Here is a 48,484-nt window from a genome sequence, read left to right as displayed (position 1 = left end):
CGGGCCGGGCCCGCCCCCCCCTGGCCGCCCTCCCCCGCCGGGCGCTCTCGGTGGGGGTCCGCCGCCGCGCCCCCGGCGCGCCCCCCGCACGGCCGGTCAGACCGGCTGGCTGCCCTTCTTGGCCGGCTCCTCCTGCGCGGTCGCCAGACCCAGTGCGCGGCGCAGCGAGATGATCTCCTGGTCGCCCAGGTTGTCCTCGGCGAGGCCCAGTTCACGGCGGAGCGTGGCGTTGTCGGTGGACCGGGAGGCCGCCAGGTAGTGGTCGGACGCCGCCATCGACTTCGCGATCAGGCGGTCGACGGTCGCCTTGTCGGCGGTGTTCCAGTGCGCGGCCTTCAGCATGGTTGCCTGCTTGGTGGCGGCCACGCTCATGTCCTTGGCCCAGCTCCGGTACGCCTGCGGGTCGTCCTCGACCTCGACGTCCTCGTCCGGTCCCTTGATCCAGGCGCGGTCGAACTGGTTGGTGGCGTCGAGCAATTGACGCTGGTCGGTGGTCAGGGTGCTGGGGTACTTCTGCAGCGATCCGGTACGCCCGGTCTTGTCGCTGTTGCCCAGGAAGCAGACGATGCGGCGGCTGCTGGCCCAGCCCAGCCGGTCGGGATAGTAGTAGAAGGTCGACACCGCGTCCGGGATCGTCCAGGTGTCCGCCACGTAGGTGTCCAGGTGGGTCGGGCAGACCTCGTCGGCCTCCGCCTTCAGCGCGTCCTCGCCCGGGTACTTGTTGTCCTGCTTGCTGGTCGGCTGCGCCCAGTAGACCTCGCCGTCGTGCGAGGACGTGCAGTCCACGGGCTTGGCGTTGCCCGTCACGGTACGGTTGAAGCACTGACCGACCCGCAGCCGGAACGGCGAATCCGGCGTACCGGCGGCCGAGGTGGACGTCACGTGCGAGGGCCCGGAGCCGTCGTTCTCGAAGTCGTCGACACTGAAGGCGCCACCGATCACCGAGACGACGAACAGCACCATGCCGAGGCTGCCGGCCACGATGCCGGAGATGGCCAGCCCCTTGCCGCGCTCGCCGGTCCGCTTGATCTGGCGCAGCGCGCCGATGCCCAGGCCGATGCCGATGAAGCCGAAGTAGCAGCAGACGATGCCGACGATCAGCGAGGCGATGGCCAGGTTGTTGGTGTACAGCGACCGCTGCGGCACCGGGTACATCATCATCGGCCCGGTCGGCGCGCCCGGCGTCCCGGGCGGCGGGAACCCGCCCGTCCCCCACGGCTGCTGAACACCCGTCGGCGCCCACGGATTGCCCCCGGCCGCCACAGGCTCCCCGGGCGCGGCCGCGACCCACGGGTTCGCCACGGGCGGCACGGGCGCCATGGGCGGAACGGGCGCCGAACCGGCCGGCACGGCGCCAGGGGCGGGCGGCGCCCACGGGTTCACGGGCACGGGAGGCACGGCGGGCGGCTGCGGCGCGGCGGGCGGCTGCGGCGCGACGGGCGGCTGCGGCACGGCGGGCGGCTGCGGCACATCGACGGGCACGGGCGGAACTGACGGCACCTCGGACGACGAAAGCTCAGCCGACGACGACTCGGCAGCCCCGTCTCCCCCTGCGGCGGGAGCCGCCGCCTCGGGCGCGGCCGGCTGCTTGCTGAACGGGATCGCGGCCACCGGCGGGACACCCTCGGCATCCACGGGCGGCGCGGCCGGCTGCTTGCGGAGGGAAGTCCCGGCCACCGGCAGGGCCCCCTCGGCCTCCGGCATCGGCGCGGCCGGAGCTGACGCCACCTCGGCCGACGACGACTCGGCCGTCGCGGCTTCGACCCGCGCGCTCCCCTCCGCACCTGCGGCATGTGCGGCGTCGGGGCCGGCCTCCCCCGAGCGCTCCTGGTCGAACGACATGGGTGTTTCCCCCTTGGGGCGTGGAACTGTTCGACGGCTGCGCGAATATAGCGGACCGGTCCGTCACTCTCCCAACGAGTTCCCCGTCGGCGCCCCGGCGCTGCCCGCGCGACCATTGCATGCAATGCATACATCGCACTACGCTGCCGCTGTGCAGAGCGAGAGCACCCGCCGCAGCCTGCGGGAACTGATCCTGGACGGCCGCTACCCACCGGGGGCGCGGCTGGGCGAGGTGGAGGTCGCACAGACCCTGGGGGTGAGCCGCACTCCGGTCCGGGAGGCGTTCCGGGCGCTGACCGCGGACGGCCTGCTGGTCGCCGCCGGGCGCGGCGTCCGGGTGGTGGAGCTGTCCGCGGAGGAGCTGTCGCAGGTCTACCGGGTGCGGGCCGCACTGGAGGCGCTGACCGCCGAGCTCGCGGCCGAGCGGCAGCGGGCGGGCCGGCTGGCCCCGGCCGAGCTGGCCGACCTGGCGGCGCTCGCCTACCGCACTCACCGGGCCACCGTGGAGCGCGAGTTGACGGAGGCGGTGCGGCTGAACCGGCAGTTCCACCGGCGGGTCGCGGAGCTTGCCGCCAACCCCGTCGCGCTGCACGCGCTGGAGCGGCTGTGGGACCAGATCCAGGTCTCCACCCACCGTTCTCTGCACGCGCCCGACCGCACCGCCCTGGTGGACGACCAGCACCGTGAGCTGCTGGCCGCCGTCACCGCCGGGGATCCGGCCGCTGCCGGGGCGGCCGCCCGGCGGCACGTCCTGGACACCTGCGCCGCCGCCCGGCCGCCCGAGAAGGAGTGACCCGATGGCCCTGTCCCACCACTACGCGGTCCGTGTCGACTGGACCGGCAACCTCGGTACCGGTACCGACACCTACCGCTCGTACTCCCGCGACCACGACATCTCCTCGGACGGGGTGCCGACCCTGCTCGGCAGCGCCGACCCGACGTTCCGCGGCGACCGTTCGCGGTGGAACCCGGAGCAGTTCCTGCTGGCCGCGCTCGCCCAGTGCCACATGCTGTCGTACCTGTCGCACTGCGCGCGCAACGGCGTGACGGTGCTGTCCTACACGGACGAGGCGGAGGCCACCATGGAGACCTCGGGCGGCGGTGGCCACTTCACCGGGGCGATGCTGCGGCCCCGGGTGGAGATCGCCGAGGAGTCGATGCGCGAGCAGGCCGAGGCCCTGCACGGCCCGGCGGGCCGGGACTGCTTCATCGCCTCCTCGGTGAACTTCCCGGTCCACCATGAGCCCGTCGTCACGGTGCGGTCCACTGCCTGAGGTGGCGTCAACTCCTGTTCTGTAGCTGGCTATAGGGTTTCCGGTGAGGCTGGCACCAGGAAAAAGACGGAGGCCTGGGGGATCGATCCGGGCGGCGCGGCGGCGAAGACTTGCGGCCATGCGAATCACTCATCGAGGCGCCGCCCTCGCCGCCGCCACCACCGTCCTGCTCGGCCTGACGGCACCGCTCGCCGCCGGAGCGTCCGCCGCCGACCGCCCCGACCGCCCTGCCTGGGGCGCGTGCGCGGGCGGCCCGGCGGACGGGCGCCAGCTGTGCGCCGAGATCACCGTCCCGGTCGACTACGCGCAGCCCGACGGGCCGTCACTGTCGCTGGCCGTCTCCCGGATCCCCGCCGCCCGGCCCGATCAGCGGCGCGGGGTGCTGGTCATGATCCCGGGCGGTCCTGGCGGCTCCGGTCTGAACGGGCCGAGCAGCGCCGTGAAACGGCTGCCCCGGTCGGTGCTCGACCGGTACGACCTGATCGGCTTCGACCCACGCGGCGTCGGCCGGTCCAGCCCGGTCTCCTGCGGGCTGGACTACGCCGACCTGGCGCCCGGCAAGCTGCTGCCCTGGCCCGCGCCCGACGGCCACGGCGGCGATGCCGGCCTGACCACTGCCGAACGCATCGCCGACCACTGCGCGGCGAACGGCGGCCCGGTGCTGCACAGCATCACCACCCGGAACGAGGCGCGGGACATCGACCGGATCCGGCAGGCCCTCGGCGAACGCCGGATCTCCGCCTGGGGCGTCTCCTACGGCACCTACGCGGGCGCCGCGTACGCGACGATGTTCCCCAACCGCACCGACCGGATCCTGCTGGACAGCAACGACAACCCTGATCCGTTTCGGGCCGAACGCAGTTGGCTGGCCGCCTTCGCCACCGGCGCGGAGGACCGCTTCCCGGATTTCGCGGCCTGGGCGTCCTCCCCCGAGGCGGGCGAGTTCCGGATCGCCGACACCCCCGAGCAGGTCCGCACCGCCTACCTGACGGCCGCCGAGCAGTTGGACGCGGCCCCGCTGCCCTGGCCCGGCCACAACCCGGGCGTACTGGACGGCAACGGCCTGCGCGGCACGCTGCTGAACGGCCTGTACGCGGACACCAAGTTCCCGGCCGTGGCCGCCCTGCTCCAGGCCGCCCAGGGCCACCGCCCCCTGCCCGACCCGGGCCCCGCGCCGGACGCGGCGGCGCTGGCGCAGCTGCAGAGTTCCACGGCGGTCACCGTGGCCACCCTGTGCAACGACGTCGCCTGGCCGCACGACCTCGGCTCGTACGCCGCGGCGGTGGCCGCCGACCGGATCGCGCACCCGCTCACGGCCGGCATGCCGGTGAACGCCACTGCCTGCGCGTTCTGGCACTGGCAGCCCGCCGAGCCGCCCATGCGGGTCACCGACGACGGGCCGTCCAACGTGCTACTGGTGCAGAACCTGCGCGACCCGGCCACGCCTTACTCGGGGGCGCTCAAGCTGCGCACGGCGTTCGGCGACCGGGCCAGGATGGTCACGATCGACTCCGGCGGCCACGGCGCCTACCTCGCCCACGGAAACGCCTGCGGCGACGCACTGGTGACGGAGTTCCTGACCACCGGCCACCGCCCGGCCCGGGACGCGTTCTGCCCGAAGGCCGGGTGAGGCCAGTGCGATTCGCTCAGCGCGGGCCTCACCGGAGCCAGCCCGCCCAGCGCGGCCCCGGCCGGCGCGGGCACCACCAACGCGGGCACGCCGGCGTGGACCCGACCGGCCCGACCACGGCCAACGCATGCCACGGCCAGCGTGAGCCCGACCCGCGCGGACCTGGCCGACGCGGGCACGACCAACACGCACCCGACCGGCCCCACCACGACCAACGCGCACCCGACCCGCGCAGCCACGACCAACACGCACCCGACCGGCCCCACCACGACCAACGCGCACCCGACCCGCGCAGCCACGACCAACGCGCACCCGACCCGCGCGGACACCGCCAACACGCACCCGACCGGCCCCACCACGACCAACGCAGCCACGACCAACGCGAACCCGACCCGCACGGACCGACCCGCACGGACCCGGCCGACGCGGGCACCGCCGACGTGGACCCGACCGGCCCGACCACGGCCGGCGCAGCCCCGGCCGGTCCGCCCGCGGCCAACACCACCCCGGTCTGCCCGGCGCCCCCGACCGGTATTACCCCGGTCTGCCCGGCGCCCCCGACCGGTATTACCCCGGTCTGCCCGGCGCCCCCGACCGGTACCACCCCGGTCTGCCCGGCGCCCCCGACCGGTACCACCCCGGTCTGCCCGGCGCCTCCGGCCAGTGCGCCCCCGGCCGGAGCGCGCCCGGCCAGCCGACCCTCGGCCGGCCCGCCCTCGGCCGGCCCGCCCTCGGCCGGAGCCGGTGCGTCGGGCTGTGCCCGGTTGTCAGCCCAGGTCGCGGCGGTGCAGCCCGGTCAGGCCCGCCGCGGCGGCGAGTGCGGCCAGGGCGGTGATCCACAGCAGCGGCGCGGCGGTGAACGTCCCGCCGGGCAGGTGCGGCAGGTGCGTGAAGGGCGACAGGTTGAGCACCCACTGCGGCAGTTGCAGGATCGGGCCGAGCCAGGCGACCAGTACGAACGCGCCGAATCCGGCCCAGCCGGCCGCCGTCCAGCGCGGCAGCAGGCCGTACACGGCCAGGGCCACGGCGGCGGTCAGCCACACCGCGGGCAGCTGGACCAGCGTGCCGCCGAGCATCCGGGCGACGGCGTCGCCCGTCCCGTGGCCGGCGGCGTCGCCGAGCACGGCGCCCTGCGCCAGCCCGGCGGTGGCGCCGGCGGCGGCCAGCAGCACGGCGGTGCCGAACAGCGGGAACAGCAGGTGTCCGCCCGCCCAGCGCAGCCGGGAGACGGTGCCCGCCAGTACGGGTTCGGCCCGGCCGGCGCTCTCCTCGGCGCGCAGCCGCAGCACGGACTGCACGGCGTACACGGCGGCGATCATCCCGAACACCCCGGCGATGGCGGACAGGTAGGCGTTCAGCACGCCCTGCTGTCCGCCGAGCCGGGCCATCATGTCGGCCATCTGCTGGTTGTCGCCGACCAGGTCGACCACGCCCTTGGCGACGCTGCCGAACACCGCGCCGCCCGCGGCGAAGGCCAGCGTCCAGCCGAGCAGGGCGCCGCGCTGCAGGCGGCGGGCCAGTGCGCCGGCGTTCGCCAGGCCGGGTGCGGCGACGGCGGGGCCGGGGCGCTGCGGGAGCAGTCCGGCGCCCAGGTCGCGGCGTTCGACCAGGGTGCGGGCCAGCGCGGTGAGCAGCACGGCCCCGCCCAGCGGCAGCGCCAGCACCCACCAGCGGTCGCCGGCGAACGCGCGGACCTGTTCGCTCCAGCCGATCGGGGAGAGCCAGCTCGCCCAGCCCGTGCCGCTGCCGGAGTCGCCGACGGCGCGCAGCACGAAGGCGATACCGATCCCCGCCCCGGCCAGGCCGTTGGCGGCCCGCCCGGTCTCGGCGACCTGCGCGGTGACGGCGGCCAGCGCGGCGAAGAACACTCCGGTGGCGCCGAGCGCGAGGCCGAACGCCAGCGCCCCGGTCAGGGCCTGACCGGCCGCCAGCAGCGCGATCGTCACCAGCGCGGCCAGCGCGGCGTTCGCGGTGAGGGCGGTGGCCAGGGCGGCGGTCAGTGGGGCGCACCGGCCGACGGCGCCGGCGCCGATCAGTTCGAGCCGGCCGTCCTCCTCCTCGGCGCGGGTGTGCCGCACCACCAGCAGGGTGGACATCAGCGCCGCCAGCACCGCCCCGAACACGCCCATCCGCCACGCGGTCAGCCCGCCGATGGTGGAGCCGTCGAAGATCGGGCCGTACAGGGCGCGCAGCGAGCCGTTGCCGTCGATGCTGGCCGCGAAGGTCCGGCGGGAGGCCTCGTCGCTGTACAGCGTGCGGAAGGAGAAGGCGGTGGAGGCGACCATGCCGGTGCCGATGTACACCCACACCGGCAGGGCGATGCGGTCGCGGCGCAGGGCGAGGCGGTAGAGGGTGCCGGTGCCGGTCAGCGCGTAGCCGCTCATCGGGCTGCCGCCGTCGAGGGGGTGTCGGCCGCGTTCTCGTAGTGGCGCAGGAAGAGTTCCTCCAGCGTCGGCGGCCGGCTGGTGAGACTGTGGACGCCGACGGCGGTGAGCTCGGTGAGCAGGGTGCCGAGCTGCTCGGTGTCGACCTGGCAGCGCAGCCGGTTGCCGTCGATGGTCAGGTCGTGGGCGTAGGCGGGGCGCGGCGGCGGTCCGGTGAGGACGGCGTCCACCGAGGTGCGGGTGAGGTGGCGCAGCTCGTCGAGGGTGCCGGTCTCCACGGTGCGCCCGGCCCGGATGATCGACACCCGGTCGCAGAGCGCCTCCACCTCGGACAGGATGTGGCTGGACAGCAGCACCGTGGTGCCCCGCTCGCGGGCCTCGGCGACGCACTCGCGGAACACCTCCTCCATCAGCGGGTCCAGGCCGGAGGTGGGCTCGTCCAGGATCAGCAGGTCGGCGTCGCCGGCGAACGCCGCGACCAGCGCGACCTTCTGCCGGTTGCCCTTGGAGTAGGCGCGGCCCTTCTTGGTGGGGTCCAGCTCGAAGCGCTCCAGCAGTGCGGCCCGGCGGGCCGGGTCGAGTCCGCCGCGCAGCCGCCCGAGCAGGTCGATCGCCTCCCCGCCGGAGAGGTTGCGCCACAGCGTCACATCGCCCGGCACGTAGGCGATTCGGCGGTGCAGCGGGACGGCGTCGCGCCACGGGTCGCCGCCGAGCAGGGTGGCGGTGCCGGAGTCGGCGCGCAGCAGTCCGAGCAGAACGCGGATGGTGGTGGACTTGCCCGACCCGTTGGGGCCGAGGAACCCGTGAACCTCGCCCTGCTCGACCGTGAGGTCCAGTCCGTCCAGGGCGCGGGTGCGGCCGAAGGTCTTCACCAGGCCGGACACCGAGATGGCGGTCGTCATGGGCTCGACGCTACTCTGGTTTCACAAATCCGTGAAGTCACCGAAGGTCCCGGATCTTCGCATGGCCGCCGAAGGTGTGTGAAGGTGGGCGGACGCCCGCCCGGGCGGTGTCGGGGAGGGTTCTGATGGTGCAGGCGAGCGAGGTGGGCGACGTGGACGCGCGACGGGATCCGGTGGACGCGCGGCGGGATCGGGCGGCGGTGTCGGAGTTCGTGGAACGGTTCGCCACCGTGCTCGCGGACGCCGGGTTCCCCCGGATGTCGGCCCGGGTGTTCACCGCCCTGCTGACCGCCGACTCCGGACGGCTGACCTCCGCCGAACTGGGCGAACTGCTCCAGATCTCCCCCGCCGCCGTCTCCGGCGCCGTCCGCTACCTGACCCAGGTCGACCTGGTCAGCCGGGAGCGCGAGCCCGGCACCCGCCGGGACCGCTACCGCGTCCACGACCACGTCTGGTACGAGGCCACCGCCAACCGCGACCACACGCTGTCCCGCTTCGAGTCCAGCCTGGTCGAGGGCGTCGACGCACTCGGCCCGGACACCCCGGCCGGTCAACGCCTCGCCGAGTCCCTGGAGTTCTTCGCCTTCCTGCGGGTCGAGATCCAGGAGATGCTGCAGCGGTGGCGCGACCGCCGGGAGTGACGGACCGTCAGCCCCGGCCTACTGCCGGTGCTCCTGCATGCGCGGGCCCCGCAAGCCCACAGCGGCAGCACCATCGGCGTCACACTCATCGCCACTCCCCCCGTTCACCGTTCGAACGAGGGGAGGTTGCTCCGCAGTCGGCGCGGTGTGGACGGTCAGGCCGCAGCAGTCTCCTGGCTTCGCTTCAGGCGCGGGCCCAGCCGTCCCCACAGCGGCATCGACAGGGCCAGCAGGGCCAGTACGGCGCCCAGGACCTCGGTGGTGAACGCCCGGCCGTCCGGGTCGGGGGCGCCCGCGATCGACTCCACCCGCCCGGCCGGGTCGAAGGTGACGCTGAGGCGGTCACCGACCCGGTATTCGGACGAGCGGAGCCGGCCCTGGAGGTCCCGGCCGTCGGCGGCCCGCAGCTCACAGGACGGGCGGCTCTTCCTGCCCTCGCCCGGAGTGACGGCGATGACCTCGGCGACCGTCCGCTCGCCGTCCCGATGATCATTCGGATCAAGAGGGACGCTACTCCTGCCCGGAAGCCGCCCTCAGCCGGGTTACCCGGCTGCGACCGCCGGGCGCCGCTGCGGGCGGCGGCCCGCCCAGAACGGGAGGGAGACCAGCAGCGCGACCAGCGCGGCGCCCACGCCCTCGGTCCGGTGCACGGGGGTGGCCGCGTCGAGGGGTTCCCGGATCGGGGCCTGCCGGTCGGTCGGGTCGGCGGTCACCGTCAGCTGACCGCCGACGCGGAGGTCGCACGCCGCCACCGGGTGGCGGACGGCGGTGCCGTCGGGCCGGCTCACCTCGCAGGAGGGGAGGTGGGTGCCGCTGCGCGGGTGGACGGCGGTGACGGTGACGACGATCTGCTGCCCGTTCTCGGCCAGCGCGGCGGTCCGGACCGCCGCCATCCCGACCAAGCTCAGCCAGAGCGCCAGTCCCCCGGCGACGAACGCCGCCACTCCTCCGCCGGGGGTGCGGTAGTTCAGCGCGACCACCAGGATCATCGCGGTCGGCGTGACGGTGTGCAGCAGCTCGACGCCCTCCGAGCCGCCGAACCACCAGGTCAGCAGGCCGGTCGGCACCGCGCAGCAGAGCAGGGTGAGCAGCGCGTACAGCGACCCGCGCCAGGGCCGACCGGTGCCGGTCTTCTCGTTCATCGCGTCCTTCGTGTCGATCTTGACGCGGGACGTTACCGGCGACCGGGCGGGCTGTCAGCCGAGATACGCGGGGGCGACGGCGGAGTGCACCAGCACCGCCGGGGCGCCGGTGCCGTCGGCGGGGACGGTCCACAGGTCGGAGCCGTAGTCGCCGGGCAGCGAGTACAGCAGGGTGTGGCCGTCGGACCAGAGCGCCTGGTCGTCGATGTTGCGCTGCTCGGCGGTCGCGGTCTCGGCCATGGTGGCGAGGTCGAGGATGTACAGCCGCCACGGCGCGGCCGGGTCGGCGCCGGCCACCCGCTTCTTGTAGGCGACCCGGGTGCCGTCCGGGGAGAGCGCGGGGCACTCGACGTTCTGGTGCAGGGTGGTCAGGGTGCGGGCGGCGAGGTCGCCCTGCACCAGGTGGGTCTGGCCGCCGGTGGCGACCGTCGCATAGAAGCGGTTGTCGTCGGCGGCGAAGGTGACGCCCCAGACGTTGAGGTCGGACGCCTGCACGGGGTGACCGTCCTTCAGCACCTGGAAGGTCTCCAGGTTGTCGTAGAACTGCCAGCTGCGGGTGTCGACGATCGCGGTGCGGGTGGAGAAGTTGGTGCCCGCGTAGGAGTCGCCGCTGACGAACACCGTCCAGCCGGCCAGGTGTCCCGACGGCGAGACCCGGGCGCGGGTGGGGATGCCGGGCGCGGGGAAGCGCTTGATCTCGTGCAGCGAGGCGTCGAGTACGGACGCGTGGTAGGTGTCGTCGAGCGCGCCGTGCTCGGCCTGCAGGCAGATACCGGTGCCGGCGGCGGCGTGGAAGCGCAGGCACTTCACGCCGGACGCGGTGCGGGCGCCGTCCGGGTGGTCGGCGGGCAGCGCGGCAACCTCGTCCCGGTGCGGGCCCCAGGCCAGGTTGCGCAGCAGCAGTTGACGTCCCGTCGGCTCCAGCGTCACCGCGCCCGCGCGCACCGGCGGCCCGCCGGCCTGCTCCTGGTTGCGCCGGTCCGCCCGGCCGGCGGCGTACCGGACCGCGAACGTCCCGACCCCGGCCAGCAGCACCACGGCGACCGCCAGCACCACCACCTTGCGCCGCAACGAGGCGCCCCCTGCCGGGGGTTCGGGCGCTTCGGAGTCCGGTTCGACGACAACGGGAGCGGTCATGTGGGGTGCCCTCCGGGCGAGTTGACGGGCGAGAAGGAAGGAGACGAACCGAGCGAGCAGCCTTGCCGCGTGCCCTACGGGCGGGGGTTCGTGGGCGGGAGTTCGTCGGTGGGGGTTCGTGGGCGAGGGTGCGCGGGTCGCAGCTCATGGGCCGGTCGTGGCGCGTCAGCCGGTCGTGGCGGTCGGACGGAGCAGGCGGGTGGCCGCGAGGGCGGCGGCGGCCAGGGACAGGGCGGTGACGGTGAGGGCGGCGCGCGGGCCCCACAGCGTCCAGGCGGCGCCGAAGGCGAGCGAGCAGGTGAAGCGGGCGAGCGCCTGGCCAGTGCCGACCAGGGCCTGTCCGGCGCCCTGTTGGCCGTCGGGGACGGTCGCGGCGGTGGCGGCGGCGAGCACCCCGTCGGTGGCGGCGTAGAAGGTGCCGTGCAGCAGCAGGACCAACACGGCGGCGCCCGCGCCGCGCAGCGGGGAGAGCACCACGCCGTACCCGCCGAGCAGCACGGCGTGGCCGGCCAGGAAGAGGGTGCGGCGGCCGATCCGGTCGGCGATCACCCCGAGCGGGACGGCCAGGGTCAGGAAGACGGCGGCGGTGCCGAGCGGCAGCAGCGGGAACAGGTGGGCGGGCAGGCCGAGTCGGCGTTGCAGCAGCAGGTACAGGAAGGAGTCGCTGACGGTGGTGAGGCCGAGCAGCACGGCGGCCAGGGTGAGCCGGCGCAGCGCGGGGCGGCGCAGCAGGGCGAGCGCGTCCCGCAGGGTGGGGCGCGGCCCCGGGCCGGTGGCTACCGGAGTCGTCCGGCCCGGCACGAACAGCACCAGCAGCAGCACGCCGAGCACCGCGACGCAGCCGGAGACGGTGAACACCGCGCTGTAGCTGGCGCGTTCGGCCCGGTCGTCGGCGATCCGCAGCACCGCGAAGGCGAGCAGCGGGCCGAGCAGCGCGCCGGTGGTGTCCATCGCCCGGTGCACGCCGAACGCCCGGCCGCGGTGCTCGGGCGCGGTGGCCAGCGAGATCATCGCGTCCCGGGGTGCGGTGCGCAGGCCCTTGCCGGTGCGGTCGATCGCGAGGACGCCGCCGATCAGCGGCACGGTGTGGACCAGCAGCAGCAGTGGCTTGCACAGCGCGGACAGGCCGTAGCCGATCCCGGCGACAAGCTTGTGGCCGCGCGGGCTGCGGTCGGCGAGGTGGCCGCCGAGCAGCCGGACCAGCGCGCCGACGCCGTTGTTGATGCCGTCGAGCAGGCCGAAGCCGAGCGGGGACAGGCCGAGCGCGGTGACCACGTACAGCGGCAGGACCGCGCTGACCATCTCGGAGGAGATGTCGGTGACCAGGCTGACGGCGCCGAGCGCGAGCACGGTGCCGGGGACGGCGGCGCGCCGCCCCCGGGGGGGGGCCCGGGCGGGGGCCCCCGCGCCCCAGAGGAGGCCGCGGCGGAGGGTGCCGGTGACGGGCACGGCGCGGTCGGTCCTGGTGGAGCGGGCGTCCGCGAGGTACATCCGGCGTCAGTTCCAGATGCCGGTGATGTCGGAGGCGGAGGCGGCGTTGCCCGCGTGGGCGCTCAGGCCGGCCAGGTCCTCCAGGGTGCGCAGCACGTTGTAGTGGTTGTAGGTGGTGGAGCTGGTGGAGTGGGGGATCACGTGCTGGCCGTAGACCACGGTCGGGATGCGGTTGCCGGAGAGGCTGTTGTCCTCGTCGAAGGTGACCACCAGCAGGCTGTTGTGGGTCTGCGCCCAGGTGGCGTACGCGCCGAGGTTGTTCTTGATCCAGGTGTCGCCGGTGGAGACCGAGCAGTCGTGCATGTCGCTGCACAGGTTCGGCACCACGAAGGAGACCTTCGGCAGCGTGGTGTAGTCGGTGGGGAACTGGGCGAAGGTGTAGGCGGTGTTGGTCGGCACGTTGGAGAAGCCGAACCACGGGTTGTGCTTCTGCGCGTACTTGCCGCTGGAGCAGACCGTGGAGCCCTGGCTGGGCAGGGTCTCGTTGTAGGAGCCCCAGCTCTTTCCGGCGGTGATCAACTCGGAGGCCAGGTTGGGCGCGGTCATCGAGCCGACGCTGACGCAACTGTCGTCGGTGCGACCCTGGTTGGAGCCGGAGAACAGCATGTAGTAGTTCGGCTCGGACGGGTGGGTCAGGCCGTAGGACTGGGTGAGGTTGGCGCCGCCGGCCACCAGGGTGCCGTTCAGGTACGGGGCGCTGGAGCTGCCGATCACCTGGCTGTAGGCGTGGTTCTCCATCACCACGACGACGACGTGGTCGGGCGCGGGCAGTGCGGCGGCCTGTGCGGTGGAGCCGGTGGCGGCCCACAGGCCGAGCGAGGCGGCGGCGAGAGCGACGGTGCTTCCGAGCGCGGTCAGGCGGCGCTTGGTGCGGCGGCTGAGCGGTGCGGCAGTCATGGCGAGGTCCCTCCGGGGCAAGGAACGTGCGGGACAGGGCGGTTGGAGCACGCTTGGTGGAGCGCCGGAAACCCTAGGCGGGGGCGGTGGCCGACGAGCCTTTTGACAGGTTAAGAACAAGCGAACGCTTGGTCGGCCGACAAGGCCGCCCCGGTGCTTTTCGGCCAGCGGAGCGGCGCGGCTCACACCTGCCCCGATTGACCCGCCTCGGACCGACATGGTGGGATCTTTCCGGCCCGGCGCGCACGACCGGCACGGGGAACGAGGAACGGGAGGGCCTGGCGTGACAAGCCGGCCGTCCGCCCCCGCGCTCCCCCTCCGGGTGGTGCTCGGGCTCGGGCTGCGCCGCGGCACCCCCGCCGCGGAACTGCTCCGCACCGCCGACGCCGCACTCGCCGCCCGCGGCCTCGACCGCTCCGCCGTCGCCCTGGTCGCCACCCTGGACAGCAAGCTCGCCGAGCCCGGACTGCGCGCCGCCGCACGGGAGTTGGGCGTCCCCCTGATCGGCCACCCCGCCGCCGTGCTGGCCGCCGTCCCGGTCGCCGGCTCCGCCCGGGTGGCGGCGGCGGTCGGCACCCCGAGCGTCGCGGAGGCCGCCGCGCTGGCCTCGGCCGGACCGGGCGGCCGCCTGCTGGCGCCCCGCCACGCCACCGCGACCGCCACCGCGGCCCTCGCCGCACCCACCCAGGAGGCCACCAGGTGAACACCGAGCCCGATCTGCGCCATCACGGCGACGCCGAAGTCCGCTCCTCGGGCCTGGTGGACCTCGCGGTGAACGTCCGCACCGGCACCCCGCCGCCGTGGCTGCGCGCGCACCTCGCCGCGACCCTGGACACGCTGGCCGCCTACCCGGACGGCTCCGCGGCCCGCGCCGCCGTCGCCGCCCGGCACGGCCGCCCCGTCGCCGAGGTGCTGCTCACCTCCGGCGCGGCCGAGGCGTTCGTGCTGCTCGCCCGGGTGCTGCGGCCGCGCCGCGCGGTGGTGGTGCACCCGCAGTTCACCGAACCGGAGGCGGCGCTGCGGGACGCCGGGCACGCCGTCCACCGGGTCCTCCTCACGCCGGAGCAGGGCTTCCGCCTGCTGCCCGGGGCGGTTCCCGAGGACGCCGATCTGGTGGTGGTCGGCAACCCCACCAACCCCACCTCCATCCTGCACCCGGCCGCCGCACTCGCCGAACTCGCCCGGCCCGGGCGGACCCTGGTGATCGACGAGGCGTTCATGGACACCGACCCGGGCGAGACCCAGACCCTCGCCGGGGCCCGCGACCTGCCCGGCCGGGTGGTGGTGCTGCGCAGCCTCACCAAGACCTGGGGCCTGGCCGGTCTGCGGATCGGCTACCTGCTCGCCCCCGCCGACCTGGTCGCCGACCTCGCCGCCGCGCAGCCGCTGTGGCCGGTCTCCACTCCCGCGCTGGCCGCCGCCGAACTCTGTTCCGCCCCCGCCGCCCTCGCCGAGGCCGACGCCGCCGCCCGCGCCACCGCACTGGACCGCGAACACCTGCTGAAGGGCCTCGCCGCACTCCCGGACGTCCGGGTGCACGGCGACCCCGCGGCCTCCTTCGTCCTGATCCAACTCCCGGACGCCGCCGCCGTCCGCGACCGCCTGCGCACCGCCGGCTTCGCCGTCCGCCGCGGCGACACCTTCCCCGGCCTCGGCCCCGACTGGCTGCGCCTGGCCGTCCGCGACCGCGACACCACCGACCGCTTCCTCACCGCCCTGGCGGCCGCGATCGACGGCTGACGCCGCGTCAGTGCAGCTCGACCTGGTCCCCGGCCTCCACCGTGCCGGGGGCGAGGACCTGCGCGTACACCCCCAGGCACGGCAACGGCCCCATGCCGGGCAGCGGTTCGACCCGGTTGAGCCGGGCCGGACGGCGCAGCGCCTCCGGATCGGCGGGCAGCGCGCCGTGCGCGAGGGTGGGGACGGCGCAGCGGGGGCTGGCGGCGATCAGCCGCAGGCGCAGGTCCGGGCCGAGGGTGAGCTCGCGGCCGACCCAGGCGTTCTCCTCGAACGGCGCCCCGTCCGTCTCCAGGACCAGATTGGGGCGGTACCGAACCGCCGGCGCGCCGGCCAGCGTGGCGGTGGTGACCAGGTGCAGCGGGGCGAAGTCGAAGAAGCTGCCCGGGGCGGCGGCCTTGCCGAAGTCCTGGACGGTGTACTCCACTTCGGCCTCGATGCCGTCCGCCAGCACCTGTTCGGGCAGCGAGCGCAGCAGCACCGATCCGGGCGGCCGTTCGTCGATCAGCCGGACGGGGCGGCCCAACAGCGCGCTGATCCCGTCCTCGTCCAGCTCGCCGCCGTCGGGGCCGGTGATCCGCACACCGTCGTCCTTGGTCTCGGCGCTCAGCGTCAGCAACTGCCGCCAGGTGCGCGGCTGTTTGGCGCTGGCGATCCGGCCGGTGGTCACGTCCAGCAGGGCGCGGCGGCGGTCGCCCTCGACGCCGCGTTCGTCGATCCGGGCCCGGACGATCTCCTCGCCGAGCATCGACTTCACGGGGTGGCGGTACAGCGCGGCGACCCTCACCGGCCGATCTCCTCGGCCCAGCGCCGGAGTTGGGCGAAGTGCTCGGGCTGCAGCCCGTACCGGTGGTCGATCTTCAGGGTGAGCGCCGGGCCCGGATGGTTGGCGGCGATCCACTCGGTGTCCTGCGGCTCGATCTCGTCGTCCACCCACGCGAACGGCTGCTGATCGGCCCAGGTCACCAACTGCCGGGTCTTCCAGTGCAGCCCGTCCGGGTCGCCGTGGTGCATCGACTCCCAGTTCACGTACGGGAATTTGGGCAACCCGAGCAGCGGCGCCAGATGCTCGTCCGCCTCCGCCCGCCACGCCGTCGCCCACACCAGGCTGAACGGCAGCGCCAGCAGCGCCGGCCCGTGCTCGGGGTGCAGCCAGACCCGCAGCGGCTTCGGATTGCGCACCCCCTGATCGAGCTGCCGCTGCCGCCACATCTGCGACTCCACCCGGTGCGTCCGGTAGCCCCTGGGCCGGCGAAACCCCCCGTACGGTGCTATCGGCCCGTCAACATCCAGCATCAGCAGCGGACGGTCCCCCATGTGCCCCTCCTCGGTACGCGGTACTCGGTGCCGGATTCTCCCCCGCCCCCGCCCCGCCCGGCCACCACTTTCGCTCAGGAGCCCCGCGCGGCCCGCCAGTTGCGGGCGGCGGCGATGCGGCGGGTGGCGCTGGGGTGGGTGGCGAGGAGGAGTTCGAGGGCGCGTGGGGGGTTGGGGTCGGAGACGTTGGCGACTGCGAGGCGGCGTTGCATGGCGATGAACTGGTCGGTGTCGCCGGTGAGTTCGAGGGCGTGCCGGTCGGCGCGGGTCTCGATCCGGCGGCTGACCGCGCACTGGGCGGGGACGCTGGCGGCGCCGAGCAGGGCGGCGAGGGCCGCGAGCAGCGGCAGGGAGCGCGGGTCCTGCGGGTTTGCGGCGCCCGCCGCGTCCAGCAGTGGCTGCCAGGCGAGGAGCGCGGCCAGGACCGGCACCACGACGGCCGCGCCGAGCGCGCCCAGGACGGTGCCGGTGGCGACGTCGCGGTGCTTGACGTGGCCGAGTTCGTGCGCGGCAACGAGTTCGATCTCGCGGGGGTCGGCGGTCTCCAGCAGGGTGTCGTAGACCACGATCCGCCGGGTCGGGCCGAAGCCGGACACGTACGCGTTCAGCGCGGTGGTGCGGCGGGACGCGTCGGCGACCAGCACGTCGCGCACCGCGATGCCGTCGCGGCGGGCCAACTCCAGGAGTGCGGTGCGCAGTTCGCCCTCCGGCATCGAGGAGAAACGGTTGAACAGCGGCTCGAACACCAGCGGGTGCAGGAACGACATCGCGACCGTCAGCAGCGCCGCCGCCAGCGCGCCCGGCACCCACCAGCCCGTCGGCGAGTGCCCGATCAGCGCGTACAGGCCGAGCGTCAGCGGCAGGAACAGCGCCAGGGTCACCGCCGTGCCGCGCGCCGCGTCCACCGCCCAGCCCTTCCAGCCCTGGGTGACCAGGCCGAACCGGGCCCGGGCCGTCCGGACCTTGGCCGAGAACGGCAGCGTCACGGCCCGCCCGAGCAGCACCAGCGCCGCGCTCCCGCCCAGCACCTCGGCCGCCCAACTGCCCCCGAACCAGCCGCCGACCGCCGTCACCAGCCCCGCCCCGGCCGCCGTGAACCCGAGCACGGCCGACAGCGCCAGCGAGGCGAGCTGACCGCCGAGCGCCCACGGCAACTGCGCCCGCCGCAGCGCCCGCCCACGAGCCACCTCCTGCGGGGTGAAGTCGCCGGACGGGTCGGGGGGCGGGGTGTCGGCCATACCTCCAGCGTAGTGACCCGGCGCCCCGTCAGACCCCCGCGTGCGGCGCCGTCCTGCGCCGGGCAAGCCGTCGCACCGCCAGGCCTCTGCGCGCAGCCACCACCCCGCACCGACCACAGGGCCGGCCGTCAGGCCGTCAGTGCCGCCGTGAGCCAGCCGAACACCGGGGCAGCGACGGCGGCACCGGCCGGCCGTTGATCCGGGCGAGCAGTTCCCAGTAGCGCTCCGCCCGGGGGTCGCCCGCCACCTCCAGCCTGGTCAGCAGCCAGTCCCGCAGCGCGGCGTCGTCCGGCCGTCCGAACACCTCCGCGTAGCGGGCCGTGAGCCCGGCCACCACCTACGCGGCCTGCGCCGAGCCCGGTTCGAGGCCGGCCGAGAGCGCGCCGCCGACGGCCTCCCGGACCTGCTCGGTCAGCTCGTGGTGCAGTCCCGTGGTGTCGCCGGCGGCGCGTTCCGCCGCCTGGTAGGTGGCCATCCGCCGCAGCGAGGCGCGGAACTCCCCGTCCCGGGTCAGCTCGGCGAGCTCCGCCCACGCGGTCAGCTGCGTGGCGCTCGGCTCCTCCGGAAGTTCCGGCACTGTCGTCCGGAGCAGTTCCACCAGTTCGGGGTTGGCGTCCACCGCGCCGAAGGTGTCGTCGGCGAACTCCTCGAACATTCGGCGGCGTTCCTCGTCGGACAGCCTCGCCAGTCGGTGCATCAACGCGATCTCCTCTCCTTCGCTTCCCTGTTCGGCGACCGCGTGGAGCACCGCCCGGCGCAGCCGCAGGGCGCGGATCTGCACGTCCAGGGCGTCCGCGTGGGCCCGCGCCACCTCGCCGACCGCGGTCTCCCGGTCCAGCACCCGGCGGATCGTGCCCAGGTCGAGCCCCAATTCGCGCAGGGTGCGCACCAGTTCCAGCCGCGCCACGGCCCGTGCCCCGTACCGCCGGTACCCGGCCGGGCTGCGGTCCGTGGACGGCACCAGCCCGGTGTCCGAGTAGAACCTGATGGTCTTGACCGTCAGCCCGGTCCGCCGCGCCAACGCCCCGATCGTCACGAGCTCCTCGCCGTCCATGACCCCACTGTGCGGTCTCCCCCCACGGGAGACTCAAGCCGAATATCCCTTCGGCCGGAGCCACCGGTCCGGCCTACGATGGCCGGATGGTGGGCGAGGAGAGTCTGCGGACAGCACTGGAGTTCCGTCGCGGGTTCGCCCGCAGGCAGGCCGACGAGGTGGTCGAACTGCCGGGCGGGTTCGCGGTGTTGAGCGAGAGGTACCGGCATTCGCACGAGCACAACCAGCTGATCCTGGACGCCCCGCCGAGCGGGGTGGACGTGGCGGGGCTGGCCGAGGAGGTGCTCGGGCATCTGGGGCACCGGCGGATCGCGGTGTTCGACGACGCGTCCGCGCAGGCACTGTCCCCGGGCCTGGTCGCGGCCGGGTACCGGCACGAGGTCGAGGTGGTGATGGTCCACCAGGGGCCGGTGCCCGCTCCCGGCGGCGCGGACCAGGTCGAACTTGCCGACCTGGCGCCGATGCTGGACCGGCAGTGGCGCAGCTGGCTGCCGTGGGCCCCGGACGACGCGATCGAGCAGCTGGTGTCGCGGCGCACGGCCCGCAAGGCCGGCGCGGGCCGGGTGCTGATCCTGGCGGCGCGGGACGAGGACGGCGAGTTCGGCTCCTGGGTGGACCTGTACCAGGACGCGTCGGGCACCGCACAGATCGAGGACCTGGCGACGGCGGAGCACCGGCAGCGCCGCGGCCTCGCGGACCGGGTGCTGACCACCGCCCTGCACCTGGCCGCCGAGCAGTCCCCGGACGGCCTGCGTTTCCTGGTCGCGGACGCCGAGGACTGGCCGCAGCACTGGTACGCCCGCCGCGGTTTCGTGCCGGTCGGCCGCACCCACGGTTTCGTCAGGATGTAGCGTCGAGCAACACGACGGCGCCCGCCGATCCCCCCGAGCAGGGGTTCGGCGGGCGCCGTCACGCGGGGCGGATCAGACCTGGCCGGCCTTCTCCAGGGCCTCGCAGCAGGTGTTGATCAGCAGGCGGGTGACCACGTACGGGTCGATGTTCGCGTTCGGGCGACGGTCCTCGATGTAGCCCTTCTGCTCCACCTCGACCTGCCACGGGATGCGGACCGAGGCGCCGCGGTTGGAGACGCCGTACGAGTAGACGTTCCACGGGGCGGTCTCGTGCTTGCCGGTCAGGCGGGACTGAATGTCGTCACCGTACTGGTTGACGTGCTCCAGCACCTTCTCCTGGGAGGCGCCGAGCGACTCGCAGGCGGTGATGATGGCGTCGTAGCCCTCGCGCATCGCCTTGGTGGAGAAGTTGGTGTGGGCACCCGCGCCGTTCCAGTCGCCACGGGCCGGCTTGGCGTCCAGGGTGGCGTCGATGCCGAACTCCTCGGCGGTGCGGTACAGCAGGTAGCGGGCGATCCACAGGTCGTCCGAGACGGTCAGCGCGTCGACCGGGCCGATCTGGAACTCCCACTGGCCGGGCATGACCTCGGCGTTGATGCCGCAGATCGCCAGGCCGGCGTCGATGCAGCGGTCGAGGTGCAGCTCGACGATCTCGCGGCCGAAGACCTCCTCGGCACCCACGCCGCAGTAGTAGCCGCCCTGCGGGGCCGGGTAGCCGCCCTCGGGGAAGCCGAGCGGGCGGGAGCCCTTGAAGAAGGTGTACTCCTGCTCGATGCCGAAGATCGACTCCTGGTCGGCGTAACGCTCGGCGACCTCGCGCAGCAGGGCGCGGTTGTTGGACTCGTGGGCGGTGCCGTTGGTCTCCAGCACCTCGCACAGCACCAGGATGTGCTCGCCACCGCGGATCGGGTCCTTGACGACGCGCACCGGGTCGAGGACGCGGTCCGAGGCGTGGCCCTCGGCCTGGTTGGTGGAGGAGCCGTCGAAGCCCCAGGTGGGGATCTTGTCCGCGTTCGGCAGGACCCGAGTCTTGGAGCGCAGCTTCGCGGTCGGCTTGGTGCCGTCGATCCAGATGTACTCGGCCTTGATTGCCATCGCGGTGAACCTCACTGCTCGGAACTGCTCGGGTGGTGGGTGCCTGGGTAGCCTCGCAAACCGCCGTTTCCCGGTTGTTCCTCCTATGTAACGCCCATGTGAACCAACGGTCCGCAGCGGTGTGCTCACCCTCGGGGAGGGTCCGCCCCGGAGGGTGAGCACACCACGGGCCCGAGGCCCGGGTTCAGCGGTGACGGGCGTGCGCGGCGCGCCGGCGGCGGGTCATCCACACGGCGGCCCCGCCGGCCACCAGCAGGGTGAAGCCGCCGGCGGCCATCGCGGTGGTGCCGGTCGAACCGGTGAACGCCAGCTCCTCGCCGGACTCCTTCGGCGCCGTGCGGTTCTGCGCCGTCCCGGGCGCGGAGCCGGACGGGCTCGGCGCGCCGGACGTGGCGGCGGCGGGCGCGACGGCCGCCACCGGCTTCTCGCAGGACACCGCGGCGACCGTCACCTTGCCGTCCACCTTGGCGACGTTCAGGTTCAGCGGGTTGATCGACACCTGGACCTCCAGCGCGGAGGCGGCGGCGGTGCTGCTGGTGACGGTCTTCTTCGAGAACTCGACGTCCACCGAGCCGATCGCCGGAACGTCCACGTGGGTGGGCGAGTTGAGGCCCACCGTCACCGACTTCCCGAGCACCGTCAGCTTCACCGGGGCGGTCACCTTGGCGGTCGGCTGCCCGTCCACGGGGCAGCTGACCTCGGTGCTCATCGCCTCCAGCCCGAGCAGCGTGGTCAGCGGCAGACCGGGGACGTGCACGTCCGCGCCGACCAGCTGCACCGAGGCGGTGGCCAGCTTGTCGTCCGCCTTGGTCACGGACTTGCCGACCTGCGCCTTCACCAGGTTCACCGGCTTCCCGTTGTCCACTCCGTCGACGGTCGCGGTGAGCATCGCCCCGTCCCGCTGGGCCGGCGACTCCACCTTGTTCAGCGCCACCTCGACGGGCACCTTCACCGCGTTCAACAGCGTGACGTTCAGGGCGAGTTCGGCCGTCACCGCACTCGCCTTCCCGGGCTTCGCGGGCGTACCCGCGTCGGCGGCGTGGGCCGGCAGCGGCAGCGCGACCGCGAGCGCGGAGACGGCCAGGGCGGACACGGCGACCGTGCGCAGAACAGACATGACAGGAACCCCCACACATGGTGAACGACAGAGCGCACCCGCGACCTCACCCGGCACACCGGCACGGAAAGGGGGCTCGCGCTCTCGACTGCCGCCAGTCTTCTCGAACCGTGCGTCACCCCAGCAACACGGAGCGTCAGTTCACTCCTTCGAGTGAGGTTGACGATCCGGACTGACCGTTTCCGAAGAGATTCCGGCACTCATCGGAGCCTTCCCACCGGTGCGGGAGGCGGGCAGAGTGAACACCATGACGGTGGGGACGATCATGTTGGCGGCGCCGCTCGGCTGTTGGCTGCTCGCGGCGCCGAAGGGGCGGGTCCGGCCGGTGATCGCGGCGGTGCTCGCGGCGGCGACGCTGGTCGCGGCGGCCGGAATGCTGAACCGGCTGCCCCAGCAGGTGCGTTGGACGAGCCTGGTGGGCGCCGGATTCGTCCTGGCCGTGGTGCCGCTGGTGGGTCTGGCCCTGGTGTGGCCCGTGCACAAGGGCGAGAGCGGCGACCGCCGGGGGTTCGCGGCCGCGTGGATGGTGGGCTGCGCGCTGCTGATCGGGGCGGCGACCTGGCTGTTCGGCTCGTTCCTGCGCGACAACGGGCGGCCCGCCGAGATCCCGGCCGCATCGGAGATGGCCCCGCTGCCGGCCGGGCTCCTGATCACCTCCGAACGCTCCGGCTGCGGCACCGGATCCGCGGACTTCTGCGAACACGACCTGCTCGTGGGCGGCGCCTCCGGCCAGCACCCCGCCCAGGTCCTCGACCAGGTCCGCGGCCACCTCACGGCCACCGGCTGGCCGCTGACCCCGAACGGGCAGGGCGGCTGGACGGCCTGCCGGACCCACGGCTCCCTGCTGGACGCCTACGAGGTGTGCGTGCACCTGACCGGCACCGACAGCGGCGCCACCGTCACCCTCGGCACCACCGACACATGGTGACCCGCCACGGGCACCCTTGACGGGCCGCACCGGCGGTGAACACTTGACCGCCGCGGTGCGTACTCACGGCTGGGGGGACGTGAAGCCGTCCGGTTTCACGTGAGCGTTTTCACCGAAGGAGGAGAGATGCTGCGCATCGTGGCGACAGGGCTCCTCACCGGCCTGCTCTGCCTCGGCGGTGCGGCCACCGCGATGGCGGCCGCAAATCCGAGCGGGACCGGGCCGCCGAACCAGTCCTGCCAGAGCTTCGAGACCCCCGGCACCGGCGCCGGGGCCCCCGGACACTCCGGTACCTCACCCGGCTCGGTCTTCAACGAGCCCGGCTTCGGCAGCACGAACGGCGGCACCGGCGGCGCGGCCTACAACAACGCGGGCGCCCCGTCCCAGTACGACGTCGCCTGCTTCCAGGTCGCCCAGCACTGACCCCACCGGCCCGGGCCCCGAACCCGGGCCACCCTTGTGCCGCGGGCGCCGCACAGCTTCCCACCCGGACAACGGCTTCATAGCTGGTCAAGTGCTTGTTCACTCCAGATGATCTTGCCGGTTTCGGTGTACCGGGTGCCCCATCGGTCGGCGAGTTGGGCGACGAGGAAGAGTCCGCGTCCGCCCTCGTCGGTGGTGGCGGCGTAGCGCAGGTGGGGTGCGGTGCTGGTGCCGTCGGAGACCTCGCAGACGAGGGCGGCGTCGCGGATCAGGCGCACGTGGATGGGCGGGGCGCCGTAGCGGACGGCATTGGTGACGAGTTCGCTGAGGATGAGTTCGGTGGCGAAGGCTTCGTCCTCGATGCCCCAGGCGTCGAGTTGGTCGTTGACCGCCGCGCGCACGTGGCCGACAGCGGCGGGGTCCTGGGGGACGTCCCACTCGGCGATGTTGCCGGGGCTGAGGGTGCGGGTGCGGGCGACCAGGAGGGTGACGTCGTCATTCTGGTGGGCGGGCGGCAGGCGGCGCAGGATGGCGGTGCAGGTCTCTTCCGGGGTGCGGTGCGGGCGGGCCACGCTCTCGCGCAGCAGCTGGAGGCCGCTCTCGATGCCCTGCTCGCGGCTCTCGACGAGTCCGTCGGTGTAGAGGACCAGGAGGCTGCCCGGCGGCAGGTCGATCCGGGCGGTCTCGTAAGGCAGAGCGGTCAGGCCGAGCGGATGCCCCTGGGGGATGTCCGGGTAGTAGGCGCTGCCGTCGGGGTGGACGACGACGGGCGGCGGATGGCCGGCGGTGGCCAGCGTGCAGTGACCGGCGGTGGGGTCGTAGATGGCGTACAGGCAGGTGGCGCCGGTGATGGTGTCCTCTGTGTCGGTGGTTTCCCGGTCGATGCGCTGGACGAGTTCGTCGAGGTGGCCGAGGAGTTCGTCCGGGGGGATGTCGAGAGCGGAGAAGTTGTGGACGGCGGTGCGCAGGCGGCCCATGGTCGCGGCGGCGTGGATGCCGTGTCCGACGACGTCACCGACGACGAGGGCGGCCCGGGTGCCGGGCAGCGGGATCACGTCGTACCAGTCGCCGCCGGCTCCTTCCTGGGCGGGCTGGTAGCGGTGGGCGACCTCCAGGGCGGCTTGCGGCAGCAATTCGCCGGGCAGCAGGCGGCGTTGGAGGGTGGCGGCGAGGGTGTGCTCGCGGGTGTACCGGCGGGCGTTGTCGATGCACAGGGCGGCGTGCGCGGTGAGATCCTCGGCAACGGAGCGGTCGTCCTCCTCGAAGGGTGCCGTGGTGTCGGCGCGCCAGAACTCGGCCACCCCGAGCATGATGCCGCGGGCCAGCAGCGGGGCCGCGATCATCGAGTGCACGCCGTAGTCCAGCAGGGCGCGGGCGGCGGGCGGGTCCTGTTCCTGCCACGCGGCGTCGTCGGTGAGACGGGGTGCGAGCCTGGAGCGTCCGGTGCCCAGGCTCCAGCCCTGGGGAGTGGCCCGGCCGAAGGCGATGGTGCGGCCGAGCGGGAAGAAGGGGGCGTCGTCGCGGATGCCGCCGAGCGCAACGCGGACCACCTCACGGCAGTCCCGCTCGGTGGGCTCTTCGCCCGCTACGACTCCGGGGGCCAGGTCGACGGTGACGAAGTCGGCGAACCGGGGCACGACTGCCTCGGTGAGCTCCTCGGCGGTGCGGGTCACGTCCAAGGTTGTCCCGATGGCGGTGCTGGCGTCGTGCACCAGGCGCAGGCGACCGCGTGCCTGCTCCGCCCGTCCCGACAGGCTGCGCAGTTCCGTGGTGTCACGCAGGGTGGCCACGCTGCCGGGCGGGCCGTCAACCTGGCCGGTCGGCCGAATGTTCACCGCCAGCAGCCGCTCTCCGGCTGCCACCACCTCGTCGCTGACCGTGGTGCCACCGGCCAGCAGGTCCGCCGTCGGCGGCTCCAGACCCAGCTCCCGCACCAAGCGGCCCTCGCAGTCGGGCGGCAGATCCAGCAGGCGCCGCGCCTCGTCGTTGGCGAGCACCACCCGGCCCTCGCCGTCGACGATCACGACGCCCTCGCGCACCGCGTGCAGCACAGCGTCGTGGTGCTCGTACATCCGGGTCATCTCAGCCGGCCCCAGGCCCCGGGTCTGCCGACTGAGCCTCCGGCTGATCAGGGCCGTCCCCAGCACCGACACCGCCAGCGCACCGGCAGCCCCAATGCTGAGGACGCGCACGCGCATGCCGACGACGCCGTTGATGTCGCTGATGTGGGTGCTCGCGGCCACCCATCCGACGAACCGGCCGTTGTCGTAGACCGGGACCCGGGCAACCATCTGCTTCCCACCGGCGCTGGTGTGCACGATTGCGAAGTTCGGATGGTCGCGGGACAGGGTGGGCAGGATGTTGGGCTCCAGCTTCGTTCCGACCCGGTACGGGTAGCGGTCGGTCACGCGGACGTACTGCGCGTCGATGACCTGGATGCCCGTGTCGCCCAAGGCTTGCGATGCTGCCAGGGCCTTGGGCTCGAGGATCGCAGACGGGTTGCTGGTGGCCAGTGCGGGCACCACCCCGGCCGAGTTGGCGAAGGTCTGCGCGACGGCCATCGCCCGGCTCCGGGCCCTTTCGTTGATGTCGTCGTGTGCCTGGACCAGCAGCTCCGCCAGGGCGGTCACGACCAGCAGCAGCACCACCACCAGCTGCATCACGAACACCCGGCCCGCGAGGCTGCGCGGGACGAGAAACGCCGCGCGCCGTCGCCGGCCGGAGCCGCCCCGATCAGTTGCAGAACCTGACGACTGCGGTTCTGCAGCCGCCTCTCCGCCACGCGACAGGGCGGCTCGCCAGGTACCGAACCGCGCCATACCCCACACCTACACCCGCGGTGACGACCGAGCCAGCCGGACACCGACGGGACGCAGGCGCCCCGGGCCGACGGCGTGCCGCCCCGGGACGCGACGCGCGCCCCATCCAGGCGGGGTTCCCCATGGGCGCACCCGGGCAGATCATCGACTTCGCACACCCTGGCGTCCCGGGGCATGATCGCTGGGCCGGGCGTACGCCTCGCCTGCGCGGATACGGCGGCCGGGCCCCGGACTACCGACACCGCACCACGGTCTCAGCTGAATTCTCCCGAACACGGGGAGCCCTTCAGCGTTACGGCAGCCGCCAGTCCACGGGCTGCCCGCCCTGGCGCACCAGCAGGTCGTTGGCGCGGCTGAACGGGCGGGAGCCGAAGAAGCCGCTGGACGCGGAGTACGGGCTGGGGTGCGGCGATTCGATGCTGGGCACCTGGCCGAGCCACGGCCGCAGTTCGCGGGCGTCGCGGCCCCAGAGGATCGCCACCAGCGGGCCGCCGCGGCCGGCGAGGGCCTTGATGGCCTGCTCGGTGACGGCCTCCCAGCCCTTGCCGCGGTGGCCGTTGGTCTTGCGGGTCTGGGTGGTCAGCGCCCGGTTGAGCAGCAGGACGCCCTGGTTCGCCCACGGCGTCAGGTCGCCGTTGGACGGCGGCGGGAAGCCGAGGTCGTTGCTGTACTCCTGGTAGATGTTGACCAGGCTCGGCGGTATCGGACGCACCTCCGGCGCGACCGAGAAGCTCAGGCCGACGGCGTGCCCCGGCGTCGGGTACGGGTCCTGGCCGACGATCAGCACCCGAACGTCCGCGAACGGCTGCTGGAACGCCCGCAGCACCTGCGGGCCCGGCGGCAAGTAGGTGCGGCCGGCGGCGAGTTCGCCGCGCAGGAAGTCCCCCATCGCGGCGACCTGCGGGGCGACCGGCGCGAGGGCCTGGGCCCAGCCGGATTCAACGATTTCGTGCAAGGGTCGAGCAGCCATGGCGAAAGCCTATCGGCCGCACCGACAACGCCAGTTCACGAGGTCGGGCGCACCCACCGCGGGGCCTCGTCGTCGGGTTCGTCGGGGCCGGCGAAGTGGAACGGCACCCGGAGCTGCCGCGCCACCGCGACGCCGATCCGCTCCGCGGCCACCGCGATGTGCGGCCTCCCGTCGATCCGCTCGTCGGAGCCCAGGTAGCGCTTGGCGGTGCTCCAGTCCACGAACGCGAGCTGGTGCTCGGCCTCCTCGCCGATCGCCAGCAGCCGCACGACCCAGTCGTGCACGGTGTCACCGTCCCAGACCGCCTCGACAACCAGGATCCGGTCACAGATGCCTGCCGCCCGCCAGGACAGGGACTCGGGGTCCACTGGGCTCTCGGGGGTCCGGGCGACCCGGTCGCCGTAGTGCCGGTAGCGGTCCCCGACGATCAGCTGCGCGGCGCCGACACCGACGCCGAAGCGGCGGAATCCCACGTCCACCAGGACGCTGATCGCCGCCATGCTGCTGTCCTGGAGCACGTAGCCGTCCACCTGCTGCCGGATTCCCTCGGGCAGGGACGCCCAGAAGGCCTCGCGTTCGGGCTGGCGCATCACCACCACGTCACACCACGGCACCGTTGAGCACGATGTGCCGCGGCGCGCCCAGTACCCGCAGGTCCGCGCGCGGGTCGGCGTCGTAGACCACCAGGTCGGCGGGGGCGCCCTCGGTGAGGCCGGGGCGGCCGAGCCACTCGCGGGCGGACCAGGTGGCGGCGGCGAGGGCCTCGGTGGGGCTGAGCCCGGCCCTGGTCAGCTCCAGGGCCTCCTCGCCGACCAGGCCGTGGGCGAGCGAGCCGCCCGCGTCGGTGCCCACGTAGATCGGGATGCCGGCGTCGTGGGCGGCCGCGACGGTCGCGTAGCGGTTCTCGTGCAGGCGGCGCATGTGCGCGGACCACTGCGGGAACTTGCTCTCGCCGCCGTCCGCGAGGGTCGGGAAGGTGGCGATGTTGACCAGGGTCGGGACGATCGCCACGCCGCGTTCGGCGAAGGCGGGGATCAGTTCCTCGGTGAGGCCGGTGGCGTGCTCGACGCAGTCGATGCCGGCGGCCAGCAGGTCGGGCAGCGATTCGGTGGCGAAGCAGTGCGCGGTGACGCGGGCACCCTCGGCGTGCGCGGCGGCGATCGCCTCGGTGAGCGCGTCGCCGGGCCAGCAGGCGGCGAGGTCGCCGGCGCCGCGGTCGATCCAGTCGCCGACCAGCTTGACCCAGCCGTCGCCGCGCCGGGCCTCGGCGGCGACGTACGCGGCGAGGTCGCCGGGCTCGATCTCGTGCGCGTAGTTGCGGATGTAGCGGCGGGTGCGGGCGATGTGCCGCCCGGCCCGGATGATCTTCGGCAGGTCGGCGCGGTCGTCGATCCACCGGGTGTCGGCGGCGGAACCGGCGTCGCGGATCAGCAGGGTGCCGGCGTCCCGGTCGGTGAGGGCCTGCTTCTCGCTGGTGGCCCGGTCGACGGCGCCGTGCGCGTCCAGGCCGACGTGGCAGTGGGCGTCCACCAGGCCGGGCAGCGCCCAGCCGGTGAGGGTGGCGGCGGGTTCGGCCGCGGGCCGCTCGAAGGTCACCCGGCCGTCCACCGCCCAGAGTTCGTCCCGGACGTCCTCCGGCCCGACCAGTACCCGGCCCTTGATGTGCAGCACCCCACCGTCTGTCATGCCTGGCACTGTACTCGGCACCGGTGCGGGGGCACCGGGCGATCTGCGGCACACTGTTCGACGGCGGCCCCGGTGCCGCCACGGCGGTCCTCGTGCCGCCACGGCGAACCCCTCCGTTGCCCGAAAGGCCTGCCCGCATGCTGCTCGACCTTCCCCCGATGACCGCCGACCGGTTCGCCGCGATCGAGGACAAGGTGGCGGCGCTGCTGCACACCGAGGCCGATGTGATCGTCACCCAGGGCGAGGCGCTGCTGCCCCTGGAGGCGGCGATCAAGGGCGCGGCGCACCCGGGTTCGACCGCGCTGAACGTGATCACCGGCCCGTACGGCCAGACCTTCGGCGGCTGGCTGCGCGACGCGGGCGCCAAGGTGATCGACCTGGCCGCGCCGTTCGACGCCGCCGTCACCGCCGAGCAGGTCGCGGACGCGCTGCGCGCCGCCCCGGAGATCGGCTTCGTCTCCCTGGTGCACGCCGAGGCCGCCACCGGCAACACCAACCCGGTCGCCGAGATCGCCGCCGTGGTGCGCGAGCACGGCGCGCTGCTGATGCTGGACGCGGTGGCCTCGGTGGCCGCCGAGCCGCTGCTGACCGACGCCTGGGGCATCGACCTGTGCGTGATCGGCGGCCAGAAGGCGATGGGCGGCCCGGCCGGCGTCTCGGCCGTCTCGGTCAGCGAGCGGGCCTGGCAGCGGATCGAGGCCAACCCGGCCGCGCCCCGCCGCTCCTACCTCTCGCTGCTCGACTGGAAGGCCCGCTGGACCGACGCCGGCCGCACCCAACTGCCGCACGCCCCCGCCCAGTTGGAGATGCTCGCGCTGGAGGAGTGCCTGGACGCGATCGCCGCCGAGACCCTCGACGCGGTGATCGCCCGCCACCGCGCCGCAGCCGCCGCCACCCGCGCGGGCGCCATCGCCCTCGGCACCCTCACCCCCTTCGTCCGCCTCGCCGAGCACGCCGCCCCGGTCGCCACCACCCTGCGCACCGCCGACGGCCTCAACGCCACCGACCTCGCCGCCGAACTCCGCCGGCACGCCCCGCAGTTGCCCCTCCAGGCCGGCGGCGGCCCGCTCGCCACCACCATGCTCCGCCTCAACCACTACGGCCCGGCCGCCACCCCCGAAACGGTCATCGCCGCCCTCGAAGCCCTCGCCCAGGCCACCAACGTCTCCGCCGCGGCGGCGGTGGCGGCGGCCACCGAGGCCTGGGATCAGGCGATCTGACGCCTCGTCAGACTTCGAAGGACGGAAGCGCCTCGCACACCGCGTCCAGCGCTTCCTCGTCCAAGGCCCGGACGGCCAGCCAGGCGCCCTCCTGGAGCATCAGCAGGGCGTCCGGCCGGGCGAAGAACCGGGTGTCCACGCCGGGCGTGGACGTGCGGCAGTTCCGTCCAGCCGGTCAGTCGGTTCGGATCGACCTCTCCCCCGCCCACGTATGCGCTGTCGTCGAACAGCGTCTCGGAGAGCACTGGGCAGGTCGCGGACCAGGTCGAGGGTCATGGCCTGCACGCCGGCCCACGGCACGGACAGGGTTCGGCTCCCGGTGGCCGACCGTTCACCGGCCGGGCAACCGGCGGACGCAAGCGGGCATTTGGCTGAGCAGCCCCGCGAAGTTGTCTGTACAACCGGAGGCTGCTCCCATGTCCGTCCCCAACCCTTACTGGCTGCGCGACAACTGTCCGTGCACCGAATGCCGCAACCCCCGCAGCGGGCAGAAGCGGTTCCACATCGGCGACCTGCCGGACGGCCTGACCGCCACCGAAGCGACCCAGGACGAACGCGGGCTGAGCGTACTGTGGTCCGACGGCCACCGCTCCTTCCACCCGGCCGGCTGGGACGCGCCCGACCAGGACGGCGACCACCGCACCGAGCACGGCAAGCGCCTGTGGGAGGCCGCCGACTTCGCCCGCGGCCTGCCCGAGGCCGACTGGCCGGCCTACCTGGCCGACCCGGAGGAGAAGATCGCCGTCCTCTCCGCCGTCCGCCGCTCCGGCTTCGCGGTGCTCCGCGGCGTCCCGGTCGAGGAGCGCCAAGTCCTCGCCGTGGCACGGAGTTTCGGGTACGTCCGGGACACCAACTACGGCGAGCTGTTCGACGTCCGGGTGGAGCCCGACGCGGTGAACTTCGCGTTCACCGACGCCGCCATCGCCCCGCACACCGACAACCCGTACCGCGACCCCGTCCCCACCCTCCAACTGCTGCACTGCCTGCGCAACGACGCCGCCGGCGGCGACTCCGGCCTGGTGGACGGCTTCCGCGCGGCCGCCCTGCTGCGCGAGGAGGACCCGGAGGCCTTCGCGCTGCTCGCCCGCACCCCCGTGCCGTTCCGCTACCGGGACCGCACCGCCGACCTGGCCGCCGAACTGCCGATGATCGGGCTCGACCCGCGCGGCGCAATCCGCGAGATCCGCTTCAACAACCGCTCCATCGACACCCTGCGCACGCTCCACGGCGCGGAGCTCGATGCCTTCTACGCCGCATACCGCCGCTTCGCGGCGATCACCCTCCGCCCCGAGCTCCGGCTCGAGTTCCGGCTCGGCCCGGGCGACTGCCTGATCTTCGACAACACCCGCCTGCTGCACGCCCGCACCGCCTTCGAAGGGGCCGGCGGCCGCCACCTCCAGGGCTGCTACGCCGACCTCGACTCGCTCTCCTCCACCCTCTCGGTGCTGCGCCGCAACCTCGCCGTCCTCGACGAGCTGGAGGCCCTGTTCGCGGGCGAGGGCTCCGGCGAGTACCTCGGCGAGGCCGTCACCATGGCCGAACACATGCTCCAGGCAGGCGAGTTGGCCCGCACCGCAGGCGCCCCGCCGGCCCTGGTGGCCGCCGCGCTGCTCCACGACATCGGCCACTTCCACGGCAGCGGCCTGGAGTTGATGGCCGGCACCGACAACCGCCACGGCGAGACGGCCGCCGGCTGGCTCTCCCGCTGTTTCCCCGCCACCGTCACCGAGCCCGTCCGCCTGCACGTCCCGGCCAAGCGCTACCTCTGCACCACCGAACCCGACTACTTCGCCGAGCTCTCCCCCGCCTCCGTCCACACCCTCGGCCTGCAGGGCGGCCCGATGACCCCCGAGGAGGCCGAGGCCTTCGCCGCCCACCCCTCCGCCGCCGACGCGGTCGCCGTCCGCCGCTGGGACGAAGCCGCGAAGGACCCTGCGGCTGCCAACACCCCGGCGTTCGCCGAATTCCGACCGCTGCTCCTGGAATTGATGAGCTGAGGCGGCGCTGTCAACCCCGACCATCGTCAGGGGTGCCGCTTGACTTTCGGGCCGGGCGGAACAGGGTCCCCGACTCCTACCGTCCGGACCATGACGTACACGCACAGGAAATCCAGGGCAGGGGCCGCCGCCAGGCCCGTCCTCGCCGCGACCGTGCTCGGCGCGGGGGCCGGGGTGGTGGCCCTGCTGGCACCGGCGCAGGACGGCGGGACGGGGCCGGTGCGGGTGTCGGCCGGGTGGTCGGCCGACGGCTACCGGCGGGTGGTGGAGGCCGTCGGCGACACCCCGCACGCGGTGGCCTCGCTGCCGGCGCCGGCCACCGAGGCCGGGCTGCTGGTGCTGGGGCTGCTGCTGACGTTCTGCTGGTGGACGGCCCGGGCCCGCCGGGCCGCCGGGGCGGTCGCGGGAGTGGCGCTGGTCGGGCTCGGCACGGTGCTGGCCTACGGGGCGAGCGAGGTCCTGAAGGTGTTCCTCGACGAGGAACGGCCCTGCCGGGCACTGGCCGCACTGCCCGGCACGGCCGTCGCCGACTGCCCGCCGCCGGGCGACTGGTCGTTCCCCAGCAACCACGCCACCCTGGCGGTCGCGCTGGCGACGGGGCTGGTGCTGCTGCGCCCGCGCTGGGCGCTGCTCGCCGTCCCCGTCGGCGGGGCCACGGCCGCGCTGCGGGTGGCGGCCGGGGTGCACTACCCGCACGACGTGCTCGCCGGTGCCGCGCTCGGCGGCACCGTCACGGCGGCCGTGGTGCTCACGCTGCGTCCGGCGGTCACCCGCGCCGTGTCGGCCCTGACCGGGGTGCCGGTCCTCGGGTGGCTGCTGTCGGCGCCACCCGCCCCCGGCACGGCTTCAGTCCCGTGGACCGCCCGCGCAGCCCGCGCCGAGGGTCAGCCCGGCTTCGTGGGCGAGGACGGCGGCCGCCGCCCGGTTGGCCACCCCCAGTCGCGCCAGGATGGAACTCACATGGGCCTTCACGGTGCCTTCGACCACTCCCAGCCGGCGGGCGATCCGGCCGTTGGACAGTCCGGCCGCGACCAGCGTCAGCACCTCCCGTTCCCGGGCGGTCAGGGCGGCCACCTGTTCCCGGGCCCCGGCGCGCCGGCCGGCGGGGCCGCCGGCCCCGGTGGCGGCCAGGTGGGCGACCACCCGGGCGGCCACCTTGGGTGAGAGGTAGGCCGCCCCGCCCGCCACCGCGTGCACCCCGGCGAGCAGTTCCTCGGGCTCGCCGGACTTGATCAGGAAGCCGTTCGCACCGCCGCTGAGCGCGCGCAGGATGTAGTCGTCCTCCCCGAAGGTGGTCAGCATCAGCAGCCCGGTGGTCAGGCCGCCCCGGCGGATCTCGGCGGCGGCCGCGATGCCGTCCGTCCCCGGCATCCGGATGTCCAGCACGGCGACGTCCGGCCGGTGACGCCGCACCAGTTCGACGGCCTCCCGGCCGTCCCCGGCCTCGGCGACGATCTCGATGCCCGGGTCGGTGGCGAGCACGGCGCGCAGCCCCGCGCGGATCATCGGCTCGTCGTCGGCGAGCAGCACCCGGATCGGTGCGGTGGTCATCGTCTGCTCCTGTCGGTCTTTCGATCGGGACGGTGGCGGGCGGTCAGGAGGCGAGCACGTCGCGCGAGACCAGCCGGGAGTCCTGGAAGCACAGCCGGTACGCATCGCCCGCCCGGTCCACGAACAGCTGGGCGGTGATGGCGTAGTGCACGCACGAAACGCCCTCCCCGGACGGCGGCGCGGGCGTCGAGGGCCCGCCCGGCGGCCGGTACGGCAACCGGTGGCCGGGCAGCACCCGCTCGACCGAGGCCTGATCCTGCCCCACCTGGAGGGTGGCGTACACCTCCGGGTCCAGCACCGACAGGCTGACCACGTACAGCGTCCACACCCGCAGCGCCACGGTCAGCAGGACGGCCGTCGCCAGCGGGACGAGCACCACGGCAGCCAGCGTCCGGCCGACCTTGCGCCGGGCCCGCCGCAGTTCACGCACCGGCGACGGCAGGGCGGCGGGCCCCGCCGGAACGGGCCCGGCGGGACGGCGCGGCAGCTCGGCCACCACCTCGAACCCGCCGTCCGTCCCCGGCCCGTACGCGAAACTGCCGCCGGCCAGCCGCACCCGCTCGGCCAGCCCGACCAGGCCCCGCCCGCCACCGGCCGCCGACGGCACTCCGGGGGCGCCGCCGTTGGCCACCCTGAGCCGGGCACCCTCGGCCGTGTACGCCACCTCCACGACGACGGCCGCCCCCGGGGCGTGCTTGGCGGCGTTGGTCAGCGCCTCCTGCACCACCCGGTACGCGGCATGCTCGGCGGCCCGCGGAAGCCCGTCCGGCCCACCGGTGATCTCCGAACGGACGTCCAGGCCGGCGGCGGCCGCTTCCGCCACCAGGTGCGGAATGTCCGAGTCGGCCGGTCCGCGGGCCGCGTCGCCCTCCTCCCCGGCGCGCAGAACGCCGATCACCTCACCGAGCCGATCGACGGCGGCGGCCGCACCCGCCCGGATCTCCTGCACTGCCTCCCGGTGGGGCCGAGCCAGGTCGGGGGCGAGCTTGAGCACCCCGGCGCGCAGCGCGATCAGGCTGAGATCGTGCCCGAGGGCGTCGTGCATGTCCTGCGCGATCCGGGCCCGCTCCCGCAACCGGGCCTGCTCGGCGACCAACTGCTGCTCCCGCTCCAGCCGCTCCGCCCGCTCCCACCCCGCCCGCACCAACTCCTGCGACTGCCGCCAGAACCGCCCCAACAACCACGGCCCCATCCCGGTGCACACGGCCAGCACGACGAACCGCAGCCCCAGCAGGATCCAGGACGGCACCGCCCCGACCACCAGCACCCCACCCGCCACCAGCACGGCGAACACCACCGCCGCCGGCCGCACCCGCTCCGTCCGCAGCCCCGCCAGAAACGACAACCCGACCGCCGGCAGCACCCACCACAGGCTCGTCACACCCAGCCCGACACACCCCGCCGCCCCCACCGGCAGCGCCGCCCCACTCATCCGCATGCCCACGACCCTACGGCGACCGCCCCCACCGGCGAATCTGCCGAAAGTCATGCCCCAGCCACCAGCCGACCGAGAACTGCACAACGGCCTGCTCGCCCTCGCCCCGCATCGTCCTGGAGCCGGTGCTGCCCGTCACTCCCGTTCCTGGTCGATCCCTGCCGCCAGCTCGAACCGGACCACCTTGCCGACCGCCTTGCGGGACGTTCCCCAGCGGTCGGCGAACCGGCTGACCAGCAGCAGGCCGCGGCCGCTGTCCGCGTACGGATCGTCGTCGTTCAGGGACGGGAGTTCGTGGTCGTCGTCGCTGACCTCGACCAACAGCCGGTCGGTGCGGACCAGTTGAGCGAGATCCGCAGGGCCTGGAACAACTGCCCCAGGAAGGCCGTGAAGGCGGCGGCTTCCGGCTCGCCGCCCTGCGGTTCGAGTGTCATGGGCTCCCCTCCCCGGCCGTTGCCGGGAAGTGGCAACCCGTTGCGCCTGGTGCAACCCTCGACCTGCGTCGAAGACTAGGAGAAACCCTCAACCCCCCGCAGCGAAAGGCGCATTGATGTTCACCGCAGTCGTCCGACAGCTGGCCGCCGGCCAGCGCGCAGTGGTCGTGGCCCTGGCCCTGCTGCCCGTGGTTCTGGTGACCACGGCCTGCCTGCCCGCCGTCCTGCTGCTGCCCGCCTTCCCGGGCGGCGTCCGCCGCGTGTCGACCCTGCTCACCCTGCTCCGCCGCTGGACGGACACCGTCCTGTCCCGGAGCTAGCGCTACTCGACCGGCGCCCCCGGCGACGTGCTCCGCCGCGGCAGCCGGACAGCCACCAGGTCGCCGGTCAGTCGGTCAGTGCCGCCGTCAGGTCGATCTCCACCAGCTGCCCGGTGTAGCCGAGCGCGGTGACCCCCAGCAGCGTGCTGGCGGTGGCGAACGCGGGGGCCAGCGGACCGGCCTGCAGGTGGTCCCAGGCGGCTGCCAGCACCTCGCTGCGGTCGCTCACCACGTAGATCACCGAACGGACCACCCGCTCCGGGCCGACCCCGACAGCGGCGAGCGCGACGAGCGAGTTGGCCACCACCTGGTCGATCTGGGCGAACAGGTCGCCCTCGCCGACCAGCACGTCCTCGCGGTCCATCGGGCACTGCCCGGCCAGGTGCGCGGTGCGCCCGGCCTCGACGACGGTGATGTGGGCGTAGCCGCCGGTGGGGTGCAGCTCGGCGGGGCTGATGCGGGTGATCTCGGTCATCCCCGGATGGTGCACCGCGAAGCCGACCGGACGCACCCGAATTTCAGTCGTTCTCCCGCGCGTGCCGCGAAAGCGCCGAGGACGCGAGCGAGTTGTGGATGGAGAACGCCACCGTCCCGGGCAGGTACCGGTCCTGTGACCACTCCACCGGCGTGCCGGTGGGGTCCGTGGTCCGCCGCTTCTCGCGCAGCAGCGGGCTGCCCCGCCGGCAGCCGAGCAGCCGGGCGTCGTCCGCGTTGGCGCCGATCACGTCGATGGTGTGGTCGGCGTCGCTGAACAGGATGCCGTGTTCGCGCAGCGGTTCGGTGTGCGAGACGGCGTCGGGCGGCAGTTGGGCGACGAGTTCGCCGACCCGGGGCGGGTAGACGGTGCGTTCGACCATGACGGGGGTGCCGGAGAGGGTGCGCAGCCGGAGCATCGCGTAGACCTCGGTGCCGGGTTCGAGGCGCAGTTGTTCGCGTTCGGCGGCGTCGGCGGGGCGGCGGACGATGGATTCCAGTCGGCCGCCGGGTTCTTCGCCCATGGAGCGGGCCCAGTGGGTGAAGGAGAGCAGTTCGGAGAAGGACTGGACGCGGGCGCTGCCGAGGACGACCCGGCGGGTGCCGCGGCGGGAGGTGACCAGTCCGTCGGCGCGCAGCAGGGCGAGGGCCTGCCGGACGGTGCCGCGGGAGACGCCGTACTGCTCGGCGAGGGCGCCCTCCGCGGGGAGTCGGCCGGCGTCGCCGAACGAGCCGGAGGTGATCGCTTCGCGCAGGTCGGCGGCCACCTTGCGGTAGAGCGAGCCGGCGGCGCTGTCCTGGTCGGATGCCACGTGCGTCGATTTCCCTTGGCTGGTAAGGAGATTGGGCCGTGTCCGCGCTGTGATCGCGCGTACACCATTGACTGTAGCCGCTGCTGTCGCACCGCCCCACGCGGGGCGCGACCGTTCCGACAGCCGCCCCCTGCGCTGGGCCGTCCGTTCACTTTCCCGTCACCGGCCTCGGGCGTACTTAGCTCGGGCGACGGAAGTTGGCTGGCCAACTTGGGCCAGGACCGACACCGCGCCACGCATCGAACACCTCTCGTGATCTCTGCAGCTCCCCTTCCTCCAGGAGACCCTCCCGTGACCGTGCACCGCCACCGCGCCGCCGCCCTCGCGGCCGTGCTGACCGCTGCCGCGCTCTCCCTCTCCGCCTGCGGTTCCGCCGGCCAGGCCGCCAAGTCCGGTGACGCCAAGGGCGGTTCGGGCAACGCCAAGACCGCCACCTCGCTGGCCGACTTCGGCGGCATGGACGGCCTGGTGGCCGCCGCGAAGAAGGAGGGCAAGCTGCACGTCATCACCCTCCCGCGCGACTGGGCCAACTACGGCAAGCTGATGGACGGCTTCAAGGCGAAGTACGGCATCGAGATCGAGGACGAGAACCCGGACGGCTCCAGCCAGGACGAGATCAACGCGGTCAAGTCCCGCAAGGGCCAGGACCGCGCGCCCGACACGCTCGACCTGGGCTCGGCGTTCGCGCTGTCCGCCGCCAAGGAGGGCCTCCTCGCCCCGTACAAGGTCGCGAACTTCGACAAGATCCCGGACACCATGAAGGACCCGGCCGGTCTGCGGGTCAACGACTACGGCGGCTACATCTCGATCGGCTGCGACGCCAAGAAGGTCGCCAACTGCCCGAAGACCTTCGCCGACCTGCTCAAGCCCGAGTACAAGGGCCAGGTCGCGCTGAACGGCAACCCGACCAAGTCCGGTTCGGCGTTCGGCGGCGTGTACGCGGCCGCGCTCGCCAACGGCGGTTCGCTGGACAACATCCAGCCCGGCATCGACTTCTTCGCCAAGCTGAAGCAGTCCGGCAACTTCAACGCGGTCGAGTCCACCCCCGCCACCGTCGAGAAGGGCGAGACCCCGATCTCGATCGACTGGTCGTACCTGAACGCCGGCTACACCGACGAGTTCAAGGGCAAGGGCCTCGACTGGCAGGTGACCGTCCCCACCGACGGCTCCTACGCCCAGTTCTACAACCAGGCCATCAACAAGGACGCCCCGCACCCGGCGGCCGCCCGCCTGTGGATGGAGTACCTGTACTCGGCCGAGGGCCAGAACGGCTTCCTGGGCGGCTACGCCACCCCGGCGCTGTTCGACGCCATGAAGAAGGACGGCACCCTGGACACCGCCGCCGCGGCCAAGCTGCCGGCCATCGAGAAGCCGTTCACCACCTTCCCCACCTCGGAGCAGATCGACGCGGCCAAGAAGGTCGTGACCGAGAACTGGGCCAAGGCGATCCAGGGCTGATCGACCGACATGACCACGGCTCCCACCCCGGTGCCGGTCCCGGCCGCCGCTGACCTCAGCGGCGGCCCGGGGGCCGCCGACGCCGCCACGACACCCCACACCCCCTCGGACTCCACCCCGTCGCCCGCCGGGCGCCGCCTGCTGCGCGGCAAGGCCTGGCTGGCCACCGTCCCGCTGCTGGTGTTCTTCCTGATCGGCTTCGGCCTGCCGGCCGTCGCCATCGTCACCGGCGCGTTCACCGTCTCCAGCGACGCGGAGACCGGCGCGGGCTCGTTCACCACCGCCAACCTCACCGAGTCGGTGCAGGGCGCGTACTGGACCGCGCTGCTCTCCAGCGTGAAGCTGTCCGCGCTGACCGCGCTGCTCGGCACCGTCCTGGGCGTGCCGATCGCCCAGGCGGTCCTCACCTCCCGTTTCCGGATGCTGCGCGAGGCGGTGCTGACCGCCTCCGGCGTACTCGCCAACTTCGGTGGCCTGCCGCTGGCGTTCGCGTTCGTCGCCACCCTCGGCAACGCCGGTGAGGTGACCAAGATGTTCCACCTGACCGACCACGGCTGGTCGCTGTACAGCTTCACCGGCCTGACCGTCGTCTACCTGTACTTCCTGGTGCCGCTGATGGTGCTCACCATCACCCCCGCGCTGGAGGGCCTGCGGGTCCAGTGGCGCGAGGCCGCCCAGAACAACCGGGCCACCAGCCTCCAGTACTGGCGGCACGTCGCCCTGCCGATCCTGTTCCCGTCGCTGCTCGGCGGCTTCGTGCTGCTGTTCGGCTCTGCGTTCGCCGCGTACGCCACCGCCGCCGCGATGGTCGGCGCCACCGTGCCGCTGATCAGCCGTCAGATCGCGGACGCGCTGTCCGGCAACGTGCTGGTCGGCCAGGGCAACCTGGCGCTGGCACTCAGCCTGGACATGATCATCGTCGCCGTCCTGGTGATGGCCGTCTACCTGCCCCTCCAGCGCCGGAGTGCACGATGGCTCAGCTGATCTCCCGTCTGCGGGTCTGGCGCGGGGCGGTCCTGCTGCTGGCCGGCCTGTACTTCCTGATCCCGATGGCCGCCTCGGTGTGGTTCTCCATCGACGACCGGAACGGCATCTCCTTCGACGCCTACACCGGCCTGCTGTCCGCCCCGGGCTTCACCGACAGCCTGGTGCTCACCCTGGAACTCGCCGCGGTCACCGTGGTGGTGCTGCTGCTCCTGCTGGTGCCCGCGATGATCGCGGTCCGGCTCGGCTCGCCGAAGCTCCGCCCGCTGCTCGAAGTGGTCTGCACCCTGCCGCTGGTGGTGCCGCCGGTCGCGCTGACCGCCGGCCTGATCGGCGTGCTCCGCTGGGGCCCGGACCACCTGATGGACACCCCGTTCTTCCAGACCTTCGTGTTCATCCAGCAGCCGCAGTTCCCGCTGGTCCTGGTGATCGCCTACGTCCTGATGGCCCTGCCGCTGGCCTACCGCGCCCTGGACTCCGGCCTGCGCGCCGTGGACGTGCGCACCCTGGTCGAGGCCGCCCGCAACTGCGGCGCGAGCTGGCCGCGGGCCGTCGTCCAGGTGATCCTCCCGAACCTGCGCGGCGCGCTGCTGAACGCCTCCTTCCTCACCCTGGCCCTGGTCCTCGGCGAGTTCACCACCGCCTCGATCCTCGGCTACCAGCCCTTCGCCGTGTGGATCTACTCGGTCGGCAACAGCCAGGGCCAGATGTCCGTCGCGGTGTCCGTACTCAGCCTGCTGATCACCTGGGTGCTGCTGCTCCTGCTGGCCGCCGCCGGCCGCGAGCGCCGCCACAAGACCGCCACCGCCTCCTGAGCCTCCCCGGAGACCACCACCCCATGAGCACCGCCACCGCCGCCCCCACCGCAGGCACCACCACCAGCGCCACCGTCGAATTCCGCTCGCTGCGGCGGCAGTTCGGCACCACCACCGCCCTCGACGGACTCGACCTGACGGTCAACCCGGGCGAACTCCTCGCCCTGCTCGGCCCGTCCGGCTGCGGCAAGACCACCGCGCTGCGCATCCTCGCCGGGTTCGAGACCCACGACTCCGGCGAGGTGCTGGTCGACGGCGAGGACATCACCCGGATCCCCGCCCACAAGCGCGACGCCGGCATGGTGTTCCAGTCCTACAGCCTCTTCCCGCACCTCACCGCCGCCGACAACGTCGCCTTCGGCCTGCGCATGCGCGGCGCCGCCAAGGCCGAACGCCGCAGGCGCGCCCACGAGTTGCTCGAACTGGTCGGCCTCCCGCAGCGCGCGGACCACTACCCGCACCAGATGTCCGGCGGTCAGCAGCAGCGCATCGCCCTCGCCCGCGCACTCGCCCTCCAGCCGCGCGTCCTCCTCCTCGACGAGCCGCTCTCCGCCCTCGACGCCAAGGTCCGCCTCGCCCTGCGCGAGGAGATCCGCCGCCTCCAGCAGGAACTCGGCATCACCACCCTGTTCGTCACCCACGACCAGGAGGAGGCCCTCTCGATGGCCGACCGCGTCGCCGTCCTGCGCGCCGGCCGGCTCGAACAGTGCGCCACGCCCTCCGAGCTGTACTCCCGGCCGGCCACCGCGTTCGTCGCGGAGTTCGTCGGCACCATGAGCCGCATCCCGTGCGTGCGCACGGCCGACGGCCAGGTCGAGGTCCTCGGCCGCCGCCACCCCGTGGACGGCACCCTCCCCGCCGCCGGCGAGCTGCACGTCCTGGTCCGCCCCGAGAACGTCGGCCTCACCCCCGCGACGGACGGCCCCGCCCAGGTGATCGCCGCCTCCTTCCTCGGCGCCGTCACCCGCCTCACCGTCCGCCTCCCCGACGGCACCGAAATCAAGTCCGACCTCCCCACCGAAACCGCCACCACCCTCCCCCTCGGCACCCACGCCACCCTCACCCTCCCCACCCGCCCCGTCCTCGTAGACCGCGCGTCCTGACGGCCGGTCGGGGCACGGAGGAAGAGGCTGCTGGCACGCGGCTGCCAGGTCGCACCCGTCCGCTTCGCGCAGGATCGCCGACCCGTCGACCCGCCGCTCAATCTCGCCCGCTCTGAACTTCCGCGCCCCGCCAGGGGCGCGTGGGGGCACCTCCCGGCCCGCCAGGGCTGGGGGAGAACTGCGCGGAGCGGAAGGCAACGAGCCCCAAGCCGCCCGCCCACTGCCACTTGCACCCCGCGTCGCCCTCCCCGCCCACAGCCACTCGCGCCCCGCGCCACGCAGCCCTCTCGTCGGCGCCCGACATGCCCACGTAAGGTACCGCCATGCCTGCATCCCACCCCGCCGCCGTCCTGTTCGACATGGACGGCACCCTGGTCGACACCGAGCACCTCTGGTGGCAGGCCGCAGCGGAACTCGCCGCCGAGCTCGGCCTCACCCTCACCGACGCCGACCTCCCGGACGTCCTCGGCCAGGCCGTCGAGCACACCGCCGCCCACCTGCACCGGGCGAGCCGCACCTCCCGCCCCGAGTCCGAACTCGTCGAGCACCTGAACCACGCCTTCGCCGCCAAGGTCGAGGCCGAGATCGTCCCCCGCCCGGGCGCCCTCGCCCTGCTCGCCGCGCTCCGCGACGCGCGGATCCCCGCCGCCCTGGTCTCCGCCTCCCCGCGCCGCGTCGTCGATCTCGTCCTGGGCGCTCTCGGCCCGCACTGGTTCGCCACCACGCTCGCCGCCGAGGACACCCCCCGCACCAAGCCCGCCCCGGACCCGTACCTGGCCGCCGCCGACCGTCTCGGTCTCGCCCCGGCCGCCTGCGTCGCCGTCGAGGACACCCCGACCGGTGTCGCCTCCGCGCACGCCGCCGGCTGCGCCGTCCTCGCGGTGCCGTCCACCGTCCCGATCCCGGCCGCCGACGGCATCACGGTGCTGGACAGCCTGGTCCACGCGGACCTCGGCTTCCTCGCTTCCCTCAGCGCCGCCCCGGCGTCCTGATGCCGTACCTGCTGCTCGCCCTCGCGATAGCCGGCGAGGTCTGCGCGACCAGCCTGCTCAAACTCACCGACGGCTTCTCCCGCCTGTGGCCCAGCCTGGCCGTCGCCGTCGGCTACGTGCTGTCGTTCCTCCTGCTGGGCCGCGCCCTCAGGCACATCCCGGTCTCCGTCGCCTACGCCGTCTGGTCCGGCGCGGGCACGGCCGCCGTGGCGGCCATAGGCGCCACCTTCTTCGGCGAGTCCCTGGGCCGTCTCCAGTGGTGCGGCATCGCCCTGGTGATCGCCGGCGTGATCCTGCTCAACCTGCGCTCCACGCACTGACCTGCCCGAACCCGATTGACCTCCGCACCACGGCTCGGCCAGCATCCCGTCATGCCCCTGCCCGCCGCCCTCGCCCGCGCCGACGCCGACCTCGCGGCGGGCCGCGTCCCGATGGCCCGGCGGCGGCTGCGCAGCCTGGTGTCGAACCACCCGACCGACCTGACGGCGCGCCACCGCCTGGCCGCCGTGTACCGCCTGCACGGCGAGCCGGCCGAGGCGGGCCGCTGGAACTACCTGGACGAGTCGCTCACCACGGACGAACTCCTCGCCTTCGAGCGCCGGTTCCACACCCCGGCCCGGCGGCTGTCCGTCCTGCGCTGGCCCGACCCGGCACACAACCCGCCGCCGACCCCGCTCGCCCGCCGCCGCCTCGCCGCCCTGCACCGCCAGGCCACCGGCACCCCGCCGACCTGGCCCGACCACCCGGACGACGCGGCGACAACGGGCCCGCCCCGCCCGCCGCGCCCGATGCCGCCCCAGCTCCAACGGCGGCCGCCCCAACCGCAGTTCGCCCCGCACCGACCCGAGATGCCGATGCGTGTCGCCGCGTTCCGCCTGGCGCTGTTCGTCGCCTGCGGCGCAGCCCTGATCGTCCTGGTGTTCCGCTGAGCACCCCGCGGCGGTCGAAGGAACCCGCCCGGCGGACCGACAACACCCGTGCCCGGCGGCCCGGTTGACGCCCCACCCGCCACACTGGGGTATCTCCCCCAACCGACCACTTGGCCTGAACTCGCCTACCCCGTCCGCTACTTGAGCGAATCGCGCAGCGTGTCCACCCGGTTCGCGGAGGCGGTGAACCCGTCGCGGTCGAGGTCCCCGGCGTCCAGCGCGCCCGCCAGCGCCGCGGCCGCCTGGTCGCCCTGGGCGACGTCGCGCGCGGAGCACAGGATCAGATCGACGCCGGCCGAGGCCACGGCCAGCGCCCGCTTGCCGGTGCTGCCGACGGGGTCGAGTGCCTTGGCCTCCAGCGCGTCGGTGATGGTGACGCCCTGGTAGTTCAGCCGCCCCCGCAGCTCGTCGCGGACGATCGGGCCCGACATCCCGGCGGGGGTGCCGGGGTCGAGGGCGGGATAGACCGCCCAGGAGAGCATCACCAGTTTGACGTCTGCGGCGACCGCGTCCTGGTAGGGGCGTTCGTCGACGGTGCGCAGCTGGTTCAGCGGAACCGTGAGGGTGACGGGCTCCTCGTCGGTGTTCGCCCCGGCGGGGGCGCTGCCGAGGCCCGGGAAGTGCTTGGCGGTGGCGGCGACGCCCGCGCCCTGCTGGGCCTTGATGAACGCGGAGCCGAGCTTGCCGACGACCACCGGGTCGCTGCTGTACGAGCGCTGGGCGCTGTCGGCGAAGTCTCCGGGGGTGCGGAAGACGTCGAGCACGGGCGCCAGGTTGAGGTTGAGTCCGAAGCCGGCGAGCGTCGCGGCGGCCTGGCCGCCGGTGGCGGTGGCGGCGGCGGTCGGGTCGGCGGCCCGGCCTACGTCCTTCGCGGACTGCGCGGGCCCGCCGGGCAGTCGCCGGACCAGGCCGCCTTCCTGGTCGGTCATCAGCAGCAGCGGCCGGGGGTGCGGGGCCTGCTGTTCGGCCTGCCGCAGCTGGCTGACGGCGGTGCGCAGGACGGCCGGGTCGGTGCCGACGTTCTCGGCGAAGAAGATCACTCCGGCGACCCGGCCTTCGCGGATGCGTTGCAGCAGCGCGGCGGGCGGGGTGGTGCCGGGGTAGGAGTAGACGATCCGCTGCCCGGCGAGGTCGGCGGCGCCCGCCGAAGGCGCCGAGGTCGGCGACGGCGACGGGCTGGACGGCGACGGCGACGGGCTGGACGGCGACGGCGACGGGCTGGCCGGCTGCTCGCTCGTGGCCGGCTCGGCGCTGCTGGTCGTGGGGCTGGGGGACGGGCTGTTGCCGGGGGATCCGCAGCCGGCGGCCAGCGCCAGGCCGAGCGTGAGCAGGCCGACCGACCTCAATGAGAGCGACATACCGTCAGATAAGCACGCGAACTGTCACCGGGCCAGCCCACGGGCGGCCCCGGGACGTCGCCCCGGGGCCGCTGAGCAGGACGTCAGCCGCGCAGCACCGCCGGCAGTTCGGCGATCGAGCCGAGCACATGGGTGGCGCCGTCGGCGCGCAGCCGGGCCTCGTCGTGGGCGCCGGTGAGCACGCCCGCCACCACGGCCGCGCCGGCCCGGGTGCCGGTGAGCATGTCGTAGCCGGTGTCGCCGGCCACCGCGATCTGCCGGACCGAGTCGGTGCGGGTGCGCAGCAGCGCGGTGAGCACCATGTCGGGGTAGGGACGGCCACGGCCCGCGTCGGCCGGGCACAGCGTCAGGTCGGCGAGGGACTGCCAGCCGAGGGCGGCCAGGATGCGGTCCTGGGTGGTGCGGGAGAAACCGGTGGTGAGGACCACCTTCCGGCCATGGCCGCGCAGTTCGGCGATCGCCTCGGCGGCGCCGGGCAGCGCCTCGCAGCGGCCCTGGTCGACCAGGTTCTCGTAGCCGGCCTCGAAGGCCAGGTTGGCGGCCCGGGCGCGGTCCTCGTCGCCGAACAGGTGACGGAAGACCGAGATCTTGGACTCGCCCATGGTGGCGCGTACGTGCGCCAGCATGCCGGCGTGTTCGGGGCTGCCGGGCTCGACACCCTGCGAGCGGGCGGCGGCGTCGAAGGCGAGCTCCACCAGGCCGTCGTCGGCGACGGTGGTGCCGGCCATGTCGAGCACCACCAGGGTCACATCGTGCGTGGTCATGTTCTGCCTCTGCGATCGAAGGTGTCAGAGCCCGGCGAGGTCGGCGGTGGTCTCGGCGATGGCGGGCGAGCAGGTCATGCCGCGGCCGCCGGGGCCGGTGACCAGCCAGGTGCCTTCGGCGACCTGCTGGCGGTGCACCACCCGGGTGCTGTCCAGGCACTGGGCGTAGACGCCGGCCCAGCGGCGGCGGATCTTCGGCAGCGGTCGGCCGAGCAGCGCCTCGCCGACGGCGGCGAGGTGCTCGTACGGGTCCTCGACCACGTCGAAGCCGAACGGCTGGTCGTACTCGTGGGTGTCGCCGATGGTGAGGCCGCCGTCCTTGCGCTGGACCATCAGCAGCTGCATCTTGTGCTCGGCGGCGACCGGCGGCTGCGGCTGGGCGGCGCGCAGCGCGTCCAGCTCGGGGCCGGCGAAGGCGGGGTAGTAGCGGAACGAGTCGCCGTCGGCGACCGAGGTGGTGAGCGTCTCGCCCAGCGGGTCGGTCTGCATCATCTGCAGGCGCACCCGGCGCACCGGCAGGTCGGGGGCGAGTTCGCGGACCAGGCCGCCGAGCCAGGCGCCGGTGCACAGGATCACCTGGTCGCCCTGGTGCAGCTGTCCGTGGTCGTCGCGGACGGCGGCGGCGCCCACCACCTCGCGGACCTCGCGTCCGGGCCGGAAGGTGTAGCGGCCGGTGGCCTCCAGCGCGGCGCGCAGCGCGGGCTGGGCGATCCGGGACTCGACGGCGCCGTCCCGGGTGCAGTGCAGGCCGCCGAGGAAGGTGCCGCGCAGCGCCGGGTTGACGGCCCGGACCTGGTCGGCGTCCAGCAGCCGGTAGCCGCGGGCGGCGGCGTCGGGCAGTTTCACGGCGGCTTCGGCGACGGCGAGTTCGGCCTCGGTGCGGGCCAGGGTGAGCGAGCCGTTGGGGCGGAACCACAGGCCGGGGACGCGGGCGCCGATCTGCTCCCAGAGTTCGCGGGCGCGCAGCGCGACCTCGAGTTCCTCGCCGGCGGCGCGTCCGCTGACCCAGACCAGTCCGAAGTTGCGGACGGACGCGCCGCGGGCCTCGGCCTCGCGCTCGATGTGGACGACCTCGTGGCCGCGCTCGACGGCCTGCCAGGCGTGCATGGTGCCCAGCACGCCTGCTCCTACGACGATTACCTTCATGCGGACAGGCTCGGGCCGCGAGGTGGCCGCAGGTCGTCCGGCTCCCGTCGGGCGGGTGAACCGCCCGCGAGAGTTGTCCATACAACCTGCGAGGGGTCAGGCCGCTCCGGCGCCGAGGACGGGGCCGAGCGGGCCGGTGCGCAGGCGGTCCACCAGCGGTGCCGCCCGTCCGGCGAGCGCCGCCAGCGGGAGCGCCACCAGGACGCCGACCAGCGCGGCCACGGCCACGTCGTGCGGGTAGTGCGCGCCGACCCAGACCCGGGAGGCACCCATCAGCACGGCGGCGAGCAGGCCGATCCAGCCGAGCCGGCGGTCGGCGTACCAGAGCGCGGTGGCGGCGGCGAACGCGATCACCGTGTGGTTGCTGGGGAACGACCAGTCGCCGGGCGGCGGGCAGGCCTCGATGGTGAAGCTGCCCGGGATCTGCTGGCAGGGCCGGTTCTCCTCGACCATCCCCTTGAAGACCGAGTTGACCAGGTACGCGCCGACCACGATCAGCGGCGAGGCCAGCACCCGGGCCATCACCACCGAATCGGCACCCCGGGCCCGCCACCAGCCCCACACCATCAGCAGCGCGAACACCGCGAGGCCGTACGCGGACCATTCCTTGGTCAGCTGGTCGAACCAGTGCGGCGCGGACTCGGCCCACCCGGTGACCCGGGTGTAGAGGCTGCCGTCGATCCCGCTGCCGTCGTAGGCGAGCAGGTGGGCGGGGGGATGAACGTTCGGAGTCACAGGGACAACATGTACCAGAACGGACGCGGCGTGCGGCGAGCTCGCGGTTCCGAGGAACACTGACTGGGGCAAGGCTGGCGGACCTCCCGTTACCTTGGGGGGTCCAATTCCGGACCACCCCCTGGCGTCTACAGTGGTGTAGACGTCGATCGACAGGACTGTAGACGAACGCCGGAGGTTCGCGCGACATGACGGACACGACCGCCCGTCGGCCGGCGGGGGAGCTCGAAGCCCAGGTGCTCGCCGTCCTCTGGGCCGCCGGCACCCCGCTCACCCCGCAGCAGGTGCAGGACGCGCTCGACGCCGACCTGGCCCGCACCACCATCGCCACCATCCTGGCCAGGCTGCACGAGAAGGGCACCGTCGCCCGCACCAAGACGGGCCGGGCCTTCGCCTACACCCCGACCGTCCAGGACGCCGACGGCCTCGCCGCCCGCCGGATGCGCACCGAACTCGACCGCGGCCGCGACCGCTCCACCGTGCTCGCCCGCTTCGTCTCCGACCTGTCCGGCGAGGACGAACGGCTGCTCCGCGAGCTGCTCGGGGAGCAACCGTGACCTGGGCCGTCTGGATCCCGCTGCTGCTGCCGCTGCTCGCCGCCCCGCTGGCCCGCCGGCTCACCGAGCAGCTCGCCCCGCGCACCGCCGCACTCACCCTGGCCGCCACCGCCGCCGTCCTCGGCACCGCCGCACTGGGCTCGCTCGGCCTGCTCACCGTCACCGGCCTGCTGCACCTGCCGTACGCCGCCACGCTCGCCCACTTCTCCCCCGCCGCCCACCTGCCCGACGCACTGTCCGGGACGCAGTGGGCACCCGCCGCGGCCGCCGCCGCACTCGCCCTGCTGGTGATCGGCGCACTCGCCGCCCGCACCGCCCACCACCAGCTCGCCGACCTGCGCCGCGCCCGCCGCGCCACCGGCGACACCCCCACCGGCCGGCCCGAGTGGCTGCGCCCCACCACCACCGGCGCCCGCACCGGCCGGCCCGACCGGCCGCGCCGCACCGGCCCGCGCGAGTGGCTGCGCCGCACCGGCCCGGCCGCCGCCGCGCTCACCGTGCTCGACGACGACCGCGCCGACGCCTACGCGCTGCCCGGCCGTCCGCCCCGGATCGTCGCCACCACCGGCATGCTGGCCGCGCTCAGCGCCCCCGAGCGGGCCGCGCTGCTCGCCCACGAACGCGCCCACCTGGCCGGCCGCCACCACCTGCTGCTGGCCGCCGCCGAGTACGCCGCCGCCTGCCACCCGGCGCTGCGGCCGCTGCGCGGCGCGCTCGGCTACCACCTGGAGCGCTGGGCCGACGAGTGCGCCGCCGCCGAGGTCGGCGACCGGGCGCTCACCGCCCGGGCGATCGGCCGGGCCGCGCTGGCCGCCTCCCGCGCGC

General features: G+C 73.9%; 49 protein-coding genes and 2 pseudogenes. 22 read left to right on the top strand and 29 right to left on the bottom strand.

Translation table 11 applies throughout. The features are described 5' to 3' along the window. Positions 1–96 precede the first annotated feature (96 nt). Positions 97–1,842: a DUF4190 domain-containing protein gene (locus ACFV18_RS22925; RefSeq protein ID WP_380486011.1), complete on the bottom strand. Its 1,746-nt coding sequence runs from the start codon at positions 1,840–1,842 to the stop codon at positions 97–99. 151 nt (positions 1,843–1,993) lie between these two features. Here ACFV18_RS22925 and ACFV18_RS22920 point away from each other — a divergent pair, with 151 nt between their 5' ends. The 3 genes from ACFV18_RS22920 (at position 1,994) to ACFV18_RS22910 (ending at position 4,746) form a co-directional block, all read left to right on the top strand. Continuing rightward, a complete protein-coding gene (locus ACFV18_RS22920; RefSeq protein WP_380486009.1) occupies positions 1,994–2,635 on the top strand; it encodes a GntR family transcriptional regulator in 642 nt (213 codons plus the stop codon). A gap of 4 nt (positions 2,636–2,639) precedes the next feature. After that, positions 2,640–3,116 (top strand): OsmC family protein, encoded by a 477-nt coding sequence (locus ACFV18_RS22915; RefSeq protein ID WP_380486007.1) that lies wholly within the window; start codon positions 2,640–2,642, stop codon positions 3,114–3,116. Between the two features lie 118 nt (positions 3,117–3,234). Further along, a complete protein-coding gene (locus ACFV18_RS22910; protein ID WP_380486004.1) occupies positions 3,235–4,746 on the top strand; it encodes an alpha/beta hydrolase in 1,512 nt (503 codons plus the stop codon). A gap of 767 nt (positions 4,747–5,513) precedes the next feature. Here ACFV18_RS22910 and ACFV18_RS22905 read toward each other — a convergent pair. Both ACFV18_RS22905 and ACFV18_RS22900 read right to left on the bottom strand, forming a co-directional pair. Further along, complete coding sequence (locus tag ACFV18_RS22905) at positions 5,514–7,130, bottom strand: ABC transporter permease (protein WP_380486002.1); 1,617 nt, start codon at positions 7,128–7,130, stop codon at positions 5,514–5,516. Beyond that, positions 7,127–8,032, bottom strand: coding sequence for an ATP-binding cassette domain-containing protein (locus tag ACFV18_RS22900; protein ID WP_380486000.1), 906 nt, complete (start codon positions 8,030–8,032; stop codon positions 7,127–7,129). Before ACFV18_RS22900 ends, ACFV18_RS22905 begins: the two co-directional genes overlap by 4 nt. A 125-nt stretch (positions 8,033–8,157) precedes the next feature. On the opposite strand from ACFV18_RS22900, the gene ACFV18_RS22895 reads away from it, so the two are divergent. Beyond that, positions 8,158–8,673 carry a GbsR/MarR family transcriptional regulator gene (locus ACFV18_RS22895; RefSeq protein ID WP_380485998.1) on the top strand — a complete coding sequence of 172 codons (516 nt, stop codon included), beginning with the start codon at positions 8,158–8,160 and terminating at the stop codon, positions 8,671–8,673. Between the two features lie 155 nt (positions 8,674–8,828). On the opposite strand, the gene ACFV18_RS22890 is transcribed toward ACFV18_RS22895, so the two are convergent. The 5 genes from ACFV18_RS22890 to ACFV18_RS22870 form a co-directional block, all read right to left on the bottom strand. After that, positions 8,829–8,981: a hypothetical protein gene (locus tag ACFV18_RS22890; RefSeq protein WP_380485995.1), complete on the bottom strand. Its 153-nt coding sequence runs from the start codon at positions 8,979–8,981 to the stop codon at positions 8,829–8,831. A gap of 234 nt (positions 8,982–9,215) precedes the next feature. Further along, complete coding sequence (locus ACFV18_RS22885; RefSeq protein WP_380485992.1) at positions 9,216–9,815, bottom strand: hypothetical protein; 600 nt, start codon at positions 9,813–9,815, stop codon at positions 9,216–9,218. A gap of 54 nt (positions 9,816–9,869) precedes the next feature. After that, a complete protein-coding gene (locus tag ACFV18_RS22880; protein WP_380485991.1) occupies positions 9,870–10,952 on the bottom strand; it encodes a TolB family protein in 1,083 nt (360 codons plus the stop codon). A gap of 165 nt (positions 10,953–11,117) precedes the next feature. Next, positions 11,118–12,443, bottom strand: coding sequence for an MFS transporter (locus ACFV18_RS22875; protein ID WP_380485989.1), 1,326 nt, complete (start codon positions 12,441–12,443; stop codon positions 11,118–11,120). Positions 12,444–12,449: 6 nt separating this feature from the next. Beyond that, positions 12,450–13,340, bottom strand: a complete 891-nt coding sequence (locus ACFV18_RS22870; RefSeq protein WP_380485987.1) for an alkaline phosphatase family protein — start codon at positions 13,338–13,340, stop codon at positions 12,450–12,452. Between the two features lie 283 nt (positions 13,341–13,623). On the opposite strand from ACFV18_RS22870, the gene ACFV18_RS22865 reads away from it, so the two are divergent. After that, on the top strand, positions 13,624–14,043 hold the full coding sequence (locus ACFV18_RS22865; protein WP_380485986.1) for a cobalamin biosynthesis protein: 420 nt from the start codon (positions 13,624–13,626) through the stop codon (positions 14,041–14,043). Beyond that, positions 14,040–15,080: an Rv2231c family pyridoxal phosphate-dependent protein CobC gene (gene cobC / locus ACFV18_RS22860; protein WP_380485984.1), complete on the top strand. Its 1,041-nt coding sequence runs from the start codon at positions 14,040–14,042 to the stop codon at positions 15,078–15,080. Before ACFV18_RS22865 ends, cobC begins: the two co-directional genes overlap by 4 nt. Positions 15,081–15,087: 7 nt before the next feature. Here cobC and ACFV18_RS22855 read toward each other — a convergent pair whose 3' ends face one another. From ACFV18_RS22855 to ACFV18_RS22840, 4 genes and pseudogenes are all read right to left on the bottom strand, one after another. Continuing rightward, on the bottom strand, positions 15,088–15,864 hold the full coding sequence (locus ACFV18_RS22855; RefSeq protein WP_380485982.1) for an MOSC domain-containing protein: 777 nt from the start codon (positions 15,862–15,864) through the stop codon (positions 15,088–15,090). Beyond that, on the bottom strand, positions 15,861–16,394 hold the full coding sequence (locus ACFV18_RS22850) for a hypothetical protein (protein ID WP_380485981.1): 534 nt from the start codon (positions 16,392–16,394) through the stop codon (positions 15,861–15,863). Before ACFV18_RS22850 ends, ACFV18_RS22855 begins: the two co-directional genes overlap by 4 nt. A 74-nt stretch (positions 16,395–16,468) precedes the next feature. Further along, positions 16,469–17,632 carry a M48 family metallopeptidase gene (locus ACFV18_RS22845; protein WP_380485979.1) on the bottom strand — a complete coding sequence of 388 codons (1,164 nt, stop codon included), beginning with the start codon at positions 17,630–17,632 and terminating at the stop codon, positions 16,469–16,471. 128 nt (positions 17,633–17,760) lie between these two features. After that, a pseudogene (locus ACFV18_RS22840) lies at positions 17,761–18,686 on the bottom strand (MerR family transcriptional regulator). A gap of 86 nt (positions 18,687–18,772) precedes the next feature. On the opposite strand from ACFV18_RS22840, the gene ACFV18_RS22835 reads away from it, so the two are divergent. Further along, complete coding sequence (locus ACFV18_RS22835) at positions 18,773–19,537, top strand: GNAT family N-acetyltransferase (protein WP_380485977.1); 765 nt, start codon at positions 18,773–18,775, stop codon at positions 19,535–19,537. A 72-nt stretch (positions 19,538–19,609) separates the two neighbouring features. On the opposite strand, the gene glnII is transcribed toward ACFV18_RS22835, so the two are convergent. Together glnII and ACFV18_RS22825 are read right to left on the bottom strand one after the other, a co-directional pair. Continuing rightward, the gene (gene glnII / locus ACFV18_RS22830; protein ID WP_380485976.1) at positions 19,610–20,632 is read right to left on the bottom strand and encodes a glutamine synthetase GlnII; all 1,023 of its coding nucleotides are present in this window, start codon (positions 20,630–20,632) and stop codon (positions 19,610–19,612) included. A gap of 184 nt (positions 20,633–20,816) precedes the next feature. After that, positions 20,817–21,749 (bottom strand): SCO1860 family LAETG-anchored protein, encoded by a 933-nt coding sequence (locus tag ACFV18_RS22825; protein WP_380485974.1) that lies wholly within the window; start codon positions 21,747–21,749, stop codon positions 20,817–20,819. A gap of 247 nt (positions 21,750–21,996) precedes the next feature. Here ACFV18_RS22825 and ACFV18_RS22820 point away from each other — a divergent pair, with 247 nt between their 5' ends. Next, a complete protein-coding gene (locus tag ACFV18_RS22820; RefSeq protein WP_380485972.1) occupies positions 21,997–22,677 on the top strand; it encodes a hypothetical protein in 681 nt (226 codons plus the stop codon). A gap of 126 nt (positions 22,678–22,803) precedes the next feature. Further along, positions 22,804–23,100 carry a hypothetical protein gene (locus ACFV18_RS22815; RefSeq protein WP_380485970.1) on the top strand — a complete coding sequence of 99 codons (297 nt, stop codon included), beginning with the start codon at positions 22,804–22,806 and terminating at the stop codon, positions 23,098–23,100. A gap of 77 nt (positions 23,101–23,177) precedes the next feature. Here ACFV18_RS22815 and ACFV18_RS22810 read toward each other — a convergent pair whose 3' ends face one another. From ACFV18_RS22810 to ACFV18_RS22795, 4 genes are all read right to left on the bottom strand, one after another. Beyond that, positions 23,178–25,760, bottom strand: a complete 2,583-nt coding sequence (locus tag ACFV18_RS22810) for a SpoIIE family protein phosphatase (protein WP_380486173.1) — start codon at positions 25,758–25,760, stop codon at positions 23,178–23,180. Between the two features lie 451 nt (positions 25,761–26,211). After that, entirely contained in the window at positions 26,212–26,889 is a 678-nt protein-coding gene (locus ACFV18_RS22805; RefSeq protein ID WP_380485968.1) for a uracil-DNA glycosylase, read from the bottom strand. A 35-nt stretch (positions 26,890–26,924) separates the two neighbouring features. Then, on the bottom strand, positions 26,925–27,479 hold the full coding sequence (locus tag ACFV18_RS22800; RefSeq protein ID WP_380485966.1) for a hypothetical protein: 555 nt from the start codon (positions 27,477–27,479) through the stop codon (positions 26,925–26,927). 10 nt (positions 27,480–27,489) lie between these two features. Further along, complete coding sequence (locus tag ACFV18_RS22795; protein WP_380485964.1) at positions 27,490–28,575, bottom strand: amidohydrolase family protein; 1,086 nt, start codon at positions 28,573–28,575, stop codon at positions 27,490–27,492. 137 nt (positions 28,576–28,712) lie between these two features. Between ACFV18_RS22795 and ACFV18_RS22790 the strand changes: the two genes are divergently transcribed. Next, positions 28,713–29,795 (top strand): pyridoxal-phosphate-dependent aminotransferase family protein, encoded by a 1,083-nt coding sequence (locus ACFV18_RS22790; RefSeq protein ID WP_380485962.1) that lies wholly within the window; start codon positions 28,713–28,715, stop codon positions 29,793–29,795. A 7-nt stretch (positions 29,796–29,802) separates the two neighbouring features. Here the strand turns inward: ACFV18_RS22790 and ACFV18_RS22785 are convergent, their stop codons facing one another. Next, the gene (locus ACFV18_RS22785; protein ID WP_380485960.1) at positions 29,803–29,934 is read right to left on the bottom strand and encodes a hypothetical protein; all 132 of its coding nucleotides are present in this window, start codon (positions 29,932–29,934) and stop codon (positions 29,803–29,805) included. Positions 29,935–30,211: 277 nt separating this feature from the next. Here ACFV18_RS22785 and ACFV18_RS22780 point away from each other — a divergent pair, with 277 nt between their 5' ends. Further along, positions 30,212–31,792, top strand: a complete 1,581-nt coding sequence (locus ACFV18_RS22780; RefSeq protein WP_380485959.1) for a TauD/TfdA family dioxygenase — start codon at positions 30,212–30,214, stop codon at positions 31,790–31,792. Positions 31,793–32,043: 251 nt separating this feature from the next. Here ACFV18_RS22780 and ACFV18_RS22775 read toward each other — a convergent pair whose 3' ends face one another. Next, on the bottom strand, positions 32,044–32,223 hold the full coding sequence (locus ACFV18_RS22775; protein ID WP_380486178.1) for a hypothetical protein: 180 nt from the start codon (positions 32,221–32,223) through the stop codon (positions 32,044–32,046). On the opposite strand from ACFV18_RS22775, the pseudogene ACFV18_RS22770 reads away from it, so the two are divergent. Next, positions 32,201–32,485: pseudogene (locus ACFV18_RS22770) on the top strand (phosphatase PAP2 family protein); the annotation flags it as partial. The gene ACFV18_RS22775 and the pseudogene ACFV18_RS22770 sit on opposite strands and share 23 nt — an antisense overlap. Before the next feature lie 153 nt (positions 32,486–32,638). Here ACFV18_RS22770 and ACFV18_RS22765 read toward each other — a convergent pair. The 3 genes from ACFV18_RS22765 to ACFV18_RS22755 all read right to left on the bottom strand — a co-directional run bounded on the left by ACFV18_RS22765 (position 32,639) and on the right by ACFV18_RS22755 (position 35,099). Beyond that, positions 32,639–33,343: a response regulator gene (locus ACFV18_RS22765; protein ID WP_380485957.1), complete on the bottom strand. Its 705-nt coding sequence runs from the start codon at positions 33,341–33,343 to the stop codon at positions 32,639–32,641. Positions 33,344–33,386: 43 nt separating this feature from the next. Then, positions 33,387–34,781, bottom strand: coding sequence for a sensor histidine kinase (locus ACFV18_RS22760; RefSeq protein ID WP_380485955.1), 1,395 nt, complete (start codon positions 34,779–34,781; stop codon positions 33,387–33,389). A 132-nt stretch (positions 34,782–34,913) separates the two neighbouring features. Then, positions 34,914–35,099, bottom strand: coding sequence for an ATP-binding protein (locus ACFV18_RS22755; protein WP_380485953.1), 186 nt, complete (start codon positions 35,097–35,099; stop codon positions 34,914–34,916). A 229-nt stretch (positions 35,100–35,328) separates the two neighbouring features. Here ACFV18_RS22755 and ACFV18_RS22750 point away from each other — a divergent pair, with 229 nt between their 5' ends. Beyond that, a complete protein-coding gene (locus ACFV18_RS22750) occupies positions 35,329–35,532 on the top strand; it encodes a hypothetical protein (RefSeq protein ID WP_380485952.1) in 204 nt (67 codons plus the stop codon). 67 nt (positions 35,533–35,599) lie between these two features. On the opposite strand, the gene ACFV18_RS22745 is transcribed toward ACFV18_RS22750, so the two are convergent. Then, positions 35,600–36,007, bottom strand: coding sequence for a RidA family protein (locus ACFV18_RS22745; protein ID WP_380485950.1), 408 nt, complete (start codon positions 36,005–36,007; stop codon positions 35,600–35,602). Positions 36,008–36,050: 43 nt separating this feature from the next. Further along, positions 36,051–36,818: a GntR family transcriptional regulator gene (locus ACFV18_RS22740; RefSeq protein WP_380485948.1), complete on the bottom strand. Its 768-nt coding sequence runs from the start codon at positions 36,816–36,818 to the stop codon at positions 36,051–36,053. 291 nt (positions 36,819–37,109) lie between these two features. Between ACFV18_RS22740 and ACFV18_RS22735 the strand changes: the two genes are divergently transcribed. The 7 genes from ACFV18_RS22735 (at position 37,110) to ACFV18_RS22705 (ending at position 43,099) form a co-directional block, all read left to right on the top strand. Beyond that, the gene (locus ACFV18_RS22735; protein WP_380485947.1) at positions 37,110–38,276 is read left to right on the top strand and encodes an ABC transporter substrate-binding protein; all 1,167 of its coding nucleotides are present in this window, start codon (positions 37,110–37,112) and stop codon (positions 38,274–38,276) included. Positions 38,277–38,285: 9 nt separating this feature from the next. Then, the gene (locus tag ACFV18_RS22730; RefSeq protein ID WP_380485945.1) at positions 38,286–39,260 is read left to right on the top strand and encodes an ABC transporter permease; all 975 of its coding nucleotides are present in this window, start codon (positions 38,286–38,288) and stop codon (positions 39,258–39,260) included. Further along, positions 39,248–40,075, top strand: coding sequence for an ABC transporter permease (locus ACFV18_RS22725; protein ID WP_380485944.1), 828 nt, complete (start codon positions 39,248–39,250; stop codon positions 40,073–40,075). Before ACFV18_RS22730 ends, ACFV18_RS22725 begins: the two co-directional genes overlap by 13 nt. A 23-nt stretch (positions 40,076–40,098) precedes the next feature. Beyond that, positions 40,099–41,178, top strand: coding sequence for an ABC transporter ATP-binding protein (locus tag ACFV18_RS22720; RefSeq protein WP_380485942.1), 1,080 nt, complete (start codon positions 40,099–40,101; stop codon positions 41,176–41,178). 323 nt (positions 41,179–41,501) lie between these two features. Continuing rightward, positions 41,502–42,170 carry an HAD family hydrolase gene (locus ACFV18_RS22715; protein ID WP_380485940.1) on the top strand — a complete coding sequence of 223 codons (669 nt, stop codon included), beginning with the start codon at positions 41,502–41,504 and terminating at the stop codon, positions 42,168–42,170. Beyond that, positions 42,170–42,490, top strand: coding sequence for a DMT family transporter (locus ACFV18_RS22710; RefSeq protein ID WP_380485938.1), 321 nt, complete (start codon positions 42,170–42,172; stop codon positions 42,488–42,490). Before ACFV18_RS22715 ends, ACFV18_RS22710 begins: the two co-directional genes overlap by 1 nt. Positions 42,491–42,541: 51 nt before the next feature. Beyond that, a complete protein-coding gene (locus ACFV18_RS22705; protein WP_380485936.1) occupies positions 42,542–43,099 on the top strand; it encodes a DUF6584 family protein in 558 nt (185 codons plus the stop codon). Positions 43,100–43,236: 137 nt separating this feature from the next. Here ACFV18_RS22705 and ACFV18_RS22700 read toward each other — a convergent pair whose 3' ends face one another. From ACFV18_RS22700 to ACFV18_RS22685, 4 genes are all read right to left on the bottom strand, one after another. After that, complete coding sequence (locus ACFV18_RS22700; RefSeq protein ID WP_380485934.1) at positions 43,237–44,457, bottom strand: glycoside hydrolase family 3 N-terminal domain-containing protein; 1,221 nt, start codon at positions 44,455–44,457, stop codon at positions 43,237–43,239. Positions 44,458–44,540: 83 nt separating this feature from the next. Continuing rightward, entirely contained in the window at positions 44,541–45,221 is a 681-nt protein-coding gene (locus ACFV18_RS22695; RefSeq protein ID WP_380485932.1) for a phosphonatase-like hydrolase, read from the bottom strand. 24 nt (positions 45,222–45,245) lie between these two features. Beyond that, positions 45,246–46,367: a TIGR03364 family FAD-dependent oxidoreductase gene (locus tag ACFV18_RS22690; RefSeq protein ID WP_380485931.1), complete on the bottom strand. Its 1,122-nt coding sequence runs from the start codon at positions 46,365–46,367 to the stop codon at positions 45,246–45,248. Between the two features lie 96 nt (positions 46,368–46,463). Beyond that, positions 46,464–47,102, bottom strand: coding sequence for a phosphatase PAP2 family protein (locus tag ACFV18_RS22685; protein ID WP_380485929.1), 639 nt, complete (start codon positions 47,100–47,102; stop codon positions 46,464–46,466). Positions 47,103–47,290: 188 nt separating this feature from the next. On the opposite strand from ACFV18_RS22685, the gene ACFV18_RS22680 reads away from it, so the two are divergent. Together ACFV18_RS22680 and ACFV18_RS22675 are read left to right on the top strand one after the other, a co-directional pair. Beyond that, positions 47,291–47,659 (top strand): BlaI/MecI/CopY family transcriptional regulator, encoded by a 369-nt coding sequence (locus ACFV18_RS22680; RefSeq protein WP_380485927.1) that lies wholly within the window; start codon positions 47,291–47,293, stop codon positions 47,657–47,659. After that, on the top strand, positions 47,656–48,484 hold an 829-nt coding region (locus ACFV18_RS22675), incomplete at its 3' end, for a M56 family metallopeptidase (protein WP_380485926.1). The genes ACFV18_RS22680 and ACFV18_RS22675, both read left to right, overlap by 4 nt.

The organism is Kitasatospora sp. NPDC059673, assembly GCF_042734215.1.
Classification (GTDB): Bacteria; Actinomycetota; Actinomycetes; order Streptomycetales; family Streptomycetaceae; genus Kitasatospora.
Note: the sequence above shows the minus strand (reverse complement) of the source record. Positions and strands in the feature narration are given on the sequence as shown.

Bases quoted from the DNA above. Each gene is read 5' to 3' on its own strand.
- ACFV18_RS22925 (WP_380486011.1), bottom strand. From the start codon at position 1,842: ATGTCGTTCGACCAGGAGCGCTCGGGGGAGGCCGGCCCCGACGCCGCA.
- ACFV18_RS22915 (WP_380486007.1), top strand. From the start codon at position 2,640: ATGGCCCTGTCCCACCACTACGCGGTCCGTGTCGACTGGACCGGCAAC.
- ACFV18_RS22910 (WP_380486004.1), top strand. From the start codon at position 3,235: ATGCGAATCACTCATCGAGGCGCCGCCCTCGCCGCCGCCACCACCGTC.
- ACFV18_RS22905 (WP_380486002.1), bottom strand. From the start codon at position 7,130: ATGAGCGGCTACGCGCTGACCGGCACCGGCACCCTCTACCGCCTCGCC.
- ACFV18_RS22900 (WP_380486000.1), bottom strand. From the start codon at position 8,032: ATGACGACCGCCATCTCGGTGTCCGGCCTGGTGAAGACCTTCGGCCGC.
- ACFV18_RS22895 (WP_380485998.1), top strand. From the start codon at position 8,158: ATGGTGCAGGCGAGCGAGGTGGGCGACGTGGACGCGCGACGGGATCCG.
- ACFV18_RS22885 (WP_380485992.1), bottom strand. From the start codon at position 9,815: ATGAACGAGAAGACCGGCACCGGTCGGCCCTGGCGCGGGTCGCTGTAC.
- ACFV18_RS22880 (WP_380485991.1), bottom strand. From the start codon at position 10,952: ATGACCGCTCCCGTTGTCGTCGAACCGGACTCCGAAGCGCCCGAACCC.
- ACFV18_RS22875 (WP_380485989.1), bottom strand. From the start codon at position 12,443: ATGTACCTCGCGGACGCCCGCTCCACCAGGACCGACCGCGCCGTGCCC.
- ACFV18_RS22870 (WP_380485987.1), bottom strand. From the start codon at position 13,340: ATGACTGCCGCACCGCTCAGCCGCCGCACCAAGCGCCGCCTGACCGCG.
- ACFV18_RS22850 (WP_380485981.1), bottom strand. From the start codon at position 16,394: ATGGGGGACCGTCCGCTGCTGATGCTGGATGTTGACGGGCCGATAGCA.
- ACFV18_RS22845 (WP_380485979.1), bottom strand. From the start codon at position 17,632: ATGGCCGACACCCCGCCCCCCGACCCGTCCGGCGACTTCACCCCGCAG.
- ACFV18_RS22835 (WP_380485977.1), top strand. From the start codon at position 18,773: ATGGTGGGCGAGGAGAGTCTGCGGACAGCACTGGAGTTCCGTCGCGGG.
- glnII (WP_380485976.1), bottom strand. From the start codon at position 20,632: ATGGCAATCAAGGCCGAGTACATCTGGATCGACGGCACCAAGCCGACC.
- ACFV18_RS22825 (WP_380485974.1), bottom strand. From the start codon at position 21,749: ATGTCTGTTCTGCGCACGGTCGCCGTGTCCGCCCTGGCCGTCTCCGCG.
- ACFV18_RS22820 (WP_380485972.1), top strand. From the start codon at position 21,997: ATGACGGTGGGGACGATCATGTTGGCGGCGCCGCTCGGCTGTTGGCTG.
- ACFV18_RS22815 (WP_380485970.1), top strand. From the start codon at position 22,804: ATGCTGCGCATCGTGGCGACAGGGCTCCTCACCGGCCTGCTCTGCCTC.
- ACFV18_RS22810 (WP_380486173.1), bottom strand. From the start codon at position 25,760: ATGCAGCTGGTGGTGGTGCTGCTGCTGGTCGTGACCGCCCTGGCGGAG.
- ACFV18_RS22805 (WP_380485968.1), bottom strand. From the start codon at position 26,889: ATGGCTGCTCGACCCTTGCACGAAATCGTTGAATCCGGCTGGGCCCAG.
- ACFV18_RS22800 (WP_380485966.1), bottom strand. From the start codon at position 27,479: ATGCGCCAGCCCGAACGCGAGGCCTTCTGGGCGTCCCTGCCCGAGGGA.
- ACFV18_RS22795 (WP_380485964.1), bottom strand. From the start codon at position 28,575: ATGACAGACGGTGGGGTGCTGCACATCAAGGGCCGGGTACTGGTCGGG.
- ACFV18_RS22790 (WP_380485962.1), top strand. From the start codon at position 28,713: ATGCTGCTCGACCTTCCCCCGATGACCGCCGACCGGTTCGCCGCGATC.
- ACFV18_RS22780 (WP_380485959.1), top strand. From the start codon at position 30,212: ATGTCCGTCCCCAACCCTTACTGGCTGCGCGACAACTGTCCGTGCACC.
- ACFV18_RS22765 (WP_380485957.1), bottom strand. From the start codon at position 33,343: ATGACCACCGCACCGATCCGGGTGCTGCTCGCCGACGACGAGCCGATG.
- ACFV18_RS22760 (WP_380485955.1), bottom strand. From the start codon at position 34,781: ATGCGGATGAGTGGGGCGGCGCTGCCGGTGGGGGCGGCGGGGTGTGTC.
- ACFV18_RS22750 (WP_380485952.1), top strand. From the start codon at position 35,329: ATGTTCACCGCAGTCGTCCGACAGCTGGCCGCCGGCCAGCGCGCAGTG.
- ACFV18_RS22745 (WP_380485950.1), bottom strand. From the start codon at position 36,007: ATGACCGAGATCACCCGCATCAGCCCCGCCGAGCTGCACCCCACCGGC.
- ACFV18_RS22730 (WP_380485945.1), top strand. From the start codon at position 38,286: ATGACCACGGCTCCCACCCCGGTGCCGGTCCCGGCCGCCGCTGACCTC.
- ACFV18_RS22725 (WP_380485944.1), top strand. From the start codon at position 39,248: ATGGCTCAGCTGATCTCCCGTCTGCGGGTCTGGCGCGGGGCGGTCCTG.
- ACFV18_RS22720 (WP_380485942.1), top strand. From the start codon at position 40,099: ATGAGCACCGCCACCGCCGCCCCCACCGCAGGCACCACCACCAGCGCC.
- ACFV18_RS22715 (WP_380485940.1), top strand. From the start codon at position 41,502: ATGCCTGCATCCCACCCCGCCGCCGTCCTGTTCGACATGGACGGCACC.
- ACFV18_RS22710 (WP_380485938.1), top strand. From the start codon at position 42,170: ATGCCGTACCTGCTGCTCGCCCTCGCGATAGCCGGCGAGGTCTGCGCG.
- ACFV18_RS22705 (WP_380485936.1), top strand. From the start codon at position 42,542: ATGCCCCTGCCCGCCGCCCTCGCCCGCGCCGACGCCGACCTCGCGGCG.
- ACFV18_RS22700 (WP_380485934.1), bottom strand. From the start codon at position 44,457: ATGTCGCTCTCATTGAGGTCGGTCGGCCTGCTCACGCTCGGCCTGGCG.
- ACFV18_RS22695 (WP_380485932.1), bottom strand. From the start codon at position 45,221: ATGACCACGCACGATGTGACCCTGGTGGTGCTCGACATGGCCGGCACC.
- ACFV18_RS22690 (WP_380485931.1), bottom strand. From the start codon at position 46,367: ATGAAGGTAATCGTCGTAGGAGCAGGCGTGCTGGGCACCATGCACGCC.
- ACFV18_RS22680 (WP_380485927.1), top strand. From the start codon at position 47,291: ATGACGGACACGACCGCCCGTCGGCCGGCGGGGGAGCTCGAAGCCCAG.